Origin of the sequence: Janibacter sp. Y6, from assembly GCF_040900765.1 — a bacterium.
In the GTDB taxonomy this organism is placed as follows: domain Bacteria; phylum Actinomycetota; class Actinomycetes; order Actinomycetales; family Dermatophilaceae; genus Marihabitans; species Marihabitans melonis.
In genome coordinates, this window is sequence record NZ_JAKLYZ010000001.1 from 230,687 (window position 1) to 285,927 (window position 55,241).

58 protein-coding genes and 1 riboswitch (2 of these 59 running past the window's edge) are annotated in these 55,241 nt (G+C 73.6%); of the genes, 33 read left to right on the forward strand and 25 right to left on the reverse strand.

Annotated elements, in window-relative coordinates:
- From pafA to L6241_RS01090, 3 genes are all read left to right on the forward strand, one after another.
- Window positions 1-102: the end of a Pup--protein ligase gene (gene pafA / locus L6241_RS01080; RefSeq protein ID WP_368244420.1), read on the forward strand. It extends 1,293 nt beyond the left edge of the window; the window shows 102 of its 1,395 coding nt (coding positions 1,294-1,395); its start codon lies off the left edge, out of view; it ends in the stop codon at window positions 100-102.
- A 103-nt stretch (window positions 103-205) separates the two neighbouring features.
- On the forward strand, window positions 206-1,165 hold the full coding sequence (locus L6241_RS01085) for an FKBP-type peptidyl-prolyl cis-trans isomerase (protein WP_368244421.1): 960 nt from the start codon (window positions 206-208) through the stop codon (window positions 1,163-1,165).
- Between the two features lie 63 nt (window positions 1,166-1,228).
- Entirely contained in the window at window positions 1,229-1,615 is a 387-nt protein-coding gene (locus tag L6241_RS01090) for an FKBP-type peptidyl-prolyl cis-trans isomerase (protein ID WP_068275809.1), read from the forward strand.
- Window positions 1,616-1,811: 196 nt separating this feature from the next.
- On the opposite strand, the gene L6241_RS01095 is transcribed toward L6241_RS01090, so the two are convergent.
- Window positions 1,812-2,921 (reverse strand): DUF3866 family protein, encoded by a 1,110-nt coding sequence (locus L6241_RS01095; protein WP_368244422.1) that lies wholly within the window; start codon window positions 2,919-2,921, stop codon window positions 1,812-1,814.
- 85 nt (window positions 2,922-3,006) lie between these two features.
- Between L6241_RS01095 and L6241_RS01100 the strand changes: the two genes are divergently transcribed.
- Genes L6241_RS01100 through L6241_RS01125 form a run of 6 tightly spaced genes read left to right on the forward strand, consistent with a single transcriptional unit; the run spans window position 3,007 to window position 9,846 of the window.
- The gene (locus L6241_RS01100) at window positions 3,007-4,002 is read left to right on the forward strand and encodes a helix-turn-helix transcriptional regulator (protein WP_368244423.1); all 996 of its coding nucleotides are present in this window, start codon (window positions 3,007-3,009) and stop codon (window positions 4,000-4,002) included.
- The gene (locus L6241_RS01105; protein WP_368244424.1) at window positions 3,999-4,961 is read left to right on the forward strand and encodes a helix-turn-helix transcriptional regulator; all 963 of its coding nucleotides are present in this window, start codon (window positions 3,999-4,001) and stop codon (window positions 4,959-4,961) included. The genes L6241_RS01100 and L6241_RS01105 overlap by 4 nt, the downstream gene beginning before the upstream one ends.
- Before the next feature lie 48 nt (window positions 4,962-5,009).
- Window positions 5,010-5,315 (forward strand): Sec-independent protein translocase subunit TatA, encoded by a 306-nt coding sequence (gene tatA, locus L6241_RS01110; protein ID WP_229298930.1) that lies wholly within the window; start codon window positions 5,010-5,012, stop codon window positions 5,313-5,315.
- Between the two features lie 34 nt (window positions 5,316-5,349).
- Window positions 5,350-6,171 carry a twin-arginine translocase subunit TatC gene (gene tatC / locus L6241_RS01115; RefSeq protein WP_368244425.1) on the forward strand — a complete coding sequence of 274 codons (822 nt, stop codon included), beginning with the start codon at window positions 5,350-5,352 and terminating at the stop codon, window positions 6,169-6,171.
- Between the two features lie 16 nt (window positions 6,172-6,187).
- Complete coding sequence (locus L6241_RS01120; RefSeq protein WP_123091772.1) at window positions 6,188-7,084, forward strand: diacylglycerol kinase; 897 nt, start codon at window positions 6,188-6,190, stop codon at window positions 7,082-7,084.
- A 26-nt stretch (window positions 7,085-7,110) separates the two neighbouring features.
- Entirely contained in the window at window positions 7,111-9,846 is a 2,736-nt protein-coding gene (locus L6241_RS01125) for a DEAD/DEAH box helicase (RefSeq protein ID WP_368244426.1), read from the forward strand.
- Window positions 9,847-9,898: 52 nt separating this feature from the next.
- On the opposite strand, the gene L6241_RS01130 is transcribed toward L6241_RS01125, so the two are convergent.
- A complete protein-coding gene (locus L6241_RS01130; protein WP_368244427.1) occupies window positions 9,899-10,840 on the reverse strand; it encodes a 5'-3' exonuclease H3TH domain-containing protein in 942 nt (313 codons plus the stop codon).
- A 54-nt stretch (window positions 10,841-10,894) separates the two neighbouring features.
- Between L6241_RS01130 and L6241_RS01135 the strand changes: the two genes are divergently transcribed.
- The 4 genes from L6241_RS01135 to L6241_RS01150 all read left to right on the forward strand — a co-directional run bounded on the left by L6241_RS01135 (window position 10,895) and on the right by L6241_RS01150 (window position 14,257).
- Window positions 10,895-11,320: an Lrp/AsnC family transcriptional regulator gene (locus tag L6241_RS01135; RefSeq protein WP_068275787.1), complete on the forward strand. Its 426-nt coding sequence runs from the start codon at window positions 10,895-10,897 to the stop codon at window positions 11,318-11,320.
- A gap of 51 nt (window positions 11,321-11,371) precedes the next feature.
- Window positions 11,372-12,964, forward strand: a complete 1,593-nt coding sequence (lnt, locus tag L6241_RS01140; RefSeq protein ID WP_368244428.1) for an apolipoprotein N-acyltransferase — start codon at window positions 11,372-11,374, stop codon at window positions 12,962-12,964.
- Window positions 12,957-13,739 carry a polyprenol monophosphomannose synthase gene (locus L6241_RS01145; protein ID WP_368244429.1) on the forward strand — a complete coding sequence of 261 codons (783 nt, stop codon included), beginning with the start codon at window positions 12,957-12,959 and terminating at the stop codon, window positions 13,737-13,739. The genes lnt and L6241_RS01145 overlap by 8 nt, the downstream gene beginning before the upstream one ends.
- Before the next feature lie 62 nt (window positions 13,740-13,801).
- Window positions 13,802-14,257, forward strand: coding sequence for an FxsA family protein (locus L6241_RS01150; protein WP_368244430.1), 456 nt, complete (start codon window positions 13,802-13,804; stop codon window positions 14,255-14,257).
- Between the two features lie 113 nt (window positions 14,258-14,370).
- Here L6241_RS01150 and L6241_RS01155 read toward each other — a convergent pair whose 3' ends face one another.
- Window positions 14,371-14,727 carry an RNA polymerase-binding protein RbpA gene (locus L6241_RS01155; protein ID WP_068275780.1) on the reverse strand — a complete coding sequence of 119 codons (357 nt, stop codon included), beginning with the start codon at window positions 14,725-14,727 and terminating at the stop codon, window positions 14,371-14,373.
- 245 nt (window positions 14,728-14,972) lie between these two features.
- Here L6241_RS01155 and L6241_RS01160 point away from each other — a divergent pair, with 245 nt between their 5' ends.
- The gene (locus L6241_RS01160; protein ID WP_368244431.1) at window positions 14,973-16,343 is read left to right on the forward strand and encodes an MFS transporter; all 1,371 of its coding nucleotides are present in this window, start codon (window positions 14,973-14,975) and stop codon (window positions 16,341-16,343) included.
- Here the strand turns inward: L6241_RS01160 and L6241_RS01165 are convergent, their stop codons facing one another.
- Both L6241_RS01165 and L6241_RS01170 read right to left on the reverse strand, forming a co-directional pair.
- Window positions 16,344-17,738, reverse strand: coding sequence for a D-alanyl-D-alanine carboxypeptidase family protein (locus tag L6241_RS01165; protein ID WP_368244433.1), 1,395 nt, complete (start codon window positions 17,736-17,738; stop codon window positions 16,344-16,346).
- Between the two features lie 147 nt (window positions 17,739-17,885).
- Window positions 17,886-19,004, reverse strand: coding sequence for a methyltransferase (locus L6241_RS01170; protein ID WP_368244434.1), 1,119 nt, complete (start codon window positions 19,002-19,004; stop codon window positions 17,886-17,888).
- 134 nt (window positions 19,005-19,138) lie between these two features.
- Between L6241_RS01170 and L6241_RS01175 the strand changes: the two genes are divergently transcribed.
- The 4 genes from L6241_RS01175 (at window position 19,139) to L6241_RS01190 (ending at window position 21,361) form a co-directional block, all read left to right on the forward strand.
- On the forward strand, window positions 19,139-19,483 hold the full coding sequence (locus L6241_RS01175; RefSeq protein WP_368244435.1) for a single-stranded DNA-binding protein: 345 nt from the start codon (window positions 19,139-19,141) through the stop codon (window positions 19,481-19,483).
- Between the two features lie 15 nt (window positions 19,484-19,498).
- A complete protein-coding gene (locus L6241_RS01180; protein ID WP_368244436.1) occupies window positions 19,499-19,783 on the forward strand; it encodes an ECF-type sigma factor in 285 nt (94 codons plus the stop codon).
- A gap of 9 nt (window positions 19,784-19,792) precedes the next feature.
- Entirely contained in the window at window positions 19,793-20,374 is a 582-nt protein-coding gene (locus tag L6241_RS01185; protein WP_368244437.1) for a GrpB family protein, read from the forward strand.
- Between the two features lie 87 nt (window positions 20,375-20,461).
- Window positions 20,462-21,361: a hypothetical protein gene (locus L6241_RS01190; RefSeq protein WP_368244438.1), complete on the forward strand. Its 900-nt coding sequence runs from the start codon at window positions 20,462-20,464 to the stop codon at window positions 21,359-21,361.
- Window positions 21,362-21,450: 89 nt separating this feature from the next.
- On the opposite strand, the gene L6241_RS01195 is transcribed toward L6241_RS01190, so the two are convergent.
- Entirely contained in the window at window positions 21,451-21,963 is a 513-nt protein-coding gene (locus L6241_RS01195) for an MSMEG_6728 family protein (RefSeq protein ID WP_368244439.1), read from the reverse strand.
- Window positions 21,964-22,069: 106 nt separating this feature from the next.
- Between L6241_RS01195 and L6241_RS01200 the strand changes: the two genes are divergently transcribed.
- Complete coding sequence (locus L6241_RS01200) at window positions 22,070-22,861, forward strand: alpha/beta fold hydrolase (protein ID WP_368244440.1); 792 nt, start codon at window positions 22,070-22,072, stop codon at window positions 22,859-22,861.
- A 172-nt stretch (window positions 22,862-23,033) separates the two neighbouring features.
- Here L6241_RS01200 and L6241_RS01205 read toward each other — a convergent pair whose 3' ends face one another.
- The gene (locus L6241_RS01205) at window positions 23,034-24,080 is read right to left on the reverse strand and encodes an NAD(P)/FAD-dependent oxidoreductase (RefSeq protein WP_368244441.1); all 1,047 of its coding nucleotides are present in this window, start codon (window positions 24,078-24,080) and stop codon (window positions 23,034-23,036) included.
- A 65-nt stretch (window positions 24,081-24,145) separates the two neighbouring features.
- On the opposite strand from L6241_RS01205, the gene L6241_RS01210 reads away from it, so the two are divergent.
- Genes L6241_RS01210 through arfB form a run of 7 tightly spaced genes read left to right on the forward strand, consistent with a single transcriptional unit; the run spans window position 24,146 to window position 29,410 of the window.
- Complete coding sequence (locus tag L6241_RS01210; RefSeq protein WP_368244442.1) at window positions 24,146-24,988, forward strand: UbiA family prenyltransferase; 843 nt, start codon at window positions 24,146-24,148, stop codon at window positions 24,986-24,988.
- Complete coding sequence (locus tag L6241_RS01215) at window positions 24,989-26,101, forward strand: type III polyketide synthase (RefSeq protein WP_368244443.1); 1,113 nt, start codon at window positions 24,989-24,991, stop codon at window positions 26,099-26,101. It begins immediately after the preceding gene.
- Window positions 26,098-26,655 (forward strand): isoprenylcysteine carboxyl methyltransferase family protein, encoded by a 558-nt coding sequence (locus L6241_RS01220; protein WP_123091783.1) that lies wholly within the window; start codon window positions 26,098-26,100, stop codon window positions 26,653-26,655. Before L6241_RS01215 ends, L6241_RS01220 begins: the two co-directional genes overlap by 4 nt.
- 1 nt (window position 26,656) lies before the next feature.
- Window positions 26,657-27,445 (forward strand): MBL fold metallo-hydrolase, encoded by a 789-nt coding sequence (locus tag L6241_RS01225; RefSeq protein WP_368244444.1) that lies wholly within the window; start codon window positions 26,657-26,659, stop codon window positions 27,443-27,445.
- A 2-nt stretch (window positions 27,446-27,447) separates the two neighbouring features.
- Window positions 27,448-28,329, forward strand: coding sequence for a DUF72 domain-containing protein (locus L6241_RS01230; RefSeq protein WP_368244445.1), 882 nt, complete (start codon window positions 27,448-27,450; stop codon window positions 28,327-28,329).
- A 34-nt stretch (window positions 28,330-28,363) separates the two neighbouring features.
- On the forward strand, window positions 28,364-28,915 hold the full coding sequence (locus L6241_RS01235; RefSeq protein WP_368244446.1) for a universal stress protein: 552 nt from the start codon (window positions 28,364-28,366) through the stop codon (window positions 28,913-28,915).
- A gap of 42 nt (window positions 28,916-28,957) precedes the next feature.
- The gene (gene arfB, locus L6241_RS01240) at window positions 28,958-29,410 is read left to right on the forward strand and encodes an alternative ribosome rescue aminoacyl-tRNA hydrolase ArfB (protein WP_368244447.1); all 453 of its coding nucleotides are present in this window, start codon (window positions 28,958-28,960) and stop codon (window positions 29,408-29,410) included.
- Here the strand turns inward: arfB and L6241_RS01245 are convergent.
- From L6241_RS01245 to L6241_RS01255, 3 genes are all read right to left on the reverse strand, one after another.
- On the reverse strand, window positions 29,407-29,838 hold the full coding sequence (locus L6241_RS01245) for a DUF309 domain-containing protein (protein ID WP_368244448.1): 432 nt from the start codon (window positions 29,836-29,838) through the stop codon (window positions 29,407-29,409). The two genes, arfB and L6241_RS01245, sit on opposite strands and share 4 nt — an antisense overlap.
- Window positions 29,835-30,782: a VOC family protein gene (locus L6241_RS01250; protein ID WP_368244449.1), complete on the reverse strand. Its 948-nt coding sequence runs from the start codon at window positions 30,780-30,782 to the stop codon at window positions 29,835-29,837. The genes L6241_RS01245 and L6241_RS01250 overlap by 4 nt, the downstream gene beginning before the upstream one ends.
- A 96-nt stretch (window positions 30,783-30,878) precedes the next feature.
- Entirely contained in the window at window positions 30,879-31,910 is a 1,032-nt protein-coding gene (locus L6241_RS01255; RefSeq protein WP_368244450.1) for a TerC family protein, read from the reverse strand.
- 208 nt (window positions 31,911-32,118) lie between these two features.
- Between L6241_RS01255 and L6241_RS01260 the strand changes: the two genes are divergently transcribed.
- Window positions 32,119-33,342, forward strand: coding sequence for an ATP-binding protein (locus L6241_RS01260; protein ID WP_368244451.1), 1,224 nt, complete (start codon window positions 32,119-32,121; stop codon window positions 33,340-33,342).
- Between the two features lie 4 nt (window positions 33,343-33,346).
- Here the strand turns inward: L6241_RS01260 and L6241_RS01265 are convergent, their stop codons facing one another.
- A complete protein-coding gene (locus L6241_RS01265; protein WP_123091790.1) occupies window positions 33,347-33,802 on the reverse strand; it encodes a DUF4190 domain-containing protein in 456 nt (151 codons plus the stop codon).
- 115 nt (window positions 33,803-33,917) lie between these two features.
- On the opposite strand from L6241_RS01265, the gene tdh reads away from it, so the two are divergent.
- Window positions 33,918-34,955 (forward strand): L-threonine 3-dehydrogenase, encoded by a 1,038-nt coding sequence (tdh, locus tag L6241_RS01270; protein ID WP_368244452.1) that lies wholly within the window; start codon window positions 33,918-33,920, stop codon window positions 34,953-34,955.
- Between the two features lie 4 nt (window positions 34,956-34,959).
- Window positions 34,960-36,150 carry a glycine C-acetyltransferase gene (locus L6241_RS01275; protein ID WP_191563680.1) on the forward strand — a complete coding sequence of 397 codons (1,191 nt, stop codon included), beginning with the start codon at window positions 34,960-34,962 and terminating at the stop codon, window positions 36,148-36,150.
- Window positions 36,151-36,245: 95 nt separating this feature from the next.
- Here the strand turns inward: L6241_RS01275 and L6241_RS01280 are convergent, their stop codons facing one another.
- Genes L6241_RS01280 through L6241_RS01290 form a run of 3 tightly spaced genes read right to left on the reverse strand, consistent with a single transcriptional unit; the run spans window position 36,246 to window position 38,422 of the window.
- Window positions 36,246-36,872 (reverse strand): L-threonylcarbamoyladenylate synthase, encoded by a 627-nt coding sequence (locus L6241_RS01280; RefSeq protein WP_368244453.1) that lies wholly within the window; start codon window positions 36,870-36,872, stop codon window positions 36,246-36,248.
- Between the two features lie 34 nt (window positions 36,873-36,906).
- Window positions 36,907-37,953 (reverse strand): ArsO family NAD(P)H-dependent flavin-containing monooxygenase, encoded by a 1,047-nt coding sequence (locus L6241_RS01285; protein WP_354588040.1) that lies wholly within the window; start codon window positions 37,951-37,953, stop codon window positions 36,907-36,909.
- Window positions 37,946-38,422: an OsmC family protein gene (locus L6241_RS01290; protein ID WP_368244454.1), complete on the reverse strand. Its 477-nt coding sequence runs from the start codon at window positions 38,420-38,422 to the stop codon at window positions 37,946-37,948. Before L6241_RS01290 ends, L6241_RS01285 begins: the two co-directional genes overlap by 8 nt.
- A 107-nt stretch (window positions 38,423-38,529) precedes the next feature.
- On the opposite strand from L6241_RS01290, the gene L6241_RS01295 reads away from it, so the two are divergent.
- Complete coding sequence (locus tag L6241_RS01295; RefSeq protein ID WP_368244455.1) at window positions 38,530-39,159, forward strand: histidine phosphatase family protein; 630 nt, start codon at window positions 38,530-38,532, stop codon at window positions 39,157-39,159.
- A gap of 67 nt (window positions 39,160-39,226) precedes the next feature.
- Here L6241_RS01295 and L6241_RS01300 read toward each other — a convergent pair whose 3' ends face one another.
- Complete coding sequence (locus tag L6241_RS01300) at window positions 39,227-40,708, reverse strand: glutamate--cysteine ligase (protein WP_368245127.1); 1,482 nt, start codon at window positions 40,706-40,708, stop codon at window positions 39,227-39,229.
- 175 nt (window positions 40,709-40,883) lie between these two features.
- Here L6241_RS01300 and L6241_RS01305 point away from each other — a divergent pair, with 175 nt between their 5' ends.
- Window positions 40,884-42,056, forward strand: a complete 1,173-nt coding sequence (locus L6241_RS01305) for an exonuclease SbcCD subunit D C-terminal domain-containing protein (protein ID WP_368244456.1) — start codon at window positions 40,884-40,886, stop codon at window positions 42,054-42,056.
- Complete coding sequence (locus tag L6241_RS01310) at window positions 42,053-45,220, forward strand: AAA family ATPase (protein ID WP_368244457.1); 3,168 nt, start codon at window positions 42,053-42,055, stop codon at window positions 45,218-45,220. The genes L6241_RS01305 and L6241_RS01310 overlap by 4 nt, the downstream gene beginning before the upstream one ends.
- A gap of 291 nt (window positions 45,221-45,511) precedes the next feature.
- Here L6241_RS01310 and gcvP read toward each other — a convergent pair whose 3' ends face one another.
- From gcvP to L6241_RS01360, 10 genes are all read right to left on the reverse strand, one after another.
- A complete protein-coding gene (gene gcvP, locus L6241_RS01315) occupies window positions 45,512-48,415 on the reverse strand; it encodes an aminomethyl-transferring glycine dehydrogenase (protein WP_368244458.1) in 2,904 nt (967 codons plus the stop codon).
- Window positions 48,416-48,490: 75 nt separating this feature from the next.
- Window positions 48,491-48,584: riboswitch (glycine riboswitch) on the reverse strand.
- Window positions 48,585-48,673: 89 nt separating this feature from the next.
- Window positions 48,674-49,255 carry a MerR family transcriptional regulator gene (locus L6241_RS01320; protein WP_068275716.1) on the reverse strand — a complete coding sequence of 194 codons (582 nt, stop codon included), beginning with the start codon at window positions 49,253-49,255 and terminating at the stop codon, window positions 48,674-48,676.
- 168 nt (window positions 49,256-49,423) lie between these two features.
- The gene (locus L6241_RS01325; protein WP_368244459.1) at window positions 49,424-49,954 is read right to left on the reverse strand and encodes a bifunctional nuclease family protein; all 531 of its coding nucleotides are present in this window, start codon (window positions 49,952-49,954) and stop codon (window positions 49,424-49,426) included.
- Window positions 49,955-50,013: 59 nt separating this feature from the next.
- Window positions 50,014-50,721: a MerR family transcriptional regulator gene (locus tag L6241_RS01330; RefSeq protein ID WP_191563687.1), complete on the reverse strand. Its 708-nt coding sequence runs from the start codon at window positions 50,719-50,721 to the stop codon at window positions 50,014-50,016.
- A complete protein-coding gene (locus tag L6241_RS01335) occupies window positions 50,722-51,171 on the reverse strand; it encodes an FHA domain-containing protein (protein ID WP_068275705.1) in 450 nt (149 codons plus the stop codon).
- A gap of 91 nt (window positions 51,172-51,262) precedes the next feature.
- A complete protein-coding gene (gene gcvH / locus L6241_RS01340) occupies window positions 51,263-51,643 on the reverse strand; it encodes a glycine cleavage system protein GcvH (RefSeq protein WP_068275701.1) in 381 nt (126 codons plus the stop codon).
- A 93-nt stretch (window positions 51,644-51,736) separates the two neighbouring features.
- Complete coding sequence (locus L6241_RS01345; protein ID WP_368244460.1) at window positions 51,737-52,576, reverse strand: DUF881 domain-containing protein; 840 nt, start codon at window positions 52,574-52,576, stop codon at window positions 51,737-51,739.
- Window positions 52,573-52,905 carry a small basic family protein gene (locus tag L6241_RS01350; RefSeq protein WP_068275698.1) on the reverse strand — a complete coding sequence of 111 codons (333 nt, stop codon included), beginning with the start codon at window positions 52,903-52,905 and terminating at the stop codon, window positions 52,573-52,575. Before L6241_RS01350 ends, L6241_RS01345 begins: the two co-directional genes overlap by 4 nt.
- Entirely contained in the window at window positions 52,902-53,744 is an 843-nt protein-coding gene (locus L6241_RS01355) for a DUF881 domain-containing protein (protein ID WP_068276582.1), read from the reverse strand. Before L6241_RS01355 ends, L6241_RS01350 begins: the two co-directional genes overlap by 4 nt.
- A 64-nt stretch (window positions 53,745-53,808) precedes the next feature.
- The gene (locus L6241_RS01360; protein ID WP_368244461.1) at window positions 53,809-54,408 is read right to left on the reverse strand and encodes a CDP-alcohol phosphatidyltransferase family protein; all 600 of its coding nucleotides are present in this window, start codon (window positions 54,406-54,408) and stop codon (window positions 53,809-53,811) included.
- A 41-nt stretch (window positions 54,409-54,449) separates the two neighbouring features.
- Here L6241_RS01360 and L6241_RS01365 point away from each other — a divergent pair, with 41 nt between their 5' ends.
- Window positions 54,450-55,241, forward strand: partial view of a MalY/PatB family protein gene (locus L6241_RS01365; RefSeq protein WP_368244462.1) — the 5' portion only. 351 nt of this gene lie beyond the right edge of the window; 792 of the gene's 1,143 nt are visible here — the first part of the coding sequence; it begins with the start codon at window positions 54,450-54,452; its stop codon lies off the right edge, out of view.

The following is a 55,241-nucleotide window of genomic DNA, read 5'->3' on the forward strand; positions in this document are numbered from 1 at the left end:
ACGATCCTGTGCAAGGACCCCTTCGCCGCCGTCGACGAGCGGGTCGACGCCCTCATCGCCTCGATGCGCCCCGCCCCGCCGGAGCCCGCCGCGGCGCCCTGAGCAGGGCCCGCCGACCAGGGCCGTCGGACGGCTCGATCAGGCGGCTCTCAGGGGGCTGTGGTTATGGTGGAGGAGAAGTCACCCCCAAGACGAAGGACTCCTCGTGATCTCACGTGCCCGCGCGACCGTGGCGCTGACCGCGGCCGCTGCACTGACCCTCACCGCCTGCGGCGGTGACGACGCCGAGGCCCCGGAGGCCGCCTCCTCGGGGGCGGTGGACCAGGTGAAGGTCACCGCCGGCACCGAGAAGGCCGCCCCGAAGATCGCCCTCGAGGACAAGAGCGTCTCCACCTCGAAGACCGAGGTCAAGACGGTCAAGGAGGGCAAGGGCGCCCCGGTGAGCAAGGACGACGTCGTCACCGTCGACATCGCCCTCTACAACGGCACCAGCGGCAAGCCGATCCCCAACACCGAGACCTACACCGCGGACCCCATCGCGATCGACCTCGGCAACGAGCAGATCTTCCCCGGCCTGCGCAACGGCATCGTCGGCCAGAAGGTCGGCAGCACCGCGACCGCCGTCGTCCCGCCGAAGGAGATGTTCGGCGAGACCGGCAACGAGCAGCTCGGCGTCGCCGCGACCGACTCCGTCGTCATGGTCTACGACGTCAAGGACGTCATGCTCAAGGAGGCCAAGGGCAAGGAGGTCGCCGCGAAGTCCGGCCTGCCGAAGGTCACCTACTCGACCGACAAGGCCGCGACCTTCGAGATGCCCAAGGGCAAGGCGCCGAGCTCCACGACGGCCCAGACGCTCGTCCAGGGCGACGGCGCGACGGTCAAGAAGGGCGACACCGCCTACGTCAGCTACACCGGCGCGCTGTGGAAGAACGGCAAGGTCTTCGACTCCAGCAAGCAGGAGGGGCGTCGCCCCTTCGCCGTGCAGGTCGGCGGCGGCCAGGTCATCAAGGCCTGGGACGAGGAGCTCGTCGGCACGAAGGTCGGAGACCGCGTCCTGCTCGTCGTGCCCCCGAAGGACGGCTACGGCAAGACCGGCAGCCCCGACGGCAGCATCACCAAGGACGACACGATCGTCTTCGTCATCGACGTCCTCGGCAAGGTCTGACCCGGCGCTCGCGCCGCGACGACCTGCCACGCCACCCGCAACCCCAGACCCCAGGAGGTCCGCATGCCCTTCGACCCGAGCACGACCAAGCCCGAGATCGAGTTCCCCGGCGACACCCCGCCGAGCGAGCTCGTGCTCGAGGACATCACCGTCGGCGACGGCCGCGAGGCCACCCCCGGCGACCCCATCAAGGCGCACTACGTCGGCGTCGCCCACAGCACCGGCGAGGAGTTCGACGCCTCGTGGAACCGCGGCGCCCCGCTCGCCTTCACCGTCGGCGTCGGCCAGGTCATCCAGGGCTGGGACCAGGGCCTGCTCGGCATGAAGGAGGGCGGTCGTCGCAAGATCACCATCCCGCCGCACCTCGGCTACGGCGACCGCGGCGCCGGCGGTGCGATCAAGGGCGGCGAGACCCTGATCTTCGTCGTCGACCTCGTCTCCGTCGGCTGAGGAGTCGGCTGACACCCCCTTCGCCCCTCGCCTCGGGCCCCCACCGGTACGCCGGTCGGGGGCCCGTGGTGCGTCCGGGGGCTGTCTCAGCTTTCCCGCCCAGGGCGGGAACATTCGACCTCGGGCGAGAACATTTCCTTCCCGAGGTCGCACTTTCCCGCCCTGGGCGGGAAAGTGGGGACCGGGGCGAAGGGGGTCAGAGGAGGGCGGCGGCGTGGCGGCCGGCGGCGGCCGAGGTGACGAAGGCGGCGCGCTCGGAGGCGTAGCCGCGGCCCATCGTCGCGAGCGGCACCGCGCAGGCGCGCAGCGCCTCGTCGAGACCACCGGTGGGGACGAGGACGGGGGAGAGGCGACCGGTCGCGGACGCGCAGACGGCCTCGACCGCCTCGCGCAGACCGGGGGAGAGGTCGTCGTCGGCGGCGAGCGGCACGTCGGCCGCCCCGAGGACCACCCGGCCCAGCGTCGTCGCCGTGTGGTGCGACAGCCCGCGGTGACGACCGCGCGGGTCGGCCGCGGAGACCCTCAGGACCGCGACCCCACGACCGCGCAGCGTGTGCACGGTGTTGAGCACCTCGCCCTGGCTGATGCCGGAGTAGCCCCATGGCGTCGCCGAGCCGGCGTTGCCCGGCCCCTGCGCGACGACGACGACGTCGGCGCCGAGGACGTACCGCGCCGCGAGCAGCGCCGAGTGCAGGGTGATCGTCTCGTGCTCCCCGCCGTACGCCTGGCCGACGCTCGTCGTGCTCGTGAGCATCCCGGTCTCGCGCATCGCGGCGACGAGACGGGAGTGGCCGAGCGGCAGCGAGCCCGTGTCGGTCATGACGTAGGCGACGCGAGCACCGGGGCGGTCGGCGTGGATGCCGGCGACGACGGCCGGCAGGGCCGAGTGCAGCTCGGCGGCGACGACGGGCATGCCCTCGAGGTCGCCGGCGACGACCTGGGGGTGGCCGGCCATCGCCTCGTGGTGGGGCGACTCCTGCTCCTCGAGCGCGAGGACCATCGTCTGCAGCGGCGCGTAGCGCGCCTTGACGATGTGGCCGGGCGGTCGGGAGCCGTCGGCGGCGACGGGGTCCGGGGGCAGCGCGTCGGGGATCGCGACGACGAGGGCCTGGCCCCCGGTGCCCAGCCCCTTGAGGAGCGCGCTCGCGTTGAGCAGCACCGTGTCGCCCACCCGCGGGGTGCCGACGAGCGGGGTGTCGGCGAGCGCGGCCATGACCCCGCCCTCGTCGAGCTCGACGTCGACGGTGACCACCGGCCCCCAGCCGCCCGTGACGGACGAGACCGTGCCGCGGCGCCAGTGGATCATGGCGCGAAGGCTATCTGCCCGCCTCGCGACCCTCGGGTAGCGTCGGGCGTGCGCCGCAGCGGCGCGAGCGGCGAAGGGAGAGCGCGTGGCCGTCAGCAACACCCCTCGGGCCAAGACCGAGCGGCTGATGAACCTCACGATGTGCCTGCTCTCGACCCGCCGGGCCCTGCCCAAGGCGCGCATCCGCACGATGGTCGAGGCGTACCAGGGCGTCGAGTCCGACGAGGCCTTCGACCGCATGTTCGAGCGCGACAAGGACGAGCTGCGCGGTCTGGGCATCCCGCTCGTCACCGAGCAGATCGGCGGAGCCTTCGAGGACGAGCCGGGCTACCGGATCGACCAGCGCGACTACGCGCTGCCCGACCTCTCCTTCGCCCCCGACGAGCTCGCGGTCATCGGCCTGGCCAGCCGCGTGTGGACCCACGCGGCGATGGCGCCCAGCGCCGCGACGGCCTGGCGCAAGGTCGCCTCGCTCGAGCCCGGCGACGGGGCGACGGAGGACCCCTTCGTCGGCATCGAGCCCACCCTCGGCGGCTCCGAGCCCTCCTTCCCCGCGCTGCAGGAGGCGACCGTCGCCGCCCGCACGGTGACCTTCGACTACACCCGCTCCGGGGCCGTGGAGCCGCAGACCCGACGGGTCGACCCGTGGGCGCTCACGTCGTGGCACGGCCGGTGGTACCTCACCGGGTACGACCTCGACCGCGCGGGCCAGCGGATCTACCGCCTCTCGCGGATCTCGTCCGCCGTGCGCACCGGGGGAGAGATCACCCACCAGCGCCCCGAGGACCTCGACCCGCAGGGCGCGGTCGCGCGCTTCGCCCAGGGTGACCGCCCGACGACCGTGGCCGTCGTGCGCGTGCGCACCGGCGCCGGTCACGCGCTGCGCCGGCGAGCCCGCGCGAGCACCGACGCGGGGGAGGGGTGGGACCGTCTCGAGGTCGAGCACTCCTCGACGCACGCCCTGGCCGACGAGCTCGCCGGGTACGGCGGCGACGTCGTGGCCGAGTCGCCCGAGGAGCTCGTCACCGCCGTCCGGTCACGCCTCGAGGGCGTGCTCGCCAGCCTCGGAGGAGCCCGATGAGCCCCCGCACGCCCGCCGAGCCGGCGACCACCCGGGTCTCGCGGCTGCTGACGATGGTCCCGTGGCTCGTCTCGCGCCAGGGCATCGCGCTCTCCGAGGCCGCCGAGGGTCTCGGCGTCAGCGAGCAGCAGCTGCGCGACGACCTCGACCTGCTCTTCATGTGCGGGTACGGGCCGATGACCGACGAGCTCATCGACGTCAGCTACGAGCAGGGCCACGTCTACATCGACAACGCCGAGACGATCAGCCGCCCGCTGCGCCTCGGGGTCGCGGAGGCCACGACGATCATCGTCGGCCTGCGCGCGCTGGAGGCCTCCGGCGTCGGCCCCTCCGACGCCGTGCGGCGCGCCCTGGCCACCCTCGAGCAGGCGACCGGGTCCCTGCCCGGCATCGACCGGGTCGGGGTCGTCGCCGAGGGCGAGCGCGACCACGAGGTGCTCCAGACCGCGAGCAGCGCCGTGCAGCAGCGCCGCCGGGTCCACCTCACCTACCTCGTGCCCTCGCGCGACGAGCGCACCGAGCGCGACGTCGACCCCATGCGGGTCGTCGCGCTCGACGGCCACTGGTACCTCGAGGGCTGGTGCCACCTCGCCCAGGACACACGCCTTTTCCGCCTCGACCGCGTCGAGGCGATCGAGCTGCTCGACGTCGACGGCACCCCGCCGCCGCAGGCGGTCTCGCGCGACCTGTCCCAGGGTGCGTACTCGGGGGCGCCCGACGACCGCGTCGTCACCCTGCTCCTGCGGCCCCGCGCCCGCTGGGTCGCCGAGTACTACCCGACCCTGTCGCAGGAGGAGGTCGGCGAGGACCTGCGGGTGCGGCTCACGGCCCGCGACGACGCCTGGCTGGCCCGGCTCGTCCTCGGCTGCGGGGGGCACGCGGTGCTCGAGGCGCCGCAGCCCGCCGTCGACGCGGTGCGCGCCCGTGCGCTCGCCGCGCTCACCGGCTACCCAGCCTGACGGGCGTACACTCGCAGGCGTCCAACCATCTCGTGAAAGGCGTCCGCCATGCCTCAGTGGCTCGGTCCCGGCGAACTGCTCATCATCGCTCTGCTCATCCTGCTCCTCTTCGGCTTCAAGAAGCTCCCCGACGCCGCCCGCAGCCTGGGCAAGTCCGCTCGTGTCTTCAAGTCCGAGGTCAACGAGATGAAGGAGGAGGACCGCGCTCGCGAGGAGGCCAAGAAGGCCCGTGAGTCCGGCACCATCACCTCCGCCGGCACCCCGGTGCGTGACGACGTCACCCACCGCCAGGGCGACGCCCTCATCGACGAGACGAAGCCGCGCACGGACAACACCTCCGGCCCGGTCGTCTGACGACACCCCCTTCGCACCGCTCTCGCACGCCGCCGTGGCCACCCGACGACGCACGCCCAAGGACCCCGAGGGGCGGATGCCCCTCAAGGCGCACTTCATCGAGCTGAGGCGCCGGCTGATGATCGCGGCGGCCGCCGTCGTCGTCGGGACGGTCGTCGGCTGGATCTACTACACGCCGATCTACGAGCACCTCTCCTCGCCCTTCCGCGAGTACAAGCGGCTGCACCCCGAGAGCATCATCGCGCTGAACTTCGGCAACCCGACGGCGGCCTTCAGCCAGCAGCTGTCGATCTCGATCTTCGCCGGCATCCTCATGACGAGCCCGATCTGGCTGTGGCAGATCTGGGCCTTCGTCGTCCCGGGCCTGACCAAGCGCGAGAAGCGCATCTCCGGTGCCTTCTTCAGCGCCACCGTGCCGCTCTTCGCGGCGGGCTGCGCCTTCGGCTACTACACGCTGCCGAAGGCCCTCATCATCCTCTACGGCTTCACCCCCGACGAGGACACGAGCTCGAACATCCAGAGCACGACGGACTACTTCACCTTCGTCATGCGCTTCATCTTCGCCTTCGGGGCGTCGTGGCTGCTGCCGGTCGTCCTCGTCGCGCTGTGCGCCATCGGTGTGCTCACCGGCCGCCAGATGCTCAGAGCGTGGCGCCCGGCGGTGCTGCTCATCTTCGTCGCCGCGGCGGTCATCACGCCGACGCCGGAACCCTTCACGATGTTCCTGCTCGCGGGTCCGCTCGTCGTGCTGTACTTCGGCGCCTGCGGGATCGGCATGCTCATCACCCGCAAGCGGGAGCAGGCCCGACCGGCCTGGCTCGACACGCCGGAGGACCAGGCCTCGGCGCTCGACTGAGACGCGGGCTGGCGTCATGAGCTCTCGCCGCATCGGTCTGCTCGTCAACCCCACGGCCGGCAAGAACGCCGGCGCCCGGGTCGGCACGACCGTCGCCGACCTGCTCGAGCGCGGCGGTGCCGAGGTCGTCGACCTCACCGGGCTCGACGCCCGCCGGGCCGAGGCCAAGGCCCGCCGTGCGGTCCGCGACGGCGAGGTCGACACCCTCGTCGTCGCCGGTGGTGACGGGGCCGTCGGCCTCGGGGTGAACATCTGCGCGGAGACCGAGGTACCCCTCGGTGTGGTCGCCGTCGGGACCGGCAACGACAACGCCCGTGAGCTCGGGCTGCCGGTGCGCGACGTCGAGGCCGCGGTCGAGCGGGTGCTGCACGGCTCGGCCCGCGCGGTCGACCTCGGCCGGGTGCGCAGCACCGACGCCAGCCAGCAGCGGTGGTACCTCGGCGTCCTGTGCGGCGGCTTCGACGCCCTGGTCAACGAGCGGGCGAACACGATGCGGTGGCCCCGCGGGCCGGCCCGGTACAACCTCGCGATCGCCCGGGAGCTGCCCACCTTCGCCCCGATCCCGTACACGCTCACCCTCGACGGCGAGCTGTCGCACCCACGCGCGATGCTCGTGTGCGTCGGCAACGGGCGCGCCTACGGCGGGGGCATGCGCGTCACACCCGACGCCGACATGGCCGACGGCCTGCTCGACGTGCTCGTCGTCGACGAGATCAGCGTCCCGGAGCTCCTGCGCGTCTTCCCCAAGGTCTTCCGCGGCGCCCATCTCGGGCACCCCGCGGTGAGCGTGCACCGGGCGCGCTCCGTGCGTCTCGACGCGCCCGGCGTCGTCGCCTACGCCGACGGGGAGCGCCTCTACCCCCTGCCCGTGGACGTCGACGTCGTGCCCGGCGCGGTGCGCATCCTGATCTGACCCACCCGCCCGGTTAGCCTGACGACATGTCAGACGCCGTGGACGCCTTCGCCGCCGGGGTCGACTTCCCGCTCGACCCCTTCCAGATCGAGGGCTGCGAGGCCATCGCCGCCGGGCACGGCGTGCTCGTCGCGGCGCCGACGGGAGCCGGCAAGACGATCGTCGGGGAGTTCGCCGTGCACCTCGCGCTCCAGCGCGGGCAGAAGGCCTTCTACACGACCCCCATCAAGGCCCTATCGAACCAGAAGTACCACGAGCTCGCGGCCCGTCACGGGCACGCGCAGGTCGGTCTGCTCACCGGCGACACCTCGATCAACGGCGAGGCGCCGGTCGTCGTCATGACGACCGAGGTGCTGCGCAACATGATCTACGCGGGCAGCAGCACGCTCGAGGGACTGGGCTTCGTCGTCATGGACGAGGTGCACTACCTCGCCGACCGCTTCCGCGGGGCGGTGTGGGAGGAGGTCATCATCCACCTCGCGCCGTCCGTGCAGCTCGTCTCGCTCTCGGCGACGGTGAGCAACGCCGAGGAGTTCGGCGACTGGCTCGACGAGGTGCGCGGCGGCAACGTCGTCGTCGTCTCCGAGGAGCGGCCGGTGCCGCTGTGGCAGCACATGCAGGTCGGCAAGGAGGTCTACGACATCTTCGTCGACGGCGCGACGCCGAGCGACGAGGCCGACCGGTGGCGGGTCAACCCGCTGCTCATGGACGCCGTGCGCAGCGCCTCGCGCTCCGGCGAGGACGGCCCGGCCCGGGGCCGGGGCGGGCGTGACCGCGACCGGCGGGGCCGGGGCGGGCGGCCCCAGGGCGGCGCGCGTCAGCGTTTCGGCGGGGGAGCCTCGCGCACCGAGGTCATCACCCAGCTCGACCGCGAGGGGCTGCTCCCCGCGATCACCTTCATCTTCAGCCGGGTCGGCTGCGAGGGCGCCGTCGGGCAGCTCCTCGGCAACGACGTCCGGCTCATCAGCGCCGCCGAGGGCGAGCGCAACCGGCGCACCCTCGAGGAGCGCTCGGCCGTGCTCGAGGGCGAGGACCTCACGGTCCTCGGCTACCACCAGCTGCTCGCCGGCCTCGAGCGCGGGTACGCACCCCACCACGCCGGCATGCTGCCGATCTTCCGCGAGGTCGTCGAGGAGCTCTTCACCGCGGGCCGGGTCAAGGCGGTCTTCGCGACCGAGACCCTGGCCCTGGGCATCAACATGCCCGCCCGCACCGTCGTGCTCGAGAAGCTCGTGAAGTTCAACGGCGAGGCCCACGTCGAGATCACCCCCGCCGAGTACACCCAGCTGACCGGCCGGGCCGGCCGACGCGGCATCGACGTCGAGGGCCACGCCGTCGTCGTGTGGTCGCGCGGCATGGACCCGCTCTCTGTGGCGGGCCTGGCCTCGACCCGCACCTACCCCTTGCGCAGCTCCTTCGCCCCGACGTACAACATGGCGGTCAACCTCGTGGCGACCGTCGGGCGCCAGACCGCCCGCGAGATCCTCGAGAGCTCTTTCGCGCAGTTCCAGGCAGACCGGGCCGTCGTCGGCCTGGCTTCGAAGGTCCGCTCCCAGCAGGAGTCGCTCGAGGGCTACGCCGAGGCGATGCACTGCGAGCTCGGCGACTTCCGCGAGTACGCGCAGATCCGCCACCGCATCAGCGACCTCGAGAAGTCCGGGCGCAAGCAGCGCTCGGCGACCCGTCGCGCCGAGACCGCCGTCTCCCTCGACTCCCTCGAGACCGGCGACATCATCCGCATCGGGGGCCGCCGCTCCGGCCTGGCCGTCGTCGTCATCCCGGCCCGGCCCTACAAGGGGCAGTCCGGCGAGCCCATGGTGCTCACCGAGCACAAGCAGGTGCGCCGGCTCACGACCTCCGACCTCGACGGGCCGGTCACCCCCTTCGGCAAGCTCGCGGTGCCCCGGTCCTTCAACCCGCGCTCGGCCCGGCACCGGACCGATCTCGCGACGACGCTGCGGGTCAAGGCGCCCCACGAGGGGGCGCCGTCGATCCGGCGCGAGGCGAAGGAGGCCGCCGGGGGAGAGGACGCCCGGCTGGTCCGCCTGCGCCAGGAGCTGCGGGCGCACCCGTGCCACGCGTGCCCGGACCGCGAGGAGCACGCGCGGTGGTCCGAGCGCTGGTGGCGCCTCAAGCGCGAGCAGAGCGCCCTGCAGCGCACCGTCGACTCCCGGACCGGCTCGGTCGCGGCCCGCTTCGACCGGGTCGTGTCCGTGCTCGTCGACCTCGGCTACCTCGACGAGGGCGGCGACGCCGTGAGCGCGAACGGCGCCCGGCTGCGCCGGCTGTACTCCGAGAAGGACCTCCTCGCCGCCGAGTGCCTGCGCGCGGGAACGTGGAAGCAGCTCACCCCGGCCGAGCTCGCCGCCGCCGTCTCGATGCTCGTCTACGAGCCGCGGCGCGACGACGCCGACCTCATGCCGCGGATCCCGACCGACGGCCTCGCCATCGCCTGGGAGGACCTGCAGGAGCGCTGGCGCGACATCGAGGCCCGCGAGCACACCGCGGGGCTCGACCCCACCGACCCGCCCGACGCCGGGATCGCCTGGCAGGTGCACCGCTGGGCGAGCGGCCGCCGGCTCGACGAGGTGCTCCTCGACTCCGACCTCACCGCGGGCGACTTCGTGCGCCGGTGCAAGCAGATCGTCGACCTGCTCGACCAGATCGCGAAGGCCTCCGAGGAGGACCGGCTGCGCAGCACCGCGCGCAAGGCGATCGACGCCGTCATGCGCGGCGTCGTCGCCGCCGACCGCATCGACTGACGCGGCCGGCACCGGGACGCCGCGGGCAGGGCGAAGGGGGAGCGGGGCCGGGTCAGTCGGCCTGCGGGTACAGCGCGGCCGCCGCCCGGCCGAGGGGACCGGCGATGCCGTGGTCGAGCGCGAGCCGGCTCATCCCCGCCGGGTCGAGCAGCTCCGGGCCGATCGTCAGGTCGACGTCCGTCACCGGCACGTCCCGCGCCACGGCGACGACGCGCGGGGCGGCGTCGAGGTAGTCGCTGCCCGCCTCGAGCCGGGCACGCTGCGCGCCCTTGATCGACGGGTCGCCGCTCGCGATCGCCGCGCGGATGCCCTCGAGGGAGCCGTGGGCGGCGATGAGCCGGGCAGCGGTCTTCTCACCGATCCCGGCGACACCGGGCAGGCCGTCGCTCGTGTCGCCGCGCAGCACCGCCATGTCGGCGTACGCGTCGCCCGTGGGCACGTCGTACTTCGTGCGCAGGTAGCCCTGGTCGACGACGTCGGGGTCACGCACGCCGCCGCGTGCGGTGTAGATGACCCGCGTGCCCGAGGCGTCGTCGACGAGCTGGAAGAGGTCGCGGTCGCCCGTGACGACGTCGACGGGCATGACCCCGCGGTAGTGGTGGGCGAGGGTGCCGATGACGTCGTCGGCCTCGTAGTGGGCGGCGCCGACCTTGGGCACGCCCAGCACCTCGAGGCACTGCGCGATGACGGGCACCTGGGGCCCGAGCTCGTCGGGCACCTCCTCGCACTCTGCGGCGTCCTCGGCGACGCGGTGCGCCTTGTACGTGGGTATCGCGTCGACCCGCCACTGCGGGCGCCAGTCGTCGTCCCAGCAGGCCGCGACGTGCGTCGGCCGGTAGCGCCCGACGAGGGTCGCGATCATGTCGACGAAGCCGGCGACCGCGTTCGTCGGGATGCCTGACGGCGCCTCCGCCCGGGCCGGGACGCCGTAGAAGGCGCGGAAGTACAGGCTCGCGGAGTCGAGGAGGAGCAGGCGCGGCGTCGCAGACGGCATGGCCGAAGCCTATGCGTCCGGCGCCACGGCGCCCCGTCGCCTATCGTCACCCGCATGGAAGAGGCTGACCAGCGCATCGTCGACCTGCTCGTCGTCGACGGCCGGATGAGCTACACCGATCTCGGGCGCGCCATCGGCATGTCGACGTCGGCGGTGCACCAGCGCGTGCGCCGGCTCGAGGAGCGCGGGGTGATCCGCGGCTTCACCGCCCAGGTCGACCACGCCCAGGCCGGTCGTCCGCTCACCGCCTTCATCGCCGTCGAGCCGCTCGACCACCGTGCTCCCGACGACATCCCGCAGCGGCTGCGCGACGTCGCCGACGTCGAGTCCTGCTACAGCGTCGCCGGCGACGCCAACTACCTGCTCAAGGTGCGCGTCGGCACCCCCCAGGACCTCGAGGCGCTCATCGCGACCATCCGGGCCAAGGCGGAGGTCTCGACCCGCACGACGGTCGTGCTGTCGACCCCCTGGGAGGACTGAGCGCACCGGGTCGACGGCGAAGGGGTGGACGTCCCCGGGTTAGGCTCAGACGTGCCCGAGACCCCCTTCGCCCCGCCCGCCTGGGTGCGCGCCGTCCTCGCGGTCGCCGGCGGGCTGCTCGTCTGGCTCACCTTCCCCGACCACGGGATCCACCTCGCCGGGGTGCCCGGTGTCGCCCTCGTCGGCCTCGCCCTGTGGGGCGTGCGGGCGCGGGTGGGCTTCGGCCTCGGGATGCTCGCCGGCTGGGCGACCTTCCTGCCGACGCTGCACTGGTCGGGCATCTTCGTCGGCGCGATGCCGTGGGTGGCCCTGTCGACCGTGCAGGCCCTCTACGTCGCCGTCATGGGAGCGGTCCTCGCGGCCGTGCAGCGCCCGCTGCTCGCCCGGGGCCGTGAGGTGCTCGCCGCGCTCGCCCTGCCCGTCCTGTGGGTGCTGCAGGAGCTCGTCCGCGGCACCGTCCCCTTCGGCGGCTTCCCGTGGGCCCGTCTCGCCTTCGGGCAGGCCGACAGCCCGCTCGCGCGGTGGGCCTGGCTCGGCGGGGCGCCACTGGTCAGCCTCGTCGTCGCGCTCCTCGCGGTGCCGCTCGTGCTGCTCGTCGTGCGTCGCACGTTGCGCGCCGCCCTCCTCGTGCCGGTCGCCGTCGCCCTCGGGCTGACCAGCCTGCTCCTCCCGGTCCACGCCGAGGCGCCCGAGGGCTCGACGCCGGCCCGGATCGGGATGGTGCAGGGCAACGTGCCGCGCGCCGGCCTCGACTTCAACGCCGAGCGGCGTCAGGTCCTCGACAACCACGTCACGGGCACCGAGGAGCTCGGCCGCTCCGGTGAGCGCCTCGACCTCGTCGTGTGGCCGGAGAACTCCAGCGACATCGACCCGCTGCGCAACCCCGACGCCGCCGCCCAGGTGCAGCGCGCGCTCGACGCCGTCGACGTGCCCGTCGTCGTCGGCGCGATCCTCGACGAGCCGAGCCCGGAGGTGAGCAACGCCAGCCTGCTCTACGAGCCCGGCCGTGACGCCCCGACGGCCCGCTACGTCAAGCAGCACCCCGTCCCCTTCGCCGAGTACGTCCCGTACCGGGACTTCTTCCGCCTCTTCTCCGACAAGGTCGACCTCGTGCGGATCGGCTTCGCGAAGGGGCCCGGTCCGCAGGCCTTCCCCGTCGAGGGGTCCGCGGGCGGCTTCTCCGTCGTGCCGACGATCTGCTTCGAGGTGGCCTACGACGGGCTCATGCGCGAGGCGGTCCACCACGCCGAGGACGGCGGGCTGCCCAGTGTGCTGCTCGTGCAGACGAACAACGCGACCTTCGGGTACACGGCCGAGTCGACCCAGCAGCTCGCGATCTCGCGGATCCGGGCCATCGAGCACGGCCGACCCGTCGCCCACGTCTCGACCGTCGGCGTGAGCGCCGTCATCGCCCCCGACGGGTCCGTCACCCAGCCCACCGAGCTCTTCACCGCGGCCCAGGTCGTCGGCACCTTCGACGCCCGTACCGGGCTCACCCCCTCCGACCGGCTCGGCCCGTGGGTGGAGATCGGCAGCGCCCTGGCCCTCGTCCTGCTCGTCGTGGCGGGGCGACTGCGCGGGCGCCGGGCGGATAAGGTCGACACCTCACCGAAGACGAAGCTGGAGTCGAGTGCCCGTGCCTGACGCCCCCCTGCGGCCCCCCATCACCCGGGTGGCCGTGCTCATCCCGACCTACAACGAGCGCGAGAACCTCCCGCGCGTCGTGCAGCGCGTGCGCGACAGCGTGCCGAGCGCCGACGTCGTCGTCCTCGACGACAACAGCCCCGACGGCACCGGCGCGGTCGCCGACGAGCTCGCCGCCGCCGACGACCAGGTCCACGTCCTGCACCGTCAGGGCAAGGAGGGTCTGGGCGCGGCCTACCTCGCCGGCTTCCGCTGGGCGCTCGACGCCGGCTACGACGCCGTCGTCGAGATGGACGCCGACGGCTCGCACCGCCCGGAGGACCTGCCGGCGATGCTCGAGGCCGCGCGTGACGCCGACCTCGTCATCGGCTCGCGTTACGTGCGCGGCGGCAGCGTCGTCAACTGGCCGTTGTCGCGCAAGGCGATCTCCATGGGCGGCAACCTCTACATCCGCGCGATCCTCGGCATGCCGGTCAACGACGCGACGGCCGGATACCGGGTCTACCGCGCCGACACCCTGCGCGACATCGGCCTCGACCAGGTCGAGAGCGCCGGCTACGTCTTCCAGACCGACCTCACCGTGCGCACCGTGCGCGCCGGGATGCGCGTCGTCGAGGTGCCGATCACCTTCGTCGAGCGCGAGATCGGCGAGTCGAAGATGGACGGCGACGTCGTCAAGGAGTCGATGCGGCGCATCACCGGGTGGGGCGTGCGCCACCGCCGTGACCAGGCCGCCTCCCTCCTGCACCGCGGGCGGCGGTGGCACCGGCTGTGAGCCAGATTCACGGCCAGCCCGGAGCGCCGCGACGGCGGCGCCGCGTCTTGCCGTGGGTGCCGGTGGCCCTGCTGCTGCTCGTCGTCCTCGAGCTCGCGGTGATCATCGCCGTCGGCCGCCGGATCGGCGTCCTGTGGACGCTGGTCTCGCTCGTCGCGCTCTCGGTCGCCGGCGTGTGGCTGCTGCGGCGCGAGGGTGCTCGGGCGATGCGCGCCCTGCGCACGTCCGCCCGCACGGGCGAGATGCCCAGCCGGGCGCTGGCCGACGGCATCCTCGTGCTCGTCGGCGGTCTGCTGCTCGTGCTGCCGGGCTTCGTCACCGATGTCGTCGGGCTGCTGCTCGTCCTGCCCTTCACCCGCCCCCTCGCCAGGCCGCTGCTCGAGGCGGGCATCCGGCGTCGCGTCTTCGGCGACCTCGGGGTGATCCGGGTGCGCACCGCGTCCCACCGCGACGGGCGCACGCGCCGCGACGGCCCCGACCCCGGCGACGAGGTCGTCGAGGGTGAGATCGTCGACTGAGAGACGCCGAGCACGGTCCGACGGGGGAGGGGTCCCCCCTTCGCCCGCCAACCCCCGCACGACGAGAGCCGCCCCGGTCATGCCGGGGCGGCTCTCGTACGAGGAGGGTGCGGTCAGGCGGAGCGCTTGCGCGGCTTCTCGCCGCGACGCTCGCGCAGGAGCGCCAGACGCTCCTCGAGGAGCTCCTCGAGCTCGGGGACGGAACGGCGCTCGAGCAGCATGTCCCAGTGGGTGCGGGCGGGCTTGGTGGGCTTGAGCTCGGGCTCGGGGCCGTCGAGCAGCTTGCCGAGCTTGCCGCAACGGCACTCCCAGGTGCTGGGGATCTCGGCCTCGACCGAGAAGGGCAGCTCCGTGCGGTGGCCGTCGTCACACACGTAGGTGGTGATCTGCCGCTCGCTGGGGACGACGTTCGCGGTGGTCTCCATGCTGAACGACACCATGCGGGTGCCGCGAAGTGTGCGCTCTGCCATCTCAGTACTCCTCGTCGATCAGGGGGTGCGCCCGCCCTGCTGTCGGGCACACATGAAGAACGCCCGGGGGCGTCCAGTTTGTTCCGGCTCCGCGGCAGGCGTGAGGTACGTCGCCTGCGACTCAGATCACATGAGGGGGTCGATCTGCGCTCTTCGGCGAGCGAGCGATGTCGGCAGTCCGTCAGGTTACCGCGTCGTACCCGTGTCGCGCACATCGGCCCACGGGGCGAGGGTACGGTCCCCCTGTGACCCAGCACCGAAGCGACGTCGACGCCGATCTGCCCCTCGCGCCGCCCGGCTCCGCGCTGCGGCACGGGGACTCCCGGACGCCACGTCGCACGGTCGTGTCCTGGGCGATGTGGGACTGGGGCGCCCAGCCGTACAACACGGTCATCATCACCTTCGTCTTCTCCGTCTACATTACGAGCTCGAGCTTCGGCGCGACGAACGCGACGTCGACTGCCCTGGCGATCGCCACCGGCATCTCCGGCCTCGTCGTCGCCCTCGTCGCCCCCGTCCTCGGGCAGAACGCGGATCGCAGCGGTCGCACCGTGCGCAACCTGCGGGTGCAGACCTGGCTCATGGCGGCCCTGGCCGCGTCGCTCTTCCTCGTGCGTCCCGAGCCGGGCTACCTCCTGCTCGGCCTCGTCCTGCTCGGCGTCGGGTCGATCGTCTCCGAGGTCGCCGGCGTGACGTACAACGCGACGATCGAGCAGGTGGCCACACCCCGCACCGTCGGGCGGGTGTCCGGCTTCGGGTGGGGCATGGGCTACCTCGGCGGCATCCTCGTGCTCCTGCTGCTCAACTTCACCCTCATCGCACCGGAGCGCGGCCTCTTCGGCGTCACCGGCGCCGACGGCCTCGACATCCGCGTCTCGATGCTCGTCTGCGGGCTGTGGATCGCGGTCTTCACCGTGCCCGCCTTCCTCGTCCTGCGCGACGAGCCGCGCGAGCGGGCCCCGCGCGTGGGCATCGCCGAGTCCTACCGGCTGCTCTTCGCCTCGCTGCGGGCGCTCTACGCGAGCTCGCCCCACACCGTGTACTTCCTGCTCGCCTCGGCGCTCTTCCGCGACGGGCTGGCCGGGGTCTTCGCCTTCGGGGCGATCCTCGCCGCGGGGACCTTCGGGCTCACCGCGGGCGAGGTCATCATCTTCGGCGCCGTGGCCAACGTCGTCGCGGGGCTGAGCACGATGGCGATGGGCGTGCTCGACGACCGGATCGGCCCGAAGCGGGTCATCATCATCAGCCTCGTCGCGCTCGTCGTCATCGGCCTGGGCATCTTCGTCCTCCACGACGGCGGCAAGCCCGTCTTCTGGAGCCTCGGGCTCGTCATGACCGCCTTCGTCGGACCGGCCCAGGCGGCCTCGCGCAGCTATCTCGCGCGGGTCATCCCCGAGGGTCGCAGCGGTGAGATCTTCGGGCTGTACGCGACGACCGGGCGAGCCGTGTCCTTCCTCAGCCCGCTCGCCTTCGCCGCCTTCATCGCGCTCGGCGCGGCGGTGACGGGCGACGACAACACGCAGTACTGGGGGATCCTCGGCGTCGCGCTCGTGCTGCTCGCCGGGCTCGTCGTGCTCATCCCCGTGAAGTCGCACGAGGAGCAGGTGCGGGGCTGATCAGCCCGCGTACTCCCAGTGCCAGGGCTCGGGCAGGCTGCCACCGGCCTGCGCCCACGCCGGGTGGAACCACCCGTAGAGCGCGGCGTTCTGCTGCATCCACGCGTGCGCGGCGGTGCCGAAGCTGTTGATCCCGCCGCACAGATCGAGGGCGAGCCCGAGCCCGTGGTTCGAGCGGCCCGGCGTGGCCGCCCAGCCGCCGCGCTGCTGCTTGACGATGACCTGCTCGGCGTAGGAGCGGTAGCTGTCCGTGATGCAGATCGGCGAGCCGGTGTCGCGGGCGTAGGCCTTGCTCATCTCGTTGAAGGCGGCCGCGGCCTTGGGGCGCAGCATCTCGCCGGCCGCCCCGATGAGCGGGCACAGGGCGTTCGGGGGCACCTGGCCGTTGGGGTAGGTGCCCTCGTTGTCCGAGCACGGTGCGGCGCCCTCGAAGGCGCTGACGTCCTGCCCGGCCTTCTCCATCGCCGCGGTGAGGCTCTCCTGGGCGTCCTGCGCGTCGGGGTCGGTGAGCCCGAGGAGGGACTTCACGAGCGGCCCGGCCTCCTTGAGCTCGGAGGCGTACTCCTTGCGCAGCGTCTCCAGCGTCGCCTTGCGCTCGGTGATGACGGCGGTGAGGTCCTTGCGGGCCTTGTCGGCCTTGGCCTTCTCGCTCTTGGCGCGCTTCTCCGCCTTCGCCCGCTTGCGGGAGAGCTGGGCGGCGGTGATCGTGTCGACCCGCACGAGGTCGACGCTGTGGATGCGCTCGTCGGTGAGATAGCTGAGGTCACCGGCGGAGTCGCCGGCCTTGGCCGGTGACTTCGACATGATGTTGAGGAAGGCCATGGTGTCGGTGTAGCCGCCGGCCTCGGTGTACGTGCCGAAGGCCCAGTCGCGCAGGTCCTCGCGGCCCGCGTCGAGCCGGTTCTTCAGCCGGGTGGACGCACGACGTGCCTCGTCGGCCTCCTTCTTCGCGGCGCGGTGCTTCGAGGTCGCCTCGGAGTAGCGCTCGAGGAGGGTGTTGGCCCGGGTGGAGTGACGGCGCAGCTCGGTGACGAGGGAGCCGATCTCCTTGTTGTTCTTGAGGATGCTCGCGGCGAGCGCGTTGGCCTCGTCGACCTGCTTCTTGACCTCGGCGGGGGAGAGGGCGTCCTCCTCCCCCTTCGCGTCCTCGTCGTAGGCGAAGGGGTCGCTCGAGCTCTCGCTGCCGCTCGCACCGGGAGAGGTGGGGTCTGCGGGCTCGCCGGCCGGGTCACCGGTGGTCGGGGCCGTCGTGCCCGTGGGTGCCGGCTCGGTGGTGCTCGTCGGGGCGGGGGTGGTGCTCGTCGGGGCGGGGGTGGTGCTCGTCGGGGCGACGGGGGAGGGGTCGGCGACCGCGGCGGGGGCGGTCAGCGACCCGGCGACGGTGCACACGGCCACGGCCTGAGCGCATCGGCGCCACGAGATGGTCCCCACTCGGTGTGTCCCCTTGACTGTCAGTGATGCCAGATGGCACGGGCCCCATGATACGTACGGCACGGGCCCGTGGGGAGGGGATCCCCAGACATCTGCGACAGCCCTCTCGGATCAGCCCCGCTGCAGCCGCACGACGACCTCGTGGTGGCCGGTCTGCGGGAACATGTCGACGAGGCGCGCCTCCTGCGCGACCCACGACGGCAGGTCGGCGAGGTCGCGGGCCAGCGAGGCGACGTCGCAGCTCGAGTAGACGAGATGGCGGGCCGAGGAGCGCTCGAGGGCCTGCGTCAGCGCACCGATGCCGCGCCGCGGCGGGTTGACGACGACGAGGTCGGCGTCGGCAGTCGCGGCCTCGGCGTCGCCGGTCCCGAAGTCCGCGGCCAGGCTCAGCTCTGCCGCGGTGGTCCGGGCCGCGGCGACGGCCTCGGCCGAGATCTCCAGGCCGCGGACCGGAGTGCCGGCGGGCAGCACCCGCGCCGAGTGCAGGGCGAAGCCGCCGACCCCGCAGTACAGGTCGAGCACCGACCGCGGGGCGACGTCGCGGACCCAGCCCGTGGCGGTCTCGTAGAGCGCGGCGGCGGCCGCGGTGTTGGTCTGGAAGAAGCCGCCGGGTCGCAGGTGCAGCGGCACCCCGCCGATGCTCATCGTCAGGTGCTCCTGCGCGGTGAGGAGCACCTCGTGCTCTCCCTCGAGGACGGCCTTGTGCTCGGGCTGGAGGTTGACGCTGACGACGACGAGCGAGGGCAGCTCCTCGAGCAGGCGGGGCAGCGCGTCGCGCAGACGCGGCAGGTGCCGGTCGCTGCGCAGGACGAGACGGAGCATGAGCTCCTCGTCGGGGCTCACGGTGAGGAGCACGTGCTTGAGCTCGCCGCGGCGACGCGGCACGTCGTAGGGCGGCACCTGCAGCCGCTCGAGCCAGCGGGTGACCGGGTCGAAGGCGGCCGAGAGGGCCTGCGGGTAGAGGCCGCACCCCTGGAGGTCGACCCCCCGACCCTCCCGGTCGAGGATGCCGAGGGTCAGGGCGCCGGGTGAGCCGCCGACGACGAGCTTGGCCTTGTTGCGGAAGCCGGACTCGGGGGAGGCGAAGGGGGAGCGCCACACGACCTCGGGCGCGACGCGGGCCAACCGCTCCTGCACGTCCTGCTGCTTGCGCCGCAGCTGGACCTCGTAGGGGATGCCCATGAAGGTGCAGGACCGGCACGCCCCCGCGTCGAAGTAGTCGCACTGCACGCCCTCATCGTGCCACCCGTCCACAGCTGGGCCGTCGCGGCGGTCGCCGTCCACAGCCGCCGCCGGGCCCGTGCCCTCGGTCGCACGGCGGCGGACCGTGGGGGCATCGCAGGCCGAGCGCAGGAGGAGCAGACATGGACGAGCAGGGTCAGGGCAGCGGCACGGACGTCAACGAGGTCCGGCTCGTCGGGCGGGTGAGCGGCGAGCCGACCGTACGCACGCTGCCCAGCGGCGACGAGGTGGTGACCCTGCGGGTCGTCGTGTCGCGCACCGACGGGCGGCCGGTGGACACCATCGACCTCGCGTGCTGGTCCGCGCGCTCACGACGGGCCGCGCAGCACCTCGTCGACGGCACACGGGTCGAGGTCGAGGGCTCGTTGCGGCGGCGCTTCTACCGCACGCCCGGCGGGGCGGCCAGCCGGTACGAGGTCGAGGTCCGCCGTCTCGTGCGCGAGAGGGTGCGTGTCAGCACATGTTGACACCCGGCGCGCGCGATGCCATCGTGTCAACATCTGTTGACGAGGCGAGGTGGCCGGACGATGACCCAGGAGATGGTCGACATGGCCGTGACCTTCATGGACGACGAGGACCCCCGTGCTGCGCTGCGCGGGGGAGCGGAGCTGCGACGCGGTGTCGAGCGACGCGAGGCCGTGCTCGTGCGGCGGGCTCGCAGCGCCGGCCTGTCGTGGGCGGAGATCGCCCACGAGCTGGGTGTCAGCCGGCAGGCGGTGCACCGCAAGTACGGCGGCTCACGCTTCGAGCGAGCCCGCTCGACGTAGCCTGCGACCGTGGACGAGTCATCATCAGGCAGCACCCGACGACGCCTCGACGTCACCGACGTCGAGCTCGTCGGCGGGACGGAGAAGGTGCGGCTGCACCTCGTCGAGCACGACCCGGCATGGGCGCAGGCGTACACCCGCCATGAGACACGTGTTCGAACGGCGCTCGGGGGAGTCGCACGCTCGGTCGAGCACATCGGCTCGACCTCCGTGCCGGGCCTCGCGGCCAAGCCGATCGTCGACGTCCTCGTCACCGTGCCCGACATCACCGCCGAGGAGGACTACCTCGACGCGCTGGTGGCCGCCGGGTACCAGCTGCGGGTGCGCGAGCCCGGCCACCGGCTGGTCCGCACGCCGGAGCGCGACGTCTTCATCCACGTGCTCGAGCCGGACGACCCGGCGGCTGACGACTACCTGCTGCTGCGCGACCACCTGCTCCGTGACGCCGACGACCGCGCGCTGGACGAGCGCACGAAGCGCGATCTCGTCAGCCGCGACTGGCCGAGCATGAACCACTACGCCGACGCCAAGACCGAGGTCATCGAGGCGATCAAGGCGCGCGCCCGGGCCGTCCGGGACGGGTCGGCCTGAGCCTGTGCTGCAGGCTGAGGGCGCCCTGTCGTGTTTCGCCGATAATCGACATTATGTCAAGTAGCGCACTCGGTTAGGGTCCCCTGCATGTCGACACCTGTCATCGAGCTCGGACCAGACGCTCTCCTCGTCGAGGGCACCCCCGTCGCGCTGCCCATCCCCATCGGCACCCTCGTCGCGGCCTGGGGCGAGCCCGAGCTCTGGGTCGGTACGGCCGGGTCCGTCGTCACGTGGCACGAGCTCGGGGTCTTCGCGCACCGTCTCGACGAGACGCACGTCAAGACGCTCTGCGTGCAGCTGCGTCCCGAGGCGGACGCCCCGGCCTTCGTCCCCCGGTCGGTCTTCATCGGCCGTCTCGTCGTCGACGGTGAGGTCGTCACCGACGAGCTGCCCGGGGCCGGCGCCGACGCACGTCGCGTCGCCGGGACCGCGACGACCGAGCGTCACGGCGTGCGGCTGCACGCGAGCTACGAGGGCGACCACCTCGAGTCCGTCGAGATGACCGTGCCGAGGTCGGCGCCGCCGCCCGTGCCCGCCGAGCGCTACGCGCCACGGCGCGTCGCCGATCCCGCCCGCTTCACCGACCTGGGTCTCAAGCTCGCCGTCGTCGACGAGCTGATGTACCAGCAGGAGGTGATCCGGCCCCGGCTCGACGCCCGTGAGTTCGCCCGGTGGTACGACGGGCGGACCATCGACCTCGACGCCGAGGGTCACCGGCCCGTCCCGGAGATCCTCGCCTACCTCGAGGACCTCGAGATCGACCGCAGCGAGGCCGCGCTCGTGCACGAGCTCGTCATCGACGCGGGCAACGACGTCTACCGCGAGGTCGCCCCGCTGTGGGACGGGGAGGACGACACCTTCGACATCGGGTCGTGGGCCGACCTCGACCTCCTCCCCCACCTCACGAGCCTCGACTTCGTCTCGCTCACCCCGGACGACGAGACGCTCGACGCGCTGCGGGCCCGTGGCCTGGATGTCGACGCCTGAGGGCCCTGCGCCGCTCGAGGTGCTCGCCGGCGTCCACCCCGGCTCGCCCGACGCACCCCGTGACGTCAGGGCGCCGCGATCAGCCCAGGTCAGCGCGGCGGTGCGCCGCTGGTGGGCCCGCCAGGAGGGATGACCGCTCCCCCGTCCTCTCGACCGGGCGGCCACACGTACGGCAGACCCGGCTCGACGTCGTCGAAGAGCGGCCCGTAGTGCGCGGGGAGCTTGGAGAGGAGCGAGGAGCGGTGGCTGCGGTGGAAGGCCTCGTCGCCGAGCCACGACGGCAGCGCGCCCGCCGCCGCGAGCTCGTCCTGGGTGCGCACGGCCTCCACACCGTAGTCCGCGAGATCAGCCCGGATCGTCGCGGCGCAGGTGTCGGCGAAGCCCCGCGCGACCCACACCTCGCAGCACGTGAGCGAGTACCGCCCGAGCGCCTCGAGGCAGCCGCGCCACATCGTCACGGCGGGGTGGTTGCGCCACCCGTAGCCCGGCACGGTGAGTCCCCGGACCACCTGGATGCACTCGACGCGCTGCTTGCCCAGACGCTTGTCGTCGAGAGCCTGCGCGGAGGCGGTGAAGTCGGCGTACGGCAGGAAGGTCTGCACGGTCCTCCTCGTCGGTGGTCTCGGCCTGGCGGCTCGGCAGCCGGCCTCGGCGCTCGAGCGGTGGCAGCTGCCACCCTCGCACGAGGCGGGGTGTGAGACTGCGCGGGTGACCCCCTTCGCCCGGCTCGTCGAGCGCGTCCACCGCCGCCGGCACGACGGGGTCGTCCGTCACCGCGTCGACGTCATGGGCACCACCACCGCCTGGGTCGAGCGGGCGGCCGAGGGCCCGCCGACGGCTCCTGCGCTCGTCCTCGTGCCCGGCCTGTCGATGTCGTGGCGGGCCTACCAGTGGCTCCTCGAGCACCTGCCCCGGGACCGGGTGGTCGTCGCCGTCGACCCGCCGGCGTCCGGTCGCACGGGACGTCCGCAGCGCGGTCTCGACGCCGACGCGCAGGCGGCGCACGTCGCGGCCCTGCTCGACCACCTCGGGATCCGAGGTGCCGACCTCGTCGGCCACTCGCTCGGCGCCCTCACCGTGGCGCGGCTCGCGGGCTCGCGGCCGGACCTTGCCCGGCGGGTCGTGCTCGTGGGTCCCTCCCCCGACCCGCACCTGCCGCACCCCCGCGACCACCTCCTGGCCCTCGTGGGCGACGCGCGCCGAGAGAGGCCGCGCGTGCTCGTGCAGGCCGCGACCGACTACGTCCGGGCCAGCCCCGCGCTGCTGCCCGCCTTCGTCGCGCAGATCGGCACGAGCGCGACCGAGGTCATGGCCGGGGTCGTGGCCCCGACGACCGTGCTGCGCGGGGGCCGTGACGCGGTGGCCGGCCGCCGGTGGTGCGCCGACCTCGCCGCCGCGGTCGAGGACGGGCGCTCGCTCGTCCTGCCCGGCGGCACCCATGGGCTGCCGCAGCACGACCCGGCCGATCTCGCCGCCGTCCTGCGCGACGTCCTGCGCTGAGCCCCGCTCGTGGTCCGCGAGGCCCGGTCACCGCCGGCCCGCGACGACCGGGTCTCGCGGACTCCGAGCGGGTCTCGGCGGGTAGGAGCTGTGGGGTGGGAGGTGTGGGGTCGGGTGGGGGTGGGTTCTGTCCGGTCGGGCTCGGTCGGGTCGGTCGTGCCGGTCGTGCCGGTCAGGCCGAGCCGATGGAGCGCACCGCGGCGCCGAAGACCCACGGGACGCGTGCGGCCGCGGGCACGACGAGCCGGCGCACGGGTCGCAGCCGGGTCGCGGTCACCAGGCCGAGGGTGAGGGCGGTGTGCCGGCGGGTGACCGCTCGCCACCTCGCGTCGTACGAGGCGGGGTCGTCGTCCGTGACCGCGGCCACCGCCGCCTCCCCCTGGGCGACCCCGAGCATCGTCCCCTCCCCCGTGAGCGCGTCGACGTAGCCGGACGCGTCGCCGACGAGCAGCACGCGCCCGGCGACCCGCCGCCGGGTGCGCTGGCGCAGCGGCCCGGCACCCCGGGCCGAGCTCGCGGCCGCGGCGTCGCCGACCCGCTCGAGCAGCGCCGGGAAGCCGGCGAGATGGGTCTCGAAGGGGGCCCGCCGCCGGGTGAGGACCGCGACCCCCACCATCGTGCCGTCGACCGGGGTGACGTAGGCCTCGGCGTCCCGGCCCCAGTGGACCTCGACGTGGTCGCTCCACGGCGCGACGGCGAAGTGCTGGCGCAGGCCGTAGCGCGGCGTGCCGGAGGCGGGGCGCTCGAGCCCCAGCGCACGGCGCGTCGGCGAGTGCAGGCCGTCTGCGGCCAGGAGGTAGCGCGCGCGCACCCGGGTCTGGCTCCCGTCGCGGGTCACCCGCACGGTGACCCCGTCGGCGTCCTGGGTGATCTCGCCGGCCCGCCCCGTGACGAGCTCGACGTCGGCCGCGCCGACGCGATCGGCGAGCGCAGCGTGCAGGGTCGTGCGCCGCACGCCGCGCCCGGGGCCGCTGCCGAAGCCGGCCTGCGCCGACCGCTCCCCCGCCACGTAGCGGATCCCCGCGATCGTCACCCCTGCGGGGTCGACCCCGAGCGCGCGCAGGGCCTCCAGGCCCGCCGGCATGAGCCCCTCGCCGCACGCCTTGTCGACGACCCCGACGCGCTGCTCGACGAGGGCGCACGACAGGCCGGCACGCCGCGCATGGAGCGCGGTGGCCAGGCCGACGGGCCCACCTCCGATGATGACGACGTCGAGCACCGACCCATCATGACTGCCCACCTCGCAGACGGCGCCTGCGCGGCCCGCCCGGTTACCGTGGCGTGGTGCCGCAGACCCCTCGACGACCCGTCCTGCGGGCAGCACGCGGCCTGGCCCTGACGACCCACCCGGGCCCCGCCGTGGCGGTCACGGCCCTGAGCGCTCTGCTCTCCCGCGCGGCCTCCCTCCCCCTCTCGCGCGGCAGCCGCGTGGTCACCGCCGTGGCGTGCGGTCAGCTCGTCATCGGGTGGACGAACGACCTCGTCGACGTCCAGCGCGACCGGGCCGTCGCGCGAGCCGACAAGCCGCTGGCGAAGGGGGACGTCTCCCCCGTCGCCGTGGGGTCGGCGGCCACCCTCGCCGCCGTGAGCTGCGTCGTCGCCTCGCTCGGCTGCGGGCGCCGCTCGGGCCTGACCCATCTCGGGCTCGTCGGCTGCGGGGTCGCCTACAACCTCGGCCTCAAGAGCACGTGGTGGTCCTTCGCGCCGTACGCTCTCGCCTTCGGCTCGTTGCCCTCCGTCGCGACCCTCGCGGCCCCCTCCCCCGCCCTCGCGCCGTGGCCGACGACGGCCGGGGCGGCGCTGCTCGGGGTCGGGGCCCACCTCGTCAACGCCCTGCCCGACCTCGAGGACGACGAGGCGACCGGCGTCGCCGGGCTGCCGCACCGCCTCGGCGAGCGCCGCACCCGACAGCTCGTCGGCGCCGTCCTGCTCGGATCCACGCTCGTCCTGCTCGCCGGGCGTCGCCCCCTTCGCGGGGCCGATCTCGCACCCCTCGCGGCGACGCTCGCCCTCGTGCCCCCGGCGGTCCGCACCCGCGGCCGCTCCTCGCTCGCCGCGGTCGTCGCGATCGCGGGCGTCGACGTCGCCCTGCTCGGCAGGGGCCGACCCCTGGAAGGATCCCCGTAGATGACCGCACCCCCGCTCGACCGCGCCAGCAGGCTCCGCTCGGTCGGCGCCGTCCTGCCGCCGTACCGCTACGACCAGACCGAGCTCACGACGATGTTCCTCGACATCCTCGGCGAGCAGGACATCCACCCCGAGGTCGTGCGGCGCACCCACGCCAACGCCGGCGTGAGCCAGCGCCACCTCGCGATCCCCGCCGAGCGCTACGCCGCGCTCGAGGACTTCGGGGCGGCCAACGACGCCTTCATCGAGGCCGCCGTCGAGCTCGGCGCTGCCGCCATGCTCGACGCGCTCTCTCAGGCCGAGCTCACCCCCTCCGACGTCGACCTCGTCATGTCGACCACCGTCACCGGGCTGGCCGTGCCCTCGCTCGAGGCCCGGATCGCGGCGCGGATCGGGCTGCGCCCCGACGTCAAGCGGGTGCCGCTCGTCGGCCTCGGCTGCGTCGCCGGGGCCGCGGGAGTCGCCCGCGTGCACGACTACCTCCTCGGGCACCCGCAGGACGTCGCCGTCCTCGTGGCCGTCGAGCTGTGCAGCCTCACCGTGCAGCGCGACGACGCGTCGATGGCCAACGTCGTCGCGAGCGGCCTCTTCGGCGACGGGGCGGCCGCGGTCGTCCTCACGGGCGCCGAGCGCGAGGCGCCCTCGCCGTCGACGAGCCCGGGCAGCGACGTCGTCGTCGTCGAGTCGCGCAGCCGGATGTACGCCGGCACGGAGCGCGCCATGGGCTGGGACATCGGGCAGACCGGGCTGAAGATCGTCCTCGGCGCTGAGGTGCCCGGACTCGTCCTGGCCAACCTGCGCGGCGACGTCGACGGCTTCCTCGCCGACCACGGGTTGACCCGCGACGACATCGGCTGGTGGGTCGCCCACCCGGGCGGGCCGAAGGTCCTCGAGGCGATGCAGGACGCGCTCGAGGTGCCCCGTGAGGCCCTCGGCATGACGTGGTCCTCGCTCGACCGCATCGGCAACCTCTCCTCGGCGTCGGTCCTGCACGTCCTCGCCGACACCCTGCGCGACCGTCCCCCGGTCCCGGGGACCCACGGGATGCTGCTCGCCATGGGCCCCGGCTTCTGCCTCGAGATGGTCCTGCTGCACGCGGAGGAGTCACGATGAGGTCCACGACCGCCTACTACGGGCTCGTCGCCGCCGTCGGGGTCGAGCGCCTCGTCGAGCTCGTCGTGGACCGCCGCAACCGCCGCTGGGCGGCCGAGCAGGGCGGTGTCGAGACCGGCGTCGGCCACTACCCGGCGATGGTGGCCCTCCACACCGGGCTGCTCGCCGGGTGCGTCCTCGAGGTGTCGAGGGCCCGACGCCCCTTCGTCCCCGCCGTCGGCTGGCCTGCGGTCGCCGGTGTCGTCGCGGCGCAGGGCTTGCGCTGGTGGTGCATCCGCACCCTCGGGCGCCAGTGGAGCACGCGCATCGTCGTCATCCCGGGCGCCCAGCGGGTGACCTCCGGCCCCTACCGCGTCATCCCGCACCCGAACTACGTCGCCGTCGCGACCGAAGGGGTGGCCCTGCCCCTCGCGCACTCCGCGGGCGTCACCGCCACCGTCTTCACCGTCCTCAACGCCGTCCTCCTGCGCCACCGCATCCGCCTCGAGGACGAGGCGCTGCGCTCCCTTCGCCCCGGCACCACCGCCGAGGAGGAGACACCCGAGAGGAGCTGACATGACCGACGCCACGCTCGAGTTCGTCGGGACCGCGACGAGCCTGCTGCGGCTGGGTCCCTTCACGGTCCTCACCGACCCGAACTTCCTGCACCGCGGGCAGCTGGCCTACCTCGGCAAGGGGCTCGCCAGCCGACGTCTCACCGAGCCCACCCGCACCCCGGCCAGCCTGCCCGAGCTCGACGCGATCGTCCTGTCGCACCTGCACGGCGACCACTTCGATCGGGTGGCCCGCCGCGAGCTGACGCGGGACCCGCCGTTGCTCACGACGCCGCAGGCCGCCCCCCGCCTCGCCCGGTGGGGGTTCGACTCTGTCGGGCTGAGCACGTGGAGCAGCCACGAGCTCGAGCGTGACGGGGTCGGGCTGAGCATCACCTCGACGCCCGGACGGCACGCCCCGGGTCTCGCGCAGGCGCTGCTGCCGGCGGTCATGGGCTCGGTGCTCACCCTCGACACCGGCAGCGGCGAGCCCCTGCGGGTCTACGTCACCGGGGACACCCTCTACCGCGAGTCGCTGCGCGAGGTCGTGGAGCGCTGCGGCCCGGTCGACGCCATGGTCGTCCACCTCGGGGGCACCCGCGTGCTCGGCCTGCTCGTGACGATGGACGACGAGCAGGGCGCCCGTCTCGTGCAGACGATCCGCCCGAAGGTCACCGTGCCGGTGCACTTCGACGACTACCGGGTCTTCCGGTCGCCGCGCGAGGACTTCGTCGCCCGCTTCGCCCGCGACGCGCTGCCCGGCGACCTGCGGGTCGTCGAGCGCGGCCGGACGATCTCGCTGGTGCCGTAGCCATGACGTACTACGTCGGGGTGTCCGGGTGGCGCTACCGCGCGTGGCGGGGCGACTTCTACCCGCAGGGGCTGGTCCAGCGCCGTGAGCTCGAGTACGTCGCGCAGCGGATGACCTCGGCGGAGATCAACGGCTCCTTCTACTCCCTGCAGCGCCCGTCGTCGTACGCGACCTGGCACGACGAGACGCCCGACGACTTCGTCTTCGCCGTCAAGGGCGGGCGCTTCATCACGCACATGAAGAAGCTGCGCGACGTCGAGACGCCGCTGGCGAACTTCTTCGCGTCCGGGGTGCTCGCGCTCGGCCGCAAGCTCGGACCGGTGCTGTGGCAGCTGCCCGCTCGCACGACCTTCGACCCGGGCCGTGTCGGGGACTTCCTCGCGATGCTCCCCCGCACCCTCGACGAGACCGCGCGGCTCGCCCGCGGGCACGACGACAAGCTCGCCGAGGGCCGCGCGCTCGTCGACCTGCCCGACGGCCTCGACGGGCGCCGGAGGGTCCGGCACGCCCTCGAGCCGCGGCACCCGAGCTTCGACACCGACGAGGCTCGTGAGCTGCTGCGAGCCCACGACGTCGCCATGGTCGTCGCCGACAGCGCCGGCCGGTGGCCGCGCATGGAGGACTCGACGACCGACCTGCACTACGTGCGCCTGCACGGCGAGACCGAGCTGTACACGAGCGCGTACCCGCCGAGCTCGCTGGACCGCTGGGCCGAGCTGTGCCGCGAGTGGCATGACCAGGGGGGCGACGTGCACGTCTACCTCGACAACGACGCGCGAGGGCACGCGCCCCACGACGCCGTCTCGCTGCTGGACCGGCTGGGCGGCGTGCCGGAGCACCGCACTCCCGTCCCCGGCGGCCCGGGCGAGCAGGGCGGCGGCTGACCAGCGCCCGGGCCGTCGGCGCCGCTACGCTGACGTGGGACATGCAGGACGGGTCGCCCCGCGCTGGTGCTCGCGCGATCCCGCCACCCACCTCACCGAGGAGCCCCCCGAGATGCACGTCCTCATCGCCACCGACGGCTCGAAGCAGTCGCTGCGGGCCGCCCGACACCTCAAGTCCTTCGCCGACCCGGCGAAGATCGACACCATCACCGTCCTCGCCGTCACCCGCCCCCTCGCGGCGCTGTCCTTCCACGACGAGATCTCGCCCGACGCGCGCCGGCCCAAGCCGATGGCCGAGGCGTCCTTCCGCGCCGAGGCCGAGGCGGCGGTCAAGGTCGTCGCCGCCGAGTTCGACGACTGGGAGGGCACGACGGTCAAGCGCAGCGTGCGCAGCGGCACCCCGTCGACGGAGATCATCCGGGCGGCCAAGCTCGGTGACGTCGGCCTCGTCGTGCTCGCCAACGGCAACCGCGGGCTGAGCGAGAGCATCCTCATCGGCAGCACCGCGGCCCGTGTGCAGGCGTCCGCGCCGTGCCCGGTCCTCGTCGTGCGACCGACCCCGAGGCCGCGGCGGCGCAAGAGCTGACGGCAGACGCGGGGCGCCGCACCGGTCGGAGGTGATGCGGGCGTGAGCGACGCCGACCTGAGGGTGCCGCCGGGGCCTGGGATCCCCGGCGGTCTCGTCATCCCCGGGGGCGAGCTGCGCGAGCGCTTCTCGCGCAGCTCCGGACCGGGAGGGCAGGGCGTCAACACGACCGACTCGCGCACGCAGCTCTCCGTCGACGTGTCCGCGACGACGGCTCTGACCGAGTCGCAGCGCCGCCGGGTGCTCGACCGGCTCTCCGGCCGGCTCGTCGACGGGGTGGTCACGGTCGACGCCTCCGAGCACCGCTCGCAGCGCCAGAACAGGTCTGCAGCACGCGACCGCCTCGCGGCCCTGCTGCGCGAGGCGCTCGCCCCTCCCCCGCCGCCACGGCGGGCGACCCGGCGCACGCGTGGCTCGCAGGAACGTCGGCTGGCGGCCAAGCGGGAGCGCTCGTCGACCAAGCGCGCCCGCTCCCGGCCGCGCGGGGACGACTAGCCGGTCGGCGGGCCCGGGTGCGGCCCTCGAGCCCAGGCGAGGACCTCGTCGAGATCCAGCCCGTAGGTGGGCCCGCCGGTGCGCTGGTAGGCCCCGACCCGCTCGCACCCGCGCTCGACGAGCCGCCGACCTCCGGTCTCGTTGCCCCGGGCGAGGTGGGTGATGCCGACGCAGACCTGCGCCAGCCCCTGCCAGAGGTCGCGCTCCGGCGACGGGGCGGCCTTCCACCTCGCCTCGAGCACCTCGTGCGCCGAGAAGGGTCGCCCCTCGCGCAGCAGCCGACGGGCCTCCTCGACCGTCTCCAGCGGCGGCAGGGGGTCCTCGCTCACCGGCTCGACCCCGGTCGCCCCGTAGGGCAGCGGACGGCCGAGGGCGTCGCGCGGGCGGGACTGGCGCGGGCGGCCCTCGTCGTCGCGGTCGCGGCTCACGACGACCTCATCTCGTCGGGCAGCTGCAGGGCGACGACCCGCCCCGACGCGACCTCGTCCTCACCGGCGGTCATCGTCAGCGCGACGGTGACCTTGCGGCCCTTGACCTCCTCGACCCGCCCGCGCACGACGAGCTCGACGCCCATCGGGGTGGGGCGCTGGTAGCGCACCTCGAGCGTGCCGGTGACGTAGCGCAACGACCCGTCGCTCTCGAGGTCGCGACCGGCGGCGTGCGTCCCGGCGAGCGCGGCCGACCCGGTGCCCGAGCAGTCGAGGACGGAGGCGACGAGCCCGCCGTAGACGTAGCCCGGCATCGCCGTCTGCTCGGGCCCGGGGGTGAAGCGGGTGATCGTCTCGGTGCGCGACCCGTCGGCCCACCGGGTCTTCAGGTGGTGCCCGAAGGGGTTGCGCGCCCCGCAGCCGTAGCAGTGGGCCGCGTCGGCGGGGTAGTGGTCCTGGACGGCCGGTCCCTCGTCGGCCGTGGCGGCAGCGCCACCGTCGATCTCGGCCCGCCGGGTGCCCAGCCAGCGCCGGCTCGCCTCGACGAGAGAGTCACCGAGCGGCGTCGGGTTGTGGGCGACCTCCCAGCGGTAGCCGTCCGGGTCGGCGAAGTAGCCCGAGTACCCGCCCCACTCCCGGCGCTGCCCCGCGGTGACCTGCGCGCCGGCCGCGGCCGCGTCGGAGAGCACCGCGTCGACCTGGTCGGCGTCGGTGACGTTGTGCGCGAGGGTGATCGGCGCGATCCCCTCGGCCGGCTCGCCGACCTCGGCGACGAAGCCCGCGCGGTCCCACAGCGAGAGGACGAGGCCGTGGGCGAGGGGCAGGAAGAGCACCTCCCCCGGCTCGTGGAGGACCGGCTCCCAGCCGAGCCCGTCGACGTAGAAGTCGTGCGACCGCCCGACGTCGGCGACGGCCAGGGTGACGAAGTTCGCGCGCTGCTCCATGCCCGCCACGCTAGCCCGGCCCCGCCGCACGAGCAGGTGCGACGGGGCCGGGCATCGGTGCGGGCGGCTCGGTCGGCACCGGGGTGGGAGAGGTGGTCAGTGCGAGGTGCCGGCCTCCTGCGTCGTCGGCTCCTCGTCCCGGGCGTCGCGACGGTTGGCCATGAGGCTCGTGATCGTCGTGATCGTCAGCGCGCCGACGATCACGCCGAGCGAGGCGAGCGTCGGGATCGTCGGGACCGACTCCCACACCCCGTGCGCCCAGTGGAGGATGAGCTTGACGGAGATGAAGGCGAGGATCGCCGCGAGACCGTAGCCGAGGTGGCGCAGCTTGCCGATCATCCCCTCGAGGACGAAGTACAGGGCGCGCAGGCCGAGCAGGGCGAAGGCGTTGGTGACGAAGACGAGGTAGGGGTCGCCGGTGATGCCGTACACGGCGGGCACGGAGTCGATCGCGAAGATGAGGTCGGTGCCGAGGATGGCGAGGACGACGAGCGCGAGCGGGGTCAGTGCCTTGCGACCGCGCTCCCCGACGACCATCTTCGTGCCGCGGTAGTCGTCGGTCACCGGGTAGAGGCGGCGGGCGAGGCGCACGATCTTCAGCTCGTCGACGTCGACGCTGTGCTCGCCGGAGCGGGCGTCGCGCAGGACGGTCCACGCGGTGAAGAGCAGGATCGCGCCGAAGAGGAGGAACATCCACGAGAAGCGCGCGATGAGCGCCGCGCCGACCGCGATGAAGGCACCACGCATGACGAGGGCCCCGACGATGCCGATGAGCAGGACGCGCTGCTGCAGCACCCGCGGCACGGCGAAGCTCGTGAGGATGAGGATGAAGATGAAGAGGTTGTCGACGGAGAGCGACTTCTCCACGAGGTAGCCCGTGTAGTACTCGACGCCGATCTGGGAGCCGTGCTGGCTCCACACCCACAGCCCGAAGGCGAGGGGCAGGGCGATGTAGAAGGCCGACCAGCCGACGGCCTCCTTCATGGAGACCTCGTGCGGGCGCCGGGTGAGCAGGAAGTCGAGGGCGACGAGCGCCAGGACGCCGGCGATCGTCACCCACCACAAGGTGGCGTCCGCGATGGACTCGATACCGGGAGCGGCCGAGGCGGCCGAGGACAGGGAAGACACAGCAAGGACCTCGCATCGTCGAGCGGTGCGAGGTCTCCTTCGCCCGACGCCGGGCCGTGCACCGGGCGGGGCATGGACCCCGCGGAATGACCGGCGACACGCTGGGAAGTACTCCCCTCGTGGTTGCACATTAAACCAGGCGCGCCCTCAGCGGGGCAAAGCAGCGGGGGTGTCGTACCCCTCCCCTACAGTCGATGACATCTGGTCGATGTGTAACAAGGTGTCACGAGAGGACGCGACGATGCGCAACCCGTACACGCCCGGTGAGCTGCCCCGCGTCCTCGCCGGACGCGAGGACCAGCAGCACCGCATCCGCGGTGTCCTCAGCCGGGTGAGCGCCTACGGCGAGACCGGCGGCCCGCCCTTCGTCTTCCTCGGCCCGCGCGGCGTCGGCAAGACCTCCTTGCTGCGCGAGGCGCAGCGCGACGCCGACGAGCACGGGTTCCTCACCGCGTGGGTCTCCTGCCATCACGGCGCCCCCTTCCTGCCCGACCTCGTCAGCCGGGTCGACTACGCCCTGCGGGCGGCGGACGTCGTGGCGAAGGGGGATCGCCGCTCCCTGCGCCTCGACGAGATCGCCGTCGAGATCGGCGTCCCGACCGGGGTCAAGGTCTCCGCCCGGACCGCCCCCGACGAGGGGGACGGCGCCGAGACGGGCGCCCGGGTCTCGGCTCTCGAGGACCTCCTGCACGGCACGGCGACCCGGGTGCGCGAGCGCGGCGGGTCCGGCCTGCTCGTGCTCGTCGACGAGCTCCACGCCCCGAGCCGGACCGACCTCGCGGTCCTGCTCAACGCGATGCAGAACCTCACGGGCGGGCGGGAGGACTCCCCCTTCGCCCTCGTCTGCGCCGGCCTCCCCTCGAGCGTCTCCGTCCTCACCCGGGCGGCCACCTTCGCCGAGCGCAGCACCTTCGTCACCCTGCCGCCGCTCGCGCCCGAGGCCGCGGCCCAGGCGGTGGGCGAGCCCGCCGAGGAGCTCGGCGTCGGCTGGACCGGCCCGGCGCTCACGGAGGTCGTCGAGCGCGCCCAGGGCTTCCCCTACCTGCTGCAGGTGCTCGCCCACGCGACCTGGCAGATCGCCTCGCCGGTGGCCGGCGACCGGCTCGGGGTCGCCGACGTCCGCGCCGGGCTCCCCCTCGTCGAGGCGCAGCTCGACGCCATGTTCGCCGCCCGGTGGGGTGCGGCCACCCCGCTCGAGCAGCACCTGCTGACCGTCATGGCGCACGCGGGCAGCGCGAGCGTGACCCGCGCCGAGATCGCGGCGGGCATGGGCCGCTCGACCCAGTCGCTCGGCATGCCCCGCGAGCGGCTCATCGACAAGGGCATCGTCGAGCCCGCCGGGCACGGCCGGCTCCGCTTCACGATGCCCGGCTTCGCCGAGTACCTGCGGGCGACGACGGCGACGGGCGACGCCAGCCGCCCCTCGACGTGACGGGTCAGGACCCGGCGACCATCGCGGCGAAGAGCCCGACGTAGAAGAGGACGAAGATCGCGACGACGGCGACGCCGACGCCGAGGAGCACCGTGCCGACGATGCCGAGGATGCGCCCGATCGAGACGAAGTCGCGGTGGCCGTAGCGCCCCGGGCTGGCGTCGATCTCGCGCAGGGCCTGGTTGCCGAGGTACCACGCGATCGGCGAGGTGACCCACACCCCCATGATGCCGACGATGCCGAGCACGAGGATCGTCACCGCCTGGGGGTGGTCGGGCGGCATCTGCGCCATCTGCGGGAAGGGGTGCGGCGCCCACGGGCCGGCCGCGGCACCCGGCACCTGCTGCTGCGGTGCCGGCTGAGTGCTCCCGGACGCGGGGATCTCGGTCGTGGTGCCGGCCCCCGCCGGACCGGTGACCGGCCCCTGCTCGACGTCGTCGCCCCTGCTCTCCTGCGTCATGCCCGCACCCTACGCGGGGGCCGTCAGGGCGACGATGGGGAGATCTCCCCCGGCCGCGCTACCGTGACCTCGGTCTCGACGCGGAGACCTCCCCCGACCCGTCAGGAGATCGACGATGCGTGCGCTGGTCAAGACCCGTCCCGGACCAGGTCTGGAGCTGGTCGACGTGCCCGAGCCGACGCCCGGGCCGCGCGACGTCAAGATCCGCGTGCTGCGCGCCGGTCTGTGCGGCACCGACCTGCACCTGCACGACTGGGACCGCTGGGCCGCCTCGACGGTCACGACCCCCCTCGTCCTCGGCCACGAGTTCAGCGGCGTCGTCGCCGAGGTCGGCTCCGACGTCACCGACGTCGAGGTCGGGGCGCTCGTCTCGGGCGAGGGCCACGTCGTGTGCGGCCGCTGCCGCAGCTGCCGGGCCGGCCGGCGTCACCTGTGCATCAACACCTCGAGCGTCGGGGTCAACCGCGACGGCGCCTTCGCCGACTACGTCGTCATCCCGGCGACCAACGTCTGGGTCCAGCCCGAGGACTTCGACCCCGACCTCGCCGCGGTCTTCGACCCGCTGGGCAACGCGACCCACACGACCTTGTCCTTCCCGCTCGCCGGTGAGGACGTCGTCGTCACCGGCGCCGGACCCATCGGTGTGATGTCGGTGGCCATCGCCCGGCACGTCGGCGCCCGCTACATCGCGGTCACCGACCTCTCCGACGAGCGTCTCGAGCTCGCCCGTGCCGCCGGCGCCGACATCTGCGTCAACCCGGCCCAGACCGACCTCAGCCAGGTGATGCGCGACCTCGGGATGCGCGAGGGTTTCGACGTCGGGCTCGAGATGAGCGGCGCTCCCCCGGCCGTGGCGTCGATGATCGACCACATGAACCACGGCGGGCGGATCGCGATGCTCGGTCTGCCCGGCGAGCCCTACCCCGTCGACTGGGGCAAGGTCATCACCCACATGATCACCATCAAGGGCATCTACGGCCGCGAGATGTACGACACCTGGTACGCCATGAGCGCGATGCTCTCGACGTCTCGCCCCCTTCGTGATGCGGTCACCTCCGTCATCACCCACCGCTACCCCGCCACCGAATGGCAGACGGCCTTCGACACCGCCCGATCGGGCCGGTGCGGCAAGGTCGTCATGGACTGGAGCTGATCGCATGTACACCATCGAGGACGACCTGGCCGCCGAGCTCGCCGAGATCGAGGCCGCCGGGCTCACCAAGCACGAGCGGCTCATCACGACCGCCCAGTCGGCGCACATCGCGACCTCGCGGGGCGAGGCGCTGAACTTCTGCGCCAACAACTACCTCGGCCTGGCCAACCACCCCGAGATCGTCGCCGCCGCCCACCGGGCCCTCGACGAGTCCGGTTTCGGCATGGCGAGCGTGCGCTTCATCTGCGGCACGCAGACCGGGCACCGCGAGCTCGAGCGGGCGATCGCCGACTTCGTCGGCACGCAGGACGCGATCCTCTTCCCGTCGTGCTTCGACGCGAACGGCGGCATCTTCGAGGTGCTGCTCGGGCCCGAGGACGTCATCATCTCCGACGCGCTCAACCACGCGTCGATCATCGACGGCGTGCGCCTGAGCAAGGCCCAGCGCCGCCGCTACGCCAACCGCGACATGGCCGACCTGCGCACCCAGCTCGAGGAGGCGAAGGGGGCCCGCCGCGTCCTCGTCGTCACCGACGGCGCCTTCTCCATGGACGGCTACCTCGCCCCGCTGGAGCAGATCTGCGACCTCGCCGACGAGTTCGGCGCGCTCGTCATGGTCGACGACTCGCATGCCACCGGCTTCGTCGGCGAGGGCGGCCGCGGCTCGCACGAGGCGTGCGGCGTCATGGACCGCGTCGACATCATGACCGGCACGCTCGGCAAGGCGCTCGGCGGCGGCAGCGGCGGCTACGTCGCGGCCCGTCAGGGCGTCGTCGACCTGCTCAAGCAGCGCGCCCGGCCCTACCTCTTCTCGAACGCCGTCGCGCCGGCCGTCGTCGCCGGCTCGCTGCGGGCGCTGGAGATCGCGCGCGACTCCGACGAGCCGCGTCAGGTGCTGCGCCGCAACGCCGAGCTCTTCCGCGCGCTCATGGGCGAGGCGGGCTTCGAGCTGCTGCCCGGCGAGCACGCCATCGTCCCGGTGATGTTCCCGGGCGAGGACGGCGCGCGCCAGGCCGGCCTGGTCGCCGACCGCATGCTCGAGCTCGGCATCTACGTCATCGCCTTCTCCTACCCCGTCGTGCCGAAGGGGCAGGCCCGCATCCGCGTCCAGCTCTCCGCCGCGCACAGCGAGGACGACGTGCGGGCGTGCGTCGCCGCCTTCGTCCAGGCCCGCGAGGACGTCACCGCCGCCTGACTCCCCATTTTCCCGCCCAGGGCGGGAAAGCTCGACCTCGGGAAGGAACCTTTCCTTCCCGAGGTCGAAGCTTGTTTCCCGAAGGGGCGTCCCGGTCAGCCCTCGACGAAGGGGTGTGCGTCACCGGCGCCCTGACGGGCGATCTCGGCGGTGCCCGAGCTGTAGTCGACGACCGTCGTCGGGGCGGTGCTCACCTCGCCAGCGTCGATGACGACGTCGACGGCGTGGTCGAGCTCCTCCTTGACGTCCCACCCGAAGACCGGGGTCTCCTCCTGACCGGGCAGGAGCAGGGTGCTCGAGAGCATCGGCTCGCCGAGCTCGGCGAGCAGCGCCTGGACGACCGGGTTGTCGGGGATGCGCACGCCGACCGTCTTCTTCTTCGCGTGGAGCAGGCGTCGGGGCACCTCCTTCGTCGCCGGGAGGATGAAGGTGTACGGCCCGGGCGTCGTCGCCCGCACGGTGCGGAAGACGTGGTTGTCGACGTGGACGAGCTGGCCGAGCTGGGCGAAGTCGCGGCACAGCAGCGTGTAGTGGTGCTTGTCGTCGAGCCGCCGGATGTCACGGATCCGGTCCTTGACGCTCTGGTCGTCGAGCCGCCCGCCGAGCGCGTAGCCGGAGTCGGTGGGGAATGCGACGAGGGCGCCCTCGCGGATGCGCGCGACGACCTGACCGATCGTGCGCGGCTGGGGGTTGTCCGGGTGCACTTCGACGAAGGTGGCCATGGGGCCAGGGTAGGACGCACGGGGCGCCACCGGATCAGTCGCGGGCCAGCTCCTGCGCGAGCGTCGTCGCGAGGGCACGGGCGGGCCGCCCCACGCCGATGAGGGTCGCCGACGCCGGGCCGGTCCAGTCGCCGTAGCCGACGAAGGCCACCCGCGGGTCCGTGACCGAGCGGGCCCCGTCGACGACGGGGATGCCGTCGCGGGTGCGCAGGCGCAGGGAGCGCAGGTGCCGCAGCGCCGGGCGGAAGCCGGTCGCCCACACGACCGCGTCGAGGTCGACGTGCTCGCGCCCGATGACCGCCCCGGTCGCGTCCATCCGGTCGAACATCGCCCGCAGGCGCAGCGCCCCCTTCGCCCGGGCCTCGCGCACGCTGGGCATCGCGACGATCGTCCCCGCGAGCTCGGACTCGAGGTCGCGGGCGTCACCGGTGATCCGGGCGCTCGCCCGCTCGAAGAGGTAGCGCCCGTCGACGTCGTCGGGCAGGAAGCGCAGCCGACCGAGGGAGGCGAGGTGCACGCGGTCGGCGTGCCCGAGCAGGTCGGCGGTGATCTGCACGCCGGAGTTGCCGCCGCCGACGACGGCGACCTGCTGCCCCACGAAGGGCTCGGGCCCGCGGTAGTGGGCGGAGTGCACCTGCGTGCCCTCGAAGCAGGTGGCCCCCTCGACGAGTGGGACGAAGGGGGCCCGCCACGTCCCCGTCGCGCTCACGACGTACCGGGCGCGCACGCTCCCCTCGCCGGTGACGACGTCGAGGCCGTCGTCGTCGGCCCGCACGTCGCTCACGTGGACGCCCCGGCGGACGGGCACGTCGTAGCGCTCCTCGTAGGCGGCGAGGTAGGCGAGGACGTGGTCGACGGGCGGGAAGGCGTCGGGGTGCTCGGGCATCATCCAGCCGGGCAACGAGGAGTAGCCCGACGGGGAGAAGAGGCGCAGCGAGGGCCACGTGCGCCGCCACGCGCCACCGGGCTCCTCCTGCTCGTCGAGCACGACGTGGTCGACGCCGTGCCGGCGCAGCCAGTAGCTCGTGGCCAGCCCGGCCTGGCCCCCGCCGACGACGACGACGTCGGCGCGGTCAGCCATCCGTCTCCGGCGCCTGCTCCTGCATGCGGATCGGCGTCCCGCGCTGGACGGTGCGGGAGACCGTGCACAGCCGGTCGCGCGACTGGGCGACGGCACGCGGCAGCATCTCGCGGGCCCGGTCGCCGTCCTCGCCCGCCGGGAAGTGCAGGGTGAAGGTGACGTCGAGGTCGACCATGTGGTTGCCGTCCTGCGGCGTCGAGGTCTTCGTGCCGCTCGCGACGACCTCGAAGTGCTCGGGCTCGGCCCGGCGGCTCGTGATGTGGTCGACGTCGACGGCGCTGCACCCGGCGATGGCCGCGAGGAGCAGCTCGACGGGCGTGAAGTCGTCGTCCTCGCCGTTGCCCAGAGCGATGCTGCCGCCACGCGCGTTGCGCGCCTCGTAGCGCCCCAGCCCGGTGCGAGACAGCGAGACCTCACGATGCCCCGGTCCGGTCCCGCCGGTCGTCTCGGCGTCGTCCTGCTGGCTCATCGCGCTCCTGGGGTCGAGGGGAGATCGGGGTGCGCGTCCCATCTTCGTCAGAGCGGGTCGCCCACGCCACCCGGTGACCAGGGCTGGGATCGTCCTACGGTGGCGTCATGACCTCCCACGGCCACGGCCGCCTCGTCCTCGTCCGTCACGGCCAGACGCAGTGGAGCCGCGACGGGCGGCACACCGGGCTCACCGACCTGCCGCTGCTGCCCGAGGGCGAGGCCGACGCGGCCTCCCTTCGCCCGTACCTCGCCCGCCTCGACCTCGCTGTCGTCCTGTCCTCCGACCTCGGGCGGGCGCTGCGCACGGCCGAGCTCGCGGGTCTCACGCCCGAGGTCGACCCGGACCTGCGCGAGTGGGACTACGGCGGGGCCGAGGGCCGCACGACCGAGCAGGTCCGAGAGGACGAAGGGGGTCGGTGGACCGTCTTCGACGGCGTGCCGCCGGGGCAGACCCCCGGCGAGACCGTCGAGGAGGTCGCCGCGCGCGCCTCGCGCGTCCTCGCCCGGGTGCGGCCGGTGCTCGAGGGCGAGCACGCGGCCCCGGCCGACGTCTGCCTCGTCGGGCACGGGCACGCCCTGCGCATCCTTACCGCGGTCTGGCTCGGGCACTCGCCCCGCCTGGCCGCCCAGCTCGAGCTCTCCCCCGGCTCGCTCAGCCTGCTCGGCCGCTACCGCGGGGACGCGTCGGTCGTCGCGTGGAACGTGCCCGCCACCGGTCTCGACGCCCTCGTCTGACCCCCTTCGCCCGGCACCCCTTCGCCCCCTTCGCCGGTCGTGGGTCTCACCACCAGCGGCGGGGCCGCTACGGCAGCGGCCAGGTGTGCACCGGCTCGTTGGTGTGCATGTGCTCGACGTACAGCTCGAGCATCTGCGACAGGGCGCTCGCCCGGTCGGCCCCGCGCTCCTCGAGCCGGCGGACCGCCTCGGTCTGCCACACGGCGCCGTTCTGGCCCGTCGTGCAGCGTCCCTCGATGACGGAGAGGTAGCGGTCGCTCACCGCCGGTGAGACGCCCCAGTCCTCGAGCCCACGGGCCGCGACCGGCAGCAGGTGGCGCAGGGTGAGCTCGTCGACCCCGACCTCCCCCTGGCCCGGCCAGTAGAGCCGGGCGTCCATGCCGCCGCGCGCCGCGGCCTCGAAGTTGGCCCGCGCCGCCGCGAAGGACAGCCGGGTCCACACGGGACGCTCCTCGGTGGCCAGCGTGCGCACGAGCCCGTAGTAGAAGGCGGCGTTGGCCATGACGTCGACGATCGTCGGGCCCGCCGGCAGGACGCGGTTCTCGACCCGCACGTGGGGCTTGCCGTCGGCGATGTCGTAGATCGGGCGGTTCCACCGGTAGACGGTGCCGTTGTGGAGGTTGAGCTCGGTGAGGGCGGGGGTGCCGTGCTCCTCGAGGACGGCCACGGGGTCCTCGTCGGTCGACTCCGCGAGCAGCGCGGGGAAGTAGCGCACGTTCTCCTCGAAGAGGTCGAAGATCGAGGTGATCCAGCGCTCGCCGAAGAAGACGCGCGGGCGAACGCCCTGGTTCTTCAGCTCGACGGGGCGCGTGTCCGTGGCCTGCGCGAAGAGCTCGATGCGGGTCTCCGCGTGCAGCCGGCGGCCGAAGAAGAAGGGCGAGTTCGCGGCGAGCGCGACCTGGGGGGCGCTCACCGCCTGCGCGGCGTTCCAGTGGTCGGCGAAGTCGGAGGGGCTCACCTGGAGGTGCAGCTGGACCGAGGTGCACGCCGACTCGGGTGCGATGGAGTCGGCGAAGGTCTCCAGCCGCTCCCCCGTCGGCCCCTCGATGTCGATGACGATGTCCTCGCCGCGCGCCTCGAAGATCGAGTCGTTGAGCGCGGTGTAGCGGTTGTTGCGGCTGATCCACTCGCCCTGGAAGTGCTCCGGGCGGATCGTCGGCAGGATCCCGATGGGCACGATGCGCGCGCCGACCGCCCGCGCGCGCTCGTCGGCGGCGTCGAGAGAGGCGCGCAGGTCCTGCTCGAGGGCGAGGGCGGCGTCGCCGGGCAGCGGGCGGGGGGCGACGTTGAGCTCGATGTTGTACTGCGCGAGCTCGGTCTGGTAGCCGGGGTCGTCGATGGCGGCGAGGACCTCGGCGTTGGCGAAGGCGGGATCGGCCGCCTCGTCGAGGAGGTTGAGCTCGATCTCGAGCCCGGTGAGGGGCCGCTCGGCCTCGAAGCTCGACTGCGCGAGCATCCGCTCGAAGACGTCGAGGTCCTGGTGGACCTTCTCCCGGTAGCGCTGACGCTCCTCTCGCGAGTAGCTCTGCGCCGATACTTCCTTGCCCACTCCGGCCTCCTGGGGTCGGTCCGCCGCGGTCGCGACCTGGGTGCCCAGGCTAGACGTCAGACCCGCGCCACGACGGGCGAGCGCGGGGGTCGGTCGGGGCCGCTCGTGCCAGCTCGGCGGCGGCACGCCCCACGAGGTCCGGGGCGTTGTCGGCGCGGGCTCGTACGGTCGTGCCATGCGGCTGATCCACACCTCCGACTGGCACCTCGGACGCGCCTTCCACGGCGTCCGGCTGCTCGACGCGCAGGCCGCCTACCTCGACCACCTCGTCGAGACGGCCCGCTCCGAGCGCGTCGACGCGGTCGTCGTCGCCGGCGACGTCTACGACCGGGCCATCCCCGCCCCCGACGCGGTCGAGCTGCTCTCCGACGTGCTCCACCGGCTGCAGGCGGTGGGGACCCAGGTGGTCCTCTCCCCCGGCAACCACGACTCGGCACGCCGGCTGGGCTTCGGGTCCGGGCTGCTCGAGCACGCCGGGGTCCACATCCGCACGAGCGTCGACGACCTCGCCCGGCCGGTGCTCGTCGGCGACGGCGCGATCTACGCGCTGCCCTACCTCGACCCCGCATCGGTGAGCGTCACCGACGCCCTCGAGGTGAGCACCCGCAGCCACGCCGCCGTCATCTCCGCCGCGATGGACCGGGTGCGCGCGGACGCGGCGACCCGAGGACCGCGCACCGTCGTCGCCGCGCACTGCTTCGCCGTGGGCGGGGCGAGCAGCGACTCCGAGCGAGACATCGCCTGCGGCGGTGTCTCGGCCGTGCCGACCTCGGTCTTCGACGGGGTCTCCTACGTCGCCCTCGGCCACCTCCATGGGGCGCAGCAGGTCGGCGAGCGGGCCTGGTACAGCGGGTCTCCCGTCGCCATGTCCTTCTCCGAGGCGGGGCACACGAAGTGCTCGCTGCTCGTCGAGGTCGACGAGACCGGCACGGCGCACGTCGAGCGGGTCGCGGCCCCGGTGACCCGACACCTGGCCACCCTGCGCGGCGACCTCGAGGACCTCCTCGCCGACCCGGCGCTCGAGGACGCGCGGGACGCGTGGGTGCAGGCCACCCTCACCGACACCCTCGCCCCGCGACGGGCGATGGAGCAGCTGCGCACCCGCTTCCCGCACACCCTCTCGCTCGTCCTCGACCCCCGGGGCGGCGTCGTGCGCGAGCACCGGCGCCCCAGCCAGGTGGCCGGTCGGGCCGCGGTCGAGGTGTGCACCGACTTCGTCGCCGACGTGCGCCCCGGCGGCACCGTCGGCGACGACGAGCGCGCGCTCCTGCGCGAGGCCGTCGAGGCCGTGCAGCGGGCGCACGACGACGAGGGCAGCGCGACGACCCGTGAGCGGGGCGTCGCGTGAGGCTGCACCGTCTCGAGGTCGAGGCCTTCGGCCCCTTCGCCTTGCGGCAGGTCGTCGACTTCGACGCGCTCGGCCAGACCGGGCTCTTCCTCATCACCGGGCCGACCGGGTCGGGCAAGACGAGCCTGCTCGACGCCATCTCCTTCGCGCTCTTCGGTCAGCTGCCGGGGGTGCGCGGGGCGAAGGCCCTGCACAGCCAGCACGCCGACCCGAGCACCCCGCCCGAGGTGCTCCTCGAGGTCACCCTCTCCGGGCGGCGGCTGCGAATCACCCGGAGGCCCGCCTTCGAGCGGCCGGGCCGCAAGACGCCGGTCCAGGCCGCGATCGTCCTCGACGAGCACCTCGGCGGGCGGTGGACGACGCTCACGCAGCGCCTCGACGAGGCCGGCCGCGTCATGGAGGACGCGCTCGGGATGACCCGCGAGCAGTTCCACCGCGTCGTCGTGCTCCCCCAGGGCGACTTCGCCTCCTTCCTCCACGCGAGCAGCGACGACCGCGGCGACCTGCTGCGTCGGCTCTTCGACGTCGAGACCTACGCCGGCGTGCAGGACTGGCTCCTCGAGGAGCGGCGCCGCGTCGAGCAGGTCGACCGCGACGCGGCCCGCGACCTCGACCGGCTGCGCGAGGAGGCCGTCCCCCTGCTCGCGAGCGGGTCCGGTGGCGGCGACGAGCCGGCCGTGGGGGCCGGGGCCGACCACCCCGAGCCCGCCGGCGCCGCGGCCTCCGACGGGACGCTCTCGCAGCTCGACGCCGCGGGGCTCGCCGACCTCCTCGCCCGCACGCACGAGGCCGCCGAGGGCGAGCACGTCGAGTCCGCGGCAGCGGTCGAGCTCGCCGAGGCCGCGCTGCGGCGGCACGAGCACCAGGCCCGCCTGGCCCACCAGCAGGCCGCCAGCCACGACCGCGGCACCCAGGCCGCCGTGACCCGCGACGAGCTGCTCGCCCGCGCCCACGAGCACGACGCCGCGTCCCGGTCGCTCGCGCGCTCCGCGGCGGCCCGTCGTGCTCTCGGGGCCCTACCGGCGCTGACCCGGGCTCAGGAGGACCTGCGCCGGGCGCACGAGCAGACCAGCACCGCGCGCGCGGCGCTGCCCCCGCTCGCCCCGACGGCCCGCGACGACCTCGACGGCTGGGTCGCCGACGTCGCCGGCGCCTCGGCCGACGTCGCGAACGCCCAGCACGAGGCCCGGTCGCTCGTCGGACGGCTGGAGCGTCAGCCGGGGCTGGTCGACGAGCGGGATCGTGCTGCCGCCGACCTGGCGGCGGTCGCCCCGGCACGAGACGCGCTGCGCGCCGAGCTCGAGGCGGCCCGGCAGGCCTGGGACGCGGCCGCTGCTGCTGCCGCCGAGCTCGAGACCATCACGACCCGGGCGGCTCGGCTGCGTCGCGCGCTCGACGTGCGGCGGCGCCTCGACGACGTGCGGGGGCGTGCGCTGCCTGCCGCGGCGGACGCGGTCCGCGACGCGCGCGACCGGGCGCAGGACGCCCGGCAGCGCTACCTCGACCTCTTCCAGGCCCGGCTCGACGGCATGGCGGGCGAGCTCGCCGCGTCGCTTGTCGAGGACGCGCCGTGCGCCGTCTGCGGCTCGACGACTCACCCGGCCCCGGCCTCGACCGGAGACCTCGTCGAGCCGGTCACCGTCCAGCGCGCGCTCGCCGCGAGCACGCAGGCCGCCGACGCCCTCGCCGAGGCGCAGGGGCGCCAGACCGAGGTCGAGGTCGAGATCGCGACACTCGTCGCCACGCTCGGTGACGAGGTGCGCGAGGACGACGAGATCGCCGTCGATCTCGAGCAGACCGAGGCGGCCGCCCGAGCGTGCTCCGAGCAGGCCCGCGAGGCCGAGCGGCTGGGCCGCGCCGTCACCGGCCTCGTCACGCGCCTGGAGCGTCTCGCGGGCGAGGAGGACCGTCTCGTCCAGGCCCTCACCGCCGCGACCACCCGTCACGACACCGCACTGGCCGCCCTCGTCGCCTCTCACGACGAGGTCGTCTCCTCGCTCGCGGCCCATGCCGCGGGGTGCCGGTGCGGTGCGGTGTCGCCGGCGGGCTCCTCGAGCGGGGTGGACGCCGCCGCCGAGCGAGCCGGTGACCTCGTCCTGGACGACCTGCTCGTCCACCGGGTCGAGACCACGGTCCGCGCGGCCGTGCAGGTCGCGCAGGAGCACGAGTGCCACCTGCGGGCGGGCGAGCGCCTGCTGTCGGCACTCGACGCGCACGACGCCGCGACGGGGCGTCACGAGAGCGCGGCCGCGGAGCTCGCGAGAGCGCTCGAGGCCGAGGGCCTGACGGACGTCGACGAGGCTCACAGCCATCTCCTCCAGGCGGAGCAGGTGGCGGGGCTCGAGCGGGCCGTCGTCTCCTACGCCTCGCGTCTCGCCGCGGCCCGCGCCGTCCTCGACGAGCCCGAGGTCGTGGCCGCCCTCGCCTCTGCCCGGCCCGACGTCGAGGCCCTCGACGAGCAGGCCCAGCACGCCCGGTCCCGGTGGACCGAGGCGACGCACCGCACCGCCGAGCTCTCCCAGGTGGTCGGCGCGCTGCGCTCCGCCGCCCGGCGTGCGCGCGGCCTCGCGCAGGCATCGGGCGACCTGGCCTCGCGGCGCGACCTCGTGACGAGCGTCGCCGACCTGGCCTCAGGTCGCGGCCCGCACAACCCCGACGGCGTCTCGCTGACGACGTACGTCCTGGCCGCCCGCCTCGAGCGCATCGTCTCCATCGCCAACGAGCGCCTCGACGCGATGGTCACCGGCCGCTACGAGCTCGCCGTCGACCACGGGCGCGGCGGCGACCGCCGTCGGCGCGGTGGCCTCGGGCTCCTCGTCCACGACCGGTGGAGCGGCGAGACGCGCGCGGCGACGACCCTGTCCGGGGGCGAGACCTTCATGGTGTCCCTCGCCCTCGCGCTCGGCACCGCCGACGCCGTGCGCGAGGAGTCCGGTGGCAGCGAGCTCGAGACGCTCTTCGTCGACGAGGGCTTCGGCTCGCTCGACGACGACGCGCTCGAGGAGGTCATGGCCGTCCTCGACGAGCTGCGCGCCGGCGGCCGGGCCGTCGGTGTCATCTCGCACGTCGCGGACATGCGCCACCGCATCCCCACCCAGCTCACCGTCACCCGCCGGGTCGACGGGTCGAGCGTCTCCGTCGTCGAGGACGCCGACGCGGCCTGACCTGCGCGTCGTCGACCAGTGCACGAGGGGCCGCTGACTGGAGCGGCCGGAGGGTGGGCGACCACCCTCCGGGCGCGCGGCTTCCCCTTCGCCCGTCTCGATCCAGGAGGAGCCGTCCGCTCCGCCGCGCGCGCCCGTTGCCCCTTCGCCCTGGTCCCCCTTCGCCGGACCCCGCAGGCTCACGACGGCCACTCAGCACGACAAACCCCGGCTCCGCACGAGTTTCTTGCTCATGCGAAGCCGGGGTTTATCGGGTGACCCGAGAAACTCGGGGCAGGTGAGACGAAGGGGCTAGAGGGCGGCGAGCTCCTCGGGCGAGGGGCAGGAGCACACGAGGTTGCGGTCGCCGTAGGCGCCGTCGATGCGACCGACCGGGGGCCAGTACTTGTCGGCCGACTCGACGTCGCCCGGGAAGACGGCGGAGGCGCGGTCGTAGGAGCGGTCCCACTCGCCGACGAGCGTCGCGGACGTGTGCGGGGCGTGGCGCAGCACGCTGGACTCGACGCCGTCACCGGCGACCGCCTCGTCGATCTCGCGGCGGATGGCGATCATCGCGTCGCAGAAGCGGTCGATCTCGCCCTTGTCCTCGCTCTCGGTCGGCTCGACCATGAGCGTTCCGGCGACGGGGAAGGACATCGTCGGGGCGTGGAAGCCGTAGTCGATGAGCCGCTTGGCGACGTCGTCGACGCTGACACCGGTGTCCTTCGTCAGCTGGCGCAGGTCGAGGATGCACTCGTGCGCGACGATCCCGTCGTGCCCGGAGTAGAGCACCGGGTAGTGGTCGCGCAGCCGCGCGGCGACGTAGTTGGCGTTGAGCACGGCGACCTGGGTGGCCCGGGCCAGACCCGCACCGCCCATGAGCCGCACGTACGCCCACGAGATCGGCAGGATGCCCGCCGAGCCGTACGGCGCGGCGCTCACCGGGCCGACACCCGACTCGGGGCCCGCCGCCGGAGCGAGCGGGTGGTTGGGCAGGTGCGGGGCGAGGTGCTCGCGCACCGACACCGGGCCGACACCGGGACCACCGCCGCCGTGAGGGATGCAGAAGGTCTTGTGGAGGTTGAGGTGGCTGACGTCGGCGCCGAAACGGCCCGGCTGGGCCAGCCCGACGAGCGCGTTGAGATTCGCGCCGTCGACGTAGACCTGACCACCCGCGTCGTGGACCATCGCGCACAGGTCGCTGATCGTGTCCTCGTACACCCCGTGAGTCGAGGGGTAGGTGACCATGATCGCGGCGAGACGCTCCTCGTGCTCGACGATCTTGTGCTTGAGGTCGTCCATGTCGACGTTGCCGGTGATGCTGTCGGTCTTGACGACGACGACCTTCATGCCCGCCATGACCGCGGAGGCGGCGTTCGTGCCGTGCGCGCTCGAGGGGATGAGGCAGATCGTGCGCTCGTGGTCACCGCGCGCGTCGTGGTACCCGCGGATGGCGAGCAGACCGGCGAGCTCGCCCTGCGAGCCGGCGTTGGGCTGCAGCGAGACGGCGTCGTAGCCGGTGATCTCGCACAGCCAGTCGCTCAGCTGGGCGACGAGGTCACGGATGCCCTCGGTCTGGTCGTCCGGGGCGAAGGGGTGAAGCCCGGCGAACTCGGGCCAGGTGATCGCGGCCATCTCGGTCGTCGCGTTGAGCTTCATCGTGCACGAGCCGAGCGGGATCATGCCGCGGTCGAGCGCGAAGTCGCGGTCGCTGAGCCGGCGCAGGTAGCGCAGCATCGCGGTCTCGCTGCGGTGGGCGTGGAAGACCGGGTGGGTGAGGTACTCGCTCGTGCGCACGAGCGCCTCGGGCCAGCTCGGCTCGGCCGGCGCGGTCGTCGAGCTGTCGACAACACCCTCCTGGCCGTCGGTCGAGCCCTGCCCGAAGGCGGACGCGACGGCGGCGACCTCGCCCGGGTCGGTCGTCTCGTCGACGCTCACGAGGACGGTGTCGGCGTCGTGACGCCAGATGTTGACCCCGGCCTCGACGGCGGCGGCGACGACGTCGTCGGCGCGACCCGGCACGCTGACGCGCAGGGTGTCGAACCAGTGACCCTCCGCGACCTCGGCACCGCGCGCGGCGAGCTGCTCGGCGAGATCACGGGCGGTCGCGTGGACACGTCCGGCGATCCGGCGCAGCCCGTCGGGGCCGTGGTAGACGGCGTACATCGAGGCCATGACGGCGAGGAGGACCTGCGCGGTGCAGATGTTGCTCGTCGCGCGGTCGCGGCGGATGTGCTGCTCGCGGGTCTGCAGGGCGAGGCGGTAGGCCTGGGCGCCGGCGGAGTCGACGGAGACGCCGACGAGGCGACCCGGCAGCGAGCGCTCGAGACCGGTGCGCACCGCCATGTAGCCGGCGTGCGGGCCGCCGAAGGCCATGGGGACGCCGAAGCGCTGCGTGGTGCCGACGGCGACATCGGCGCCCCACTCCCCCGGAGGCGTGAGCAGGGTGAGGGCGAGCAGGTCGGCGGCAGCGGTGACGAGGGCGCCGGCGTCGTGCGCGGCCGTGGCCAGGGCGCTCCAGTCGTGGATGAGGCCGTCGGTCGCGGGGTACTGGACGACGACGCCGAAGACGTCGCGGTCACCCGCGGCGGCACGCAGCTCCTGCGCGGTGCTCACCTGGGTGAGGTCGGCGACGGCGACGGCGATCCCGAGCGGCCGGGCGCGGGTCTCGATGACCGCGCGGGTCTGGGGGAAGAGCGCCTCGTCGAGGACGACGACGGCCCCGTCGGGAGCCTTGCTCGTGCGACGCATGAGCGTCATCGCCTCGGCCGCCGCCGTGGCCTCGTCGAGCAAGGACGCGCCGGAGACGCTGAGCGCGGTGAGGTCGCTCACCATCGTCTGGAAGTTGAGCAGCGCCTCGAGCCGACCCTGCGAGATCTCGGGCTGGTAGGGCGTGTACGCCGTGTACCAGGCCGGGCTCTCGAGGACGTTGCGCTGGATGACCGGCGGGGTGATCGTGCCGTAGTAGCCCAGGCCGATCATCGAGGTGAGGACCTGGTTGCGCCCGGCGAGCTCGCGCAGCTCCTCGAGGACGGCGAGCTCGCTCGTCGCGGCCTCGACGGCGAGGGCACCGGTCATCCGGATGGCCCCCGGCACGGCGGCGTCGCACAGGGCGTCGAGACTCGGGCGCCCGACGACGGAGAGCATCTCCGCGACGTCGCTCTCACGCGGTCCGATGTGACGGGCGGCGAAATCGGGCAGGGACGGTGCGCTCATCGAAGGCTCCCTCGGTGGTCAGGCACGGCAGGTCAGCCTCCCCATCTGTCACGCGCACGGCGCTTCCAGAGGTGCCTGATCCGCGGGGTCCTGGCGCCTGAGAGGTTCCGGGGAGTTTGCCCCTTCGGCGCCCCGTCGACGTGGACGGGGACTCTCCCCCGCGGGGTGAGCAGCGCCTCGCAGACTACCAGCGGTGCGACGAGGCAGGAGATCCCCCGCGGACGGGCGGGCTCCCGGCCCGGGTCACGGGCGAGCCGGTCAGGCGAGCTTCGCGCGGCGGCGCGCGCCGAGCTCGTCACCGGCGACCTCGGCGAGCTCGCCGGTCACGTCGTCGTAGCGCTCGGAGGGCAGCTCCATGAGCGAGCCCTCGACCTCGCGCCACACCCGGCCGACGGCGATGCCGAAGACGCCCTGACCGCCCTGGACGAGGTCGATGACCTCGTCGGCGGAGGTGCACTCGTACACGCTCGCCCCGTCGCTCATGAGGGTGATCTGAGCGAGGTCCTCGACCCCGCGCTCGCGCAGGTGCTGGATGGCGACCCGGATCTGCTGGAGCGAGACACCGGTGTCGAGCAGGCGCTTGACGACCTTGAGCACGAGGATGTCGCGGAAGCCGTAGAGCCGCTGGCTGCCCGAGCCGTGCGCCCCGCGCACGGAGGGCTCGACGAGCCCGGTGCGGGCCCAGTAGTCGAGCTGGCGGTAGGTGATGCCGGCGGCCTTGCACGCCGCCGGGCCGCGGTAGCCGATGTCCTCGCTGAGGTCCGGCAGGTCGTCGTCGAAGAGGACGCCCTGCGCGCGCACGGAGGGCTGCGGCTTGTCGTCCTGGGACGTGCTGTCCACCGTGCCTCCTGCGCGTGACGGGCCCCTGCGGGCCCGCCGAGGGAATCACACCGCTGTGGTGCGACTCGTCCACGGTACGGCGGGCCCGGGAGGGGGTCAACGACCGAGCCGTCCCCGCACCCGGGCGTGTCGGTCACGAAACGGTGTCGGCGAGGACCGCCGCGGGCCTCAGCGCCCGGGCTGGGGACCGGCGCCAGGCCCGGCGTCGGCTCCCCCGTCGCCCTCGCCCTCGCCGGCGGGCGTCTCGAAGTCCTCGGGGCTGATGTCCTCGAGGAACTCCTTGAAGCGCTCGACCTCGTCCTCCTCCTCCGAGGACTCGACCCCGGCCTGGGCGACGAGCTCCTCGGTCGCGAGGACGTCGGCGCCGCAGCGCAGCGCGACGGCGATCGCGTCGGAGGAGCGCGAGTCGACCCGGGTGCCGTCGTCGAGGACGAGGTTGGCGTAGAAGACCCCCTCGTCGAGGGTGACGATCTCGACGGAGGTGATCCGGCGCCCGACCGCCTCGACGACGTCGACGAGCAGGTCGTGCGTCAGCGGGCGCGGGGGCTCGACGCCCTCCTGCGCGTAGGCGATCGACGTCGCCTCGGCGGCGCCGATCCAGATCGGCAGGTAGCGCGAGCCGTCGCGCTCGCGGAGCAGGACGATGGGCTGGGAGGTCGGCATCTCGACCCTGACGCCGAGGACATCGAGTGCAATCACGAGACCACCGTAGTCCGCCGACCTGTGACCGCGCGGGGTGGGCGACGGGGTGACCTCGATCAGTCGTCGAGGTGCTGCAGCTGCGCGCGGACGAGCGCCGTGTGCAGGTCGAGGCACGCGGCCGCGACGGTCCGCGCCTGCGCGCCGGGGTCGGGCTCGACCGGACCGCGCCCATGCACCGAGCGCTGGGCGCGCACGTGCTCGACGAGGCCGACCTCGCGCTCGGCGGCGGTGCGGAAGGGGCGCAGGTGACGCACCTCGATGCCCGCGGCGACGAGGACGGCGGCGGCGCGCGCGACGTCGAGGTCGTCCTGCCCGTGGTGCTCCCCGGCCGGGCGCACGAGGCCGTAGCTCACGAGGTCGCGCAGCGTCGACCCGTCGATGCCGGCCGCCTCGGCGAGCTCGGACGCCGTGAGGCGAAGGGGGGCGCGCGGCGCGAGGACGTCGGGGTCGGTGCGCTCCCCCGCCGGCGGCGCCGCGGCCCGGGCCTGCCCGGTGGCCTCGTCGACGACGAGGCCACGGTCGAGCGCGTCGAGGTGCTCACGGATCACCTTGAGGGGCCAGAAGCGGTCGCGCTGCGCGGAGAGGACGAAGCGCAGCCGCTCGACGTCGGCGTCGCTGTAGCGGCGCGAGCCCTTCGGCGTGCGCTGGGGGGTGATGAGCCCCTGCGCCTCGAGGTAGCGGATCTTCGAGATCGAGATGTCGGGGAAGGTCTCGCCCAGCGCCGCGAGGACCGCCCCGATCCCGACGGTGCGGCCGGACGTCACCTACGCGGTGCCGGCGTAGAAGACGAGCCGGAACTTGCCGATCTGGACCTCGTCACCCGTGCGCAGCAGCGCGTCGTCGATCCGCTCGCGGTTGACGTACGTGCCGTTGAGCGAGCCGACGTCGCGCACCGAGAAGCCCTGCTCGCCGCGGCTGAAGACCGCGTGCTTGCGCGAGACGGTGACGTCGTCGAGGAAGATGTCGCTGCTCGGACCACGGCCGGAGGTGACCTCGGCGTCGTCGAGGAGGAAGCGGGCCCCCGTGTTGGGGCCGCGCAGCACGATGAGCAGCGCCGTGCCGGCGCGCAGCGCCTCGACCGTCGCCTGCTCCTCGCGGCTCAGCAGGTGGTCGACCTGGTCGTGCGCCTCGGGCGCGACCGCGTCGACACCCGTGAACTGCTGGGTGACGGGGTCCTGACGGTGCTGGGGCACCTGCTCGTCGGAGCCGGTCATCGAGAGTCCTCCTTGGCTGCTCGTTGCGTGGGGTCAGCCTAGACGACCGACCGCGGGTGCGGTCGGTCGCCCGGGCGAAGGGGGTGCGGGCTCAGCCGAGCTGCTGCTGGTACGCCTCGGCGTCCATGAGCTCGCTGGTGTCGGCGCCGTCGCCGAGGGTGATCTCGTACATCCACCCGTCGCCGTAGGGGTCGGAGTTGACGAGCTCGGGGGTGCCCTCGAGCGCCTCGTTGACGGCGGTCACGGTGCCCGTGAGCGGGGCGTAGAGGTCGGAGACCGACTTCGTGGACTCGACCTCGCCGCACGAGTCGCCCTTGCTCACCTCGTCGCCGACCGTCGGCAGGCTGACGAAGACGACGTCGCCGAGGGCCTCCTGGGCGTAGCCGGTGATGCCGATGCGCACGCCCTCGGCGGTCTCGCGCACCCACTCGTGGTCGGTGGTGTAGCGCAGGTCGTCGGGGTACTCGCTCATGGCTCTCCTCGGTGCTCGTGGTGGGGCGTGCTCGTGTGCGGGGCTGGTCGTCGTCCGGTGGCGCTGACGCGGCGGGCCGCTCGTGCCGTGACCCTACCGGGAGGCCGAGGGCTCGGGGACGGGGCGAGCGTAACGAGGGCTCGAAACACGGTGCAACGCGTCGACGGACACCTCGTCCTGCTCGGTGACGGTGACCTGCCCCCCGCGCCCGCGCACCGACTCGGTGATGCCGCCGGGGATCTCCATCGCCGAGCTGAGCGTCTGCGCGTCGCCGATGACGGTGAAGGTGTACGGACGGGTCAGGGTCTGCCCGTCGGCCTGGATCGAGCCGTCGGTGTCGGTGAAGTAGCTGCCCGCGACGAGCCGCACGTCGTCGACCTGCATCGCCTCGGCGCCCGCGTCGCGCAGCTCCTGCATCGCGTCGAGCAGGACCGTCGCCGAGATCGCGTCACCGTCGCCGTCGAGCGTCACGGTGACGCCCGGGCCGGTCGCGGGGACGGTGCCGGCGAGGATGCCCAGGGCGTCGAGCCGCTCCTGGGCGCTGCGGACGGCCTCGACGGACCCCCCTTCGCTGCGCAGCTGGTCACGGCTGGACTCGAGCTCGGCGATCTCGGTGTCGAGACGCTCGCCGTTCTGCGAGACGTCGTCGAGGATCCGCACGAGCTCGTCCTGGCGCAGGTCCTCGAGCCCCTGCTCCTGGGTCTCGCTGACCTGGGTGGCGATGGCGAAGCCGAGCAGGGCGGCGAGCAGCAGCGCGAGGAGGTTGGCCCGGGTCGGCCGGGGGCGCGCCATGAGGTAGACGCGACGCCACGGGCTGCGGGTCTGCTCCTGCGGCTCGGCGGGCTCCTGCGCGGCGGCCTCCTCCACGGGTGCCTCCTCCACGGCGGGCTCCTGCGGCTCGTCGGGCTCGACGTCTCCGGGGCGCTCGCTCATGCGCTGAAGAGGTGCCGGCGGATCGAGGCGACGTTGGAGAAGATCCGCACGCCGAGGACGACGACGACGCCGGTGGAGAGCTGGGAGCCGACGCCGAGCTGGTCGCCGAGGAAGACGATGAAGGCCGCGACGACGACGTTGGAGAGGAAGGAGACGACGAAGACCTTGTCGTTGAAGATGCCGTCGAGGGTCGCGCGCACCGCGCCGAAGACGGCGTCGAGCGCCGCGATGACGGCGATGGGCAGGTAGGGCTGCAGGCCGAGGGGGACGTCGGGCTGCAGCACCAGCCCGATGACCAGCCCGGCGACGAGCCCGAGGGCGGGGATCATGGGGTCTCCTTCGTGGACTGCCCGCCGGTGGCGGGCCGGGCGTTGCGCAGCGTCGTCGACACGACGCTCGGCAGGGTCATCGAGTCGACGGTGCCGCTGCTCGTGGCGATGCCGAAGTTCTGCTGCAGACCGGTGAGGTAGGCCCCGCCGGGTCCCGCGGCGAAGCGGGACTGCATCGCCTGGGGGTCGCCGACGGCCTCGATCGTGTACGGCCGGGTCAGCGGGCGGAAGTTGACGAGGATCGCGTCGCCGGCGAAGCGGATCGCCGAGCGGCTCGTGAGGCGCTGGCCGTTGACCGCGACGGCCTCGGCGCCCGAGGCCCACAGCGCGTTGACGAGGACCTGGAGGTCGCGGCTCTGCACCCGGCCGTCGTCGGAGGTCTGCGAGCGGGCGTCGCCGTCGCCGTCGGCACCGGTCCCCTCGGCGTCGTCGACGACGACGCGCAGCCCGGGGCCGGTCACCGCGACGCCGCCGTCGGCGACCCGCAGCCGCTCGACCTGGGCGGTGCGCTGCTGGACGAGGTCGGGGTCGACGGAGGTGGTCGCGGCGTCGACCTCCGCCTGCAGCGCGCGGGCCGTGCGGGTGCGCTCGTCGACGACCTCCTGGCGGGCCTGGATGCGCTCGACGAGCTCGGCGCGGGTCTGCGTGCGCGTCGTCTCGCGCGAGCGCAGGTCGGCGGCGGCGATGCCGACGACGAGACCGATGATGAGCAGGTAGACGACGAGGACCGGGGTGCGCCAGCCGGTGCTCGGCGGCAGCCCCTCGGCAGCGCGCGCGTCCGCCGCGGCCTGGTACCCGGGGTCGAGCGGGCGCTCGAGCATCGAGGTGATGAGCGTCATCGAGGCGTCCGGGCGACGCGAGCCCTCGGGGCCCGGCGGCGGCGTGCGCGGGGCGCGGGGGGTCCTAGGCGGCACGGGACCTCCTCGACGCGAGCGTCCAGACCTCGAGGAGGTAGACGGCCGCAGAGACGAGGTAGAGGCCGACGCCCCACCACGCGAAGGCCCAGCCCACCGGCCGGGCGAGCTGCGCGAGCGTGCCATCGCCGACCGCGAGGAGCAGCAGCGGGAAGGCGTAGAGGAGGTTGAAGGTCGCCGCCTTGCCGACGAAGTGCACCGACAGGCCGCGGGCGGCCTCGTCGCGCACGCCGATGACGGCGAGGGCGAGGACGAGGTCGCGACCGACGAGGATCGCGACGAGCCACCACGGGATGATGTCGCGGTAGGCCAGACCGAGCACCGTCGTGAAGATGTAGAGCCGGTCGGCCACGGGGTCGAGGACGGCGCCGAGGCGAGACGTGAGGTCGAAGTGCCGCGCGATCTTGCCGTCGAGGTAGTCGGTGATCCCCGAGAGCATGAGCGTCGCGAGGGCGATGCCGTCGTGCCGGGTGAGGATCGCCCACAAGAAGATCGGGACGCCGACGAGCCGCATCGCCGACAGGGCGTTGGGGAGGGTCCAGACGTCGCTGCCGCGGGTGGCGGCGCTCGGGCTGGGATCGGTCGTCACCTGGCCAGGGTAGGCGGTGCCCCGGCTGGCACAGTGCAGGCATGGCCCGATCCGTCCTCGACGTCCCCCTTCGCACCCTGCGCGCCCGGACCTCGGCGAAGTGGCGCGCCTACGACCCCGACGTGCTGCCGCTGTGGGTCGCCGAGATGGACGTCATGCCGGCACCCGCGGTCGTGCGGGCGCTCGCCCGGGTCGCCGAGACCGGCGACCACGGCTACCCGTGGGGCCCGGCCTACCCCGAGGCGGTGGCGCGGTGGTACGACCGCTCCTTCGGGGTCGCCGTCGACCCGGGCGCGTCGCAGCTCGTCGCCGACGTCATGACCGGTGTGGCGCACGCGCTGCGGGCGGTCACCGCGCCTGGCGCCGCGGTCGTCATCACCACCCCGGTCTACCCGCCCTTCCACAGCGTCGTCGGCGACGTCGGCGCCGGTCGCGTCGAGGCGCCGCTCGACGCGGACGGCCGGCTCGACCTCGAGACGGTGCGCGCCGCGCTCGTCGAGGGCGGGCCCGGCTCGAGCGTGCTCCTGTCGAACCCCCACAACCCGACGGGCGTCGTGCACTCCCCCGCCGAGCTCGAGGCCCTCCTCGCCCTCGCCGCCGAGCACGACGGCCACGTCGTGAGCGACGAGATCCACGCGCCCCTCGTGCTGCCGGGCGCCGGCTTCACCTCCGTCCTCGCGGCGCCGGGCGGCTCCCGGGCCCTCGTCGTCACCTCGGCGGCGAAGGGGTGGAACCTCGCCGGGTACAAGGCGGCCGTCCTCGTCGCGGGGGACGACGTGCGCGACGTCCTGCGCCGGCTACCGGCCTCGGCGGGCTACCAGGCCAGCCACGTC

Excerpts from the sequence above, each read along its gene's own strand:
- L6241_RS01090 (WP_068275809.1), top strand. The coding sequence starts at position 1,229 with ATGCCCTTCGACCCGAGCACGACCAAGCCCGAGATCGAGTTCCCCGGC.
- L6241_RS01095 (WP_368244422.1), bottom strand. The coding sequence starts at position 2,921 with ATGATCCACTGGCGCCGCGGCACGGTCTCGTCCGTCACGGGCGGCTGG.
- L6241_RS01105 (WP_368244424.1), top strand. The coding sequence starts at position 3,999 with ATGAGCCCCCGCACGCCCGCCGAGCCGGCGACCACCCGGGTCTCGCGG.
- tatA (WP_229298930.1), top strand. The coding sequence starts at position 5,010 with ATGCCTCAGTGGCTCGGTCCCGGCGAACTGCTCATCATCGCTCTGCTC.
- L6241_RS01120 (WP_123091772.1), top strand. The coding sequence starts at position 6,188 with ATGAGCTCTCGCCGCATCGGTCTGCTCGTCAACCCCACGGCCGGCAAG.
- L6241_RS01125 (WP_368244426.1), top strand. The coding sequence starts at position 7,111 with ATGTCAGACGCCGTGGACGCCTTCGCCGCCGGGGTCGACTTCCCGCTC.
- L6241_RS01130 (WP_368244427.1), bottom strand. The coding sequence starts at position 10,840 with ATGCCGTCTGCGACGCCGCGCCTGCTCCTCCTCGACTCCGCGAGCCTG.
- L6241_RS01135 (WP_068275787.1), top strand. The coding sequence starts at position 10,895 with ATGGAAGAGGCTGACCAGCGCATCGTCGACCTGCTCGTCGTCGACGGC.
- L6241_RS01155 (WP_068275780.1), bottom strand. The coding sequence starts at position 14,727 with ATGGCAGAGCGCACACTTCGCGGCACCCGCATGGTGTCGTTCAGCATG.
- L6241_RS01175 (WP_368244435.1), top strand. The coding sequence starts at position 19,139 with ATGGACGAGCAGGGTCAGGGCAGCGGCACGGACGTCAACGAGGTCCGG.
- L6241_RS01180 (WP_368244436.1), top strand. The coding sequence starts at position 19,499 with ATGCCATCGTGTCAACATCTGTTGACGAGGCGAGGTGGCCGGACGATG.
- L6241_RS01190 (WP_368244438.1), top strand. The coding sequence starts at position 20,462 with ATGTCGACACCTGTCATCGAGCTCGGACCAGACGCTCTCCTCGTCGAG.
- L6241_RS01215 (WP_368244443.1), top strand. The coding sequence starts at position 24,989 with ATGACCGCACCCCCGCTCGACCGCGCCAGCAGGCTCCGCTCGGTCGGC.
- L6241_RS01220 (WP_123091783.1), top strand. The coding sequence starts at position 26,098 with ATGAGGTCCACGACCGCCTACTACGGGCTCGTCGCCGCCGTCGGGGTC.
- L6241_RS01225 (WP_368244444.1), top strand. The coding sequence starts at position 26,657 with ATGACCGACGCCACGCTCGAGTTCGTCGGGACCGCGACGAGCCTGCTG.
- L6241_RS01230 (WP_368244445.1), top strand. The coding sequence starts at position 27,448 with ATGACGTACTACGTCGGGGTGTCCGGGTGGCGCTACCGCGCGTGGCGG.
- L6241_RS01250 (WP_368244449.1), bottom strand. The coding sequence starts at position 30,782 with ATGGAGCAGCGCGCGAACTTCGTCACCCTGGCCGTCGCCGACGTCGGG.
- L6241_RS01260 (WP_368244451.1), top strand. The coding sequence starts at position 32,119 with ATGTGTAACAAGGTGTCACGAGAGGACGCGACGATGCGCAACCCGTAC.
- L6241_RS01265 (WP_123091790.1), bottom strand. The coding sequence starts at position 33,802 with ATGACGCAGGAGAGCAGGGGCGACGACGTCGAGCAGGGGCCGGTCACC.
- tdh (WP_368244452.1), top strand. The coding sequence starts at position 33,918 with ATGCGTGCGCTGGTCAAGACCCGTCCCGGACCAGGTCTGGAGCTGGTC.
- L6241_RS01275 (WP_191563680.1), top strand. The coding sequence starts at position 34,960 with ATGTACACCATCGAGGACGACCTGGCCGCCGAGCTCGCCGAGATCGAG.
- L6241_RS01280 (WP_368244453.1), bottom strand. The coding sequence starts at position 36,872 with ATGGCCACCTTCGTCGAAGTGCACCCGGACAACCCCCAGCCGCGCACG.
- L6241_RS01285 (WP_354588040.1), bottom strand. The coding sequence starts at position 37,953 with ATGGCTGACCGCGCCGACGTCGTCGTCGTCGGCGGGGGCCAGGCCGGG.
- L6241_RS01290 (WP_368244454.1), bottom strand. The coding sequence starts at position 38,422 with ATGAGCCAGCAGGACGACGCCGAGACGACCGGCGGGACCGGACCGGGG.
- L6241_RS01295 (WP_368244455.1), top strand. The coding sequence starts at position 38,530 with ATGACCTCCCACGGCCACGGCCGCCTCGTCCTCGTCCGTCACGGCCAG.
- L6241_RS01305 (WP_368244456.1), top strand. The coding sequence starts at position 40,884 with ATGCGGCTGATCCACACCTCCGACTGGCACCTCGGACGCGCCTTCCAC.
- gcvP (WP_368244458.1), bottom strand. The coding sequence starts at position 48,415 with ATGAGCGCACCGTCCCTGCCCGATTTCGCCGCCCGTCACATCGGACCG.
- L6241_RS01335 (WP_068275705.1), bottom strand. The coding sequence starts at position 51,171 with ATGACCGGCTCCGACGAGCAGGTGCCCCAGCACCGTCAGGACCCCGTC.
- gcvH (WP_068275701.1), bottom strand. The coding sequence starts at position 51,643 with ATGAGCGAGTACCCCGACGACCTGCGCTACACCACCGACCACGAGTGG.
- L6241_RS01345 (WP_368244460.1), bottom strand. The coding sequence starts at position 52,576 with ATGAGCGAGCGCCCCGGAGACGTCGAGCCCGACGAGCCGCAGGAGCCC.
- L6241_RS01350 (WP_068275698.1), bottom strand. The coding sequence starts at position 52,905 with ATGATCCCCGCCCTCGGGCTCGTCGCCGGGCTGGTCATCGGGCTGGTG.
- L6241_RS01355 (WP_068276582.1), bottom strand. The coding sequence starts at position 53,744 with ATGACGCTCATCACCTCGATGCTCGAGCGCCCGCTCGACCCCGGGTAC.